At 38.9% G+C, this 57,671-nt stretch carries 40 protein-coding genes and 1 tRNA gene (2 of these 41 running past the window's edge); 32 read left to right on the top strand and 9 right to left on the bottom strand.

The features are described from left to right. The 4 genes from hflX to E6H07_06450 form a co-directional block, all read left to right on the top strand. Nucleotides 1-550: the end of a GTPase HflX gene (gene hflX, locus E6H07_06465; GenBank protein ID TMI65555.1), read on the top strand. 641 nt of this gene lie to the left of the window's left edge; only the last 550 of its 1,191 coding nucleotides appear in the window; its start codon lies off the left edge, out of view; its stop codon occupies nucleotides 548-550. Further along, a complete protein-coding gene (locus tag E6H07_06460) occupies nucleotides 550-903 on the top strand; it encodes a Rieske 2Fe-2S domain-containing protein (GenBank protein ID TMI65554.1) in 354 nt (117 codons plus the stop codon). Before hflX ends, E6H07_06460 begins: the two co-directional genes overlap by 1 nt. A 75-nt stretch (nucleotides 904-978) precedes the next feature. Next, a tRNA-Asn gene (locus tag E6H07_06455) sits at nucleotides 979-1,055 on the top strand. Between the two features lie 126 nt (nucleotides 1,056-1,181). Continuing rightward, a complete protein-coding gene (locus E6H07_06450; GenBank protein TMI65553.1) occupies nucleotides 1,182-1,796 on the top strand; it encodes a hypothetical protein in 615 nt (204 codons plus the stop codon). Between the two features lie 323 nt (nucleotides 1,797-2,119). On the opposite strand, the gene uxuA is transcribed toward E6H07_06450, so the two are convergent. The 9 genes from uxuA to E6H07_06405 all read right to left on the bottom strand — a co-directional run bounded on the left by uxuA (nucleotide 2,120) and on the right by E6H07_06405 (nucleotide 20,081). Then, the gene (gene uxuA, locus E6H07_06445) at nucleotides 2,120-3,274 is read right to left on the bottom strand and encodes a mannonate dehydratase (protein ID TMI66482.1); all 1,155 of its coding nucleotides are present in this window, start codon (nucleotides 3,272-3,274) and stop codon (nucleotides 2,120-2,122) included. A gap of 109 nt (nucleotides 3,275-3,383) precedes the next feature. Further along, complete coding sequence (locus E6H07_06440) at nucleotides 3,384-5,132, bottom strand: sodium/solute symporter (GenBank protein ID TMI65552.1); 1,749 nt, start codon at nucleotides 5,130-5,132, stop codon at nucleotides 3,384-3,386. Nucleotides 5,133-5,163: 31 nt separating this feature from the next. Further along, entirely contained in the window at nucleotides 5,164-6,492 is a 1,329-nt protein-coding gene (xylA, locus tag E6H07_06435) for a xylose isomerase (GenBank protein TMI65551.1), read from the bottom strand. Between the two features lie 125 nt (nucleotides 6,493-6,617). Beyond that, nucleotides 6,618-7,889 carry a glucuronoxylanase XynC gene (locus tag E6H07_06430; protein ID TMI65550.1) on the bottom strand — a complete coding sequence of 424 codons (1,272 nt, stop codon included), beginning with the start codon at nucleotides 7,887-7,889 and terminating at the stop codon, nucleotides 6,618-6,620. 108 nt (nucleotides 7,890-7,997) lie between these two features. Beyond that, entirely contained in the window at nucleotides 7,998-10,079 is a 2,082-nt protein-coding gene (locus E6H07_06425; protein TMI65549.1) for a thioredoxin domain-containing protein, read from the bottom strand. Continuing rightward, the gene (locus E6H07_06420) at nucleotides 10,076-13,417 is read right to left on the bottom strand and encodes a hypothetical protein (protein TMI65548.1); all 3,342 of its coding nucleotides are present in this window, start codon (nucleotides 13,415-13,417) and stop codon (nucleotides 10,076-10,078) included. Before E6H07_06420 ends, E6H07_06425 begins: the two co-directional genes overlap by 4 nt. A gap of 21 nt (nucleotides 13,418-13,438) precedes the next feature. Next, nucleotides 13,439-14,902 carry a vanadium-dependent haloperoxidase gene (locus E6H07_06415; GenBank protein ID TMI65547.1) on the bottom strand — a complete coding sequence of 488 codons (1,464 nt, stop codon included), beginning with the start codon at nucleotides 14,900-14,902 and terminating at the stop codon, nucleotides 13,439-13,441. Between the two features lie 201 nt (nucleotides 14,903-15,103). Continuing rightward, entirely contained in the window at nucleotides 15,104-16,894 is a 1,791-nt protein-coding gene (locus E6H07_06410; GenBank protein TMI65546.1) for a RagB/SusD family nutrient uptake outer membrane protein, read from the bottom strand. A 19-nt stretch (nucleotides 16,895-16,913) separates the two neighbouring features. Beyond that, a complete protein-coding gene (locus E6H07_06405) occupies nucleotides 16,914-20,081 on the bottom strand; it encodes a TonB-dependent receptor (protein TMI65545.1) in 3,168 nt (1,055 codons plus the stop codon). A 522-nt stretch (nucleotides 20,082-20,603) separates the two neighbouring features. Here E6H07_06405 and E6H07_06400 point away from each other — a divergent pair. The 28 genes from E6H07_06400 to E6H07_06265 form a co-directional block, all read left to right on the top strand. Beyond that, nucleotides 20,604-21,644: a LacI family transcriptional regulator gene (locus tag E6H07_06400; GenBank protein TMI65544.1), complete on the top strand. Its 1,041-nt coding sequence runs from the start codon at nucleotides 20,604-20,606 to the stop codon at nucleotides 21,642-21,644. Between the two features lie 39 nt (nucleotides 21,645-21,683). Further along, complete coding sequence (locus tag E6H07_06395; GenBank protein TMI65543.1) at nucleotides 21,684-22,727, top strand: LacI family transcriptional regulator; 1,044 nt, start codon at nucleotides 21,684-21,686, stop codon at nucleotides 22,725-22,727. 8 nt (nucleotides 22,728-22,735) lie between these two features. Then, the gene (locus tag E6H07_06390) at nucleotides 22,736-24,874 is read left to right on the top strand and encodes an alpha-glucuronidase (protein TMI65542.1); all 2,139 of its coding nucleotides are present in this window, start codon (nucleotides 22,736-22,738) and stop codon (nucleotides 24,872-24,874) included. Between the two features lie 31 nt (nucleotides 24,875-24,905). Next, entirely contained in the window at nucleotides 24,906-25,655 is a 750-nt protein-coding gene (locus tag E6H07_06385; protein TMI65541.1) for an SDR family oxidoreductase, read from the top strand. Nucleotides 25,656-25,775: 120 nt separating this feature from the next. Then, entirely contained in the window at nucleotides 25,776-28,316 is a 2,541-nt protein-coding gene (locus E6H07_06380) for a glycosyhydrolase (protein ID TMI65540.1), read from the top strand. Between the two features lie 9 nt (nucleotides 28,317-28,325). After that, the gene (locus tag E6H07_06375; protein ID TMI65539.1) at nucleotides 28,326-29,486 is read left to right on the top strand and encodes an endo-1,4-beta-xylanase; all 1,161 of its coding nucleotides are present in this window, start codon (nucleotides 28,326-28,328) and stop codon (nucleotides 29,484-29,486) included. Nucleotides 29,487-29,503: 17 nt separating this feature from the next. Beyond that, on the top strand, nucleotides 29,504-30,988 hold the full coding sequence (locus E6H07_06370; protein ID TMI65538.1) for an MFS transporter: 1,485 nt from the start codon (nucleotides 29,504-29,506) through the stop codon (nucleotides 30,986-30,988). Between the two features lie 56 nt (nucleotides 30,989-31,044). Next, nucleotides 31,045-32,079, top strand: coding sequence for an alpha-N-arabinofuranosidase (locus E6H07_06365; protein ID TMI65537.1), 1,035 nt, complete (start codon nucleotides 31,045-31,047; stop codon nucleotides 32,077-32,079). Between the two features lie 33 nt (nucleotides 32,080-32,112). Beyond that, complete coding sequence (locus tag E6H07_06360; protein ID TMI65536.1) at nucleotides 32,113-34,728, top strand: glycosyl hydrolase; 2,616 nt, start codon at nucleotides 32,113-32,115, stop codon at nucleotides 34,726-34,728. Between the two features lie 9 nt (nucleotides 34,729-34,737). Beyond that, nucleotides 34,738-36,276, top strand: coding sequence for an alpha-N-arabinofuranosidase (locus E6H07_06355; protein ID TMI65535.1), 1,539 nt, complete (start codon nucleotides 34,738-34,740; stop codon nucleotides 36,274-36,276). Beyond that, the gene (locus E6H07_06350) at nucleotides 36,273-37,274 is read left to right on the top strand and encodes a hypothetical protein (GenBank protein TMI65534.1); all 1,002 of its coding nucleotides are present in this window, start codon (nucleotides 36,273-36,275) and stop codon (nucleotides 37,272-37,274) included. Before E6H07_06355 ends, E6H07_06350 begins: the two co-directional genes overlap by 4 nt. 175 nt (nucleotides 37,275-37,449) lie before the next feature. After that, on the top strand, nucleotides 37,450-38,829 hold the full coding sequence (locus E6H07_06345; protein TMI65533.1) for a Gfo/Idh/MocA family oxidoreductase: 1,380 nt from the start codon (nucleotides 37,450-37,452) through the stop codon (nucleotides 38,827-38,829). Nucleotides 38,830-38,913: 84 nt separating this feature from the next. Next, nucleotides 38,914-40,275 carry an oxidoreductase gene (locus E6H07_06340; protein ID TMI65532.1) on the top strand — a complete coding sequence of 454 codons (1,362 nt, stop codon included), beginning with the start codon at nucleotides 38,914-38,916 and terminating at the stop codon, nucleotides 40,273-40,275. Then, nucleotides 40,275-41,357 carry a DUF3471 domain-containing protein gene (locus tag E6H07_06335; protein TMI65531.1) on the top strand — a complete coding sequence of 361 codons (1,083 nt, stop codon included), beginning with the start codon at nucleotides 40,275-40,277 and terminating at the stop codon, nucleotides 41,355-41,357. The genes E6H07_06340 and E6H07_06335 overlap by 1 nt, the downstream gene beginning before the upstream one ends. Nucleotide 41,358: 1 nt before the next feature. Next, nucleotides 41,359-42,132 (top strand): cupin domain-containing protein, encoded by a 774-nt coding sequence (locus E6H07_06330; protein TMI65530.1) that lies wholly within the window; start codon nucleotides 41,359-41,361, stop codon nucleotides 42,130-42,132. Between the two features lies 1 nt (nucleotide 42,133). Beyond that, the gene (locus tag E6H07_06325; protein ID TMI65529.1) at nucleotides 42,134-44,071 is read left to right on the top strand and encodes a sialate O-acetylesterase; all 1,938 of its coding nucleotides are present in this window, start codon (nucleotides 42,134-42,136) and stop codon (nucleotides 44,069-44,071) included. A gap of 16 nt (nucleotides 44,072-44,087) precedes the next feature. Then, nucleotides 44,088-45,638, top strand: coding sequence for an acetylxylan esterase (locus tag E6H07_06320; GenBank protein ID TMI65528.1), 1,551 nt, complete (start codon nucleotides 44,088-44,090; stop codon nucleotides 45,636-45,638). After that, nucleotides 45,619-46,764 (top strand): endo-1,4-beta-xylanase, encoded by a 1,146-nt coding sequence (locus E6H07_06315; protein TMI65527.1) that lies wholly within the window; start codon nucleotides 45,619-45,621, stop codon nucleotides 46,762-46,764. The genes E6H07_06320 and E6H07_06315 overlap by 20 nt, the downstream gene beginning before the upstream one ends. 4 nt (nucleotides 46,765-46,768) lie before the next feature. Next, on the top strand, nucleotides 46,769-47,560 hold the full coding sequence (locus E6H07_06310) for a chitooligosaccharide deacetylase (GenBank protein ID TMI65526.1): 792 nt from the start codon (nucleotides 46,769-46,771) through the stop codon (nucleotides 47,558-47,560). Between the two features lie 21 nt (nucleotides 47,561-47,581). Then, a complete protein-coding gene (locus E6H07_06305) occupies nucleotides 47,582-48,709 on the top strand; it encodes a Gfo/Idh/MocA family oxidoreductase (GenBank protein ID TMI65525.1) in 1,128 nt (375 codons plus the stop codon). 25 nt (nucleotides 48,710-48,734) lie between these two features. Next, complete coding sequence (locus E6H07_06300; protein ID TMI65524.1) at nucleotides 48,735-49,862, top strand: glycosyl hydrolase; 1,128 nt, start codon at nucleotides 48,735-48,737, stop codon at nucleotides 49,860-49,862. 24 nt (nucleotides 49,863-49,886) lie between these two features. Then, entirely contained in the window at nucleotides 49,887-50,879 is a 993-nt protein-coding gene (locus E6H07_06295) for a Gfo/Idh/MocA family oxidoreductase (protein ID TMI65523.1), read from the top strand. Between the two features lie 45 nt (nucleotides 50,880-50,924). Next, the gene (locus E6H07_06290; GenBank protein ID TMI65522.1) at nucleotides 50,925-52,643 is read left to right on the top strand and encodes a dihydroxy-acid dehydratase; all 1,719 of its coding nucleotides are present in this window, start codon (nucleotides 50,925-50,927) and stop codon (nucleotides 52,641-52,643) included. 9 nt (nucleotides 52,644-52,652) lie between these two features. Beyond that, nucleotides 52,653-53,708 carry an SMP-30/gluconolactonase/LRE family protein gene (locus E6H07_06285; protein ID TMI65521.1) on the top strand — a complete coding sequence of 352 codons (1,056 nt, stop codon included), beginning with the start codon at nucleotides 52,653-52,655 and terminating at the stop codon, nucleotides 53,706-53,708. Nucleotides 53,709-53,711: 3 nt separating this feature from the next. Further along, nucleotides 53,712-54,554, top strand: coding sequence for a 2-hydroxyhepta-2,4-diene-1,7-dioate isomerase (locus tag E6H07_06280; GenBank protein ID TMI65520.1), 843 nt, complete (start codon nucleotides 53,712-53,714; stop codon nucleotides 54,552-54,554). 3 nt (nucleotides 54,555-54,557) lie between these two features. Then, a complete protein-coding gene (locus E6H07_06275; protein TMI65519.1) occupies nucleotides 54,558-55,868 on the top strand; it encodes a gluconate transporter in 1,311 nt (436 codons plus the stop codon). Nucleotides 55,869-55,884: 16 nt separating this feature from the next. Beyond that, nucleotides 55,885-56,994, top strand: coding sequence for a 1,4-beta-xylanase (locus tag E6H07_06270; GenBank protein ID TMI65518.1), 1,110 nt, complete (start codon nucleotides 55,885-55,887; stop codon nucleotides 56,992-56,994). 268 nt (nucleotides 56,995-57,262) lie between these two features. Then, nucleotides 57,263-57,671: the 5' end (the start) of an MATE family efflux transporter gene (locus E6H07_06265; protein ID TMI65517.1), read on the top strand. It continues 1,019 nt past the right edge of the window; only the first 409 of its 1,428 coding nucleotides appear in the window; the start codon lies at nucleotides 57,263-57,265; the stop codon falls past the right edge of the window.

Genomic DNA, 57,671 nt, shown 5'->3' with positions numbered 1-57,671 from the left:
ATCAACCGTGATGAACCTCCTGAGCAAACGAAATGTTTTTGCCGAAAATAAATTGTTTGCTACACTTGATACTACAACAAGCAAAATCGTTTTTGAAAACACTCCGTTCTTGTTAAGTGATACGGTTGGTTTTATCCGCAAACTACCGCATCATTTAGTTGAAAGTTTTAAAAGTACTTTGGATGAAGTGAGAGAAGCAGATATTCTTTTGCATATGGTGGATATATCACATCCGAATTATGAAGATCAGATGGGTGTGGTAAATAAAACTTTGCAGGACCTGAAAGCATATGACAAGCCCGTCATTACCATTTTCAATAAGATGGACTTGTATGAACGATATACATTTGACGAATGGCTGAATGAAGAAACAAAAACAGAGATCCTCAATGATCTGAAGGAACGCTGGCAACGGGAGACAAATGGTAACACCGTTTTTATTTCTGCTACTGAAAAGAAAAATATTGATCAACTGCGTAATACAATTTTAAATAAGGTAAGAGAGCTTTACCGGATACGCTATCCTTATAAAGCTGAGTTTTTCTATTAATGTCTGAAAAAGATTATACCTGGTATAAAACAGCCAATCATGTGAACGAAATTGAATTCGCTTCTAATAATATTGCGGTAGTGGAAATAAAAGGCAAAAAGATATGCCTTGGAAAATTTAAAGACGCTGTTTTTGCATTTGCTTACAAATGCCCTCATGCCGGAGGCATACTTGCAGAAGGATCCATTGACTCCTTAGGAAATGTGGTTTGTCCACTTCATCGTTATAAATATGATATGAATAATGGCCGCAATGTAACCGGCGAAGGTTACTACCTGAAACACTGGCCGGTAGAGATTAGGGAAGACGGGGTTTTTGTGGGTATGGAAAATAAAAGCTGGTTATTCGGCTAAAATCAATTGAGATTTCTGTTTTTCCCAAAACGATTTTTCCCTATTTTTGCTGCCCCAATAACAAAGGGAAGATCTTCCTCAGTAGCTCAGTTGGTTAGAGCATCTGACTGTTAATCAGAGGGTCTCAGGTTCAAGTCCTGACTGAGGAGCGATATAAAAGTAAAAGGGTTATACTTTGATAAGTGTAACCCTTTTTTGATTTTCTAGTCTTCCATTAAATTTAAGGTAAGTTATTGTTGAATTGCCTTTTTAATAATTTTCTAATAACTGATTTTCTCATGACTAATATCGACATAAAAAGGGTTTGCATTCACGAATGTTGTCACGCTATTATTGCGCGACTATTTCGTCAAAAAATTAAAATTGAAAAAGTTGTTGTGAATGCAGATTCAGTTATGAATGGTGAGGACAATGGAACATTGTATATTAACGGACCTCTATTGAATGATGAGCAGGATCACACAGCATTAGCGATAACCTTGTTTGCTGGAGTGATAGGTGAGAATATGTATCTACAGGGTGCTGACGCGATAAGAGATAGAAAAGGGGAGATAATAGCTGATAATACGATTATAGATTGGCTGTTTGCGGGCGGCGATATTTCTTCGTTCCGGGACAATGCTTATGTTTTTACACTTTTCTATCAGATCGATGGGGATAAGCTAAAAGAATTCTGTCTGCGATTTTTGATCGATTTTCTTAGCAATAAGGAAGTTTGGTCCATGGTGGAAAAATTGTGTGATGAATTGCTGAAGGCTGATGACTTAAAGCTGAGTGAAGAAGAGTTGGAGTCCGCCTTTAGACAAATTGGCTTGGATACGCTACTTGACAATCAAAGGGAGGAGTGCCTAAAGCAATGTGATGAAGTCCTACAGTTTTGTCAAAGTAGCTAGCCATCGTTTATAGATCCAAAAGATCAGGTTGAAACCAATCAATAAATGCCAAGACCAATATCGTCATCAAAAAAATACAAAAATATTTCTGAGGAAAATGATTGCTGAAACGGGTAGTATGTTTACTTGTAGTCGGGCTAGTTCGGTTCGCAGTTAGATTTAGCCTTCCAGAATTATTTGGAACAGATCGACTTCTAGGACAGATACCATTTACAAAAAATAGATACTTAATTGTAATATCAGATAGCTTTTTGTAGCTGCATCTTTCGTAAATAAGGGGAGCAAAAGGTTCTGAATTTTCCGAGCCTTTTTATTTGTAAAAATTAACTCCTGCTCAACGCATACTCTACCCCCCTCAACTCAGCCAGTCCTTTTAATCGACCGATAGCAGAATAACCGGGATAGGTTTTCTTTTTCAAGTCATCAAGCATTTGATGACCGTGATCGGGTCGCATGGGAATGGAAATATTTCTGCGTTTCTGAATTTCCAACACTTCTTTTATTACTGCATACATATCTGTATCACCAGCAAGATGATCCGCTTCATAAAAATTACCGTCTGCATCACGTTTTGTATTGCGCAGGTGAAGAAAATGAACATTATCACCAAAACGTTTGAGCATTTTCGGAATATCATTATCAGCTCTTGCGCCATATGATCCGGTGCAAAAGCATAATCCGTTTGCAGGTGATGGAGCAGCGTTGATCAAATCGGCTGCATCCTGCTCAGTGCTTACAATTCTTGGCAAACCCAAAACAGGGTAAGGTGGATCATCCGGATGAATGGCCATTTTTAATCCGCATTCTTCTGCTACAGGAATAACTTGCTGCAAGAAATAAAACAAATGTTGTTTTAATTTTTGTTTATCGATGCCTTCATATTTTTTTAATTCAGTTAATACTTGTTCTGGTGTAAATGCATCATCACTACCCGGCAGACCCAACATCATATTGCCAAAAAGAATTATTTTGCGTTCTTCGGGCATTTTTGCAAAATGTTGTTTTGCTTTTTCAATTTCAGTTGCTGAATAATCTTTTTCAGCATTGGGTCGTTGAAGCAAAAACAAATCAAACACTAAATAATCCAGCCTGTTAAAATACAGTGCTGTGCTTTTATCCGGTAATTCATAATAGATATCTGTACGCAGCCAATCGAGTACCGGCATAAAATTATATGTAACAACTTTTAACCCGCATTCAGCAATATGGCGAAGGCTTTGTTTATAACTTTCAATATGAAACTTATAATTTCCTGTTTGTCTCTTTATATCATCGCTTACCGGCAGGCTCTCGATCACAGTCCATGTCATACCTGCATCTTCAATCAGTTCTTTTCTTTCATAAATTTCATCTGCCGGCCATATATCGCCAACAGGTATCTGGTGCAATGCTGTTACCACACCTTCGCAGCCCGCCTGGCGTATATCTGATAAACTTACCGGGTCGTGTGGGCCATACCAACGCATGGTTTGATGCATCAACATGCTGATAGATTTTTTGTAAAAGTAATTCAAATAAGGGGAGTCGGAAGTAGCGAGTAGCAAGTGGGAAGTTTTAACTCACTTGCTACTTACCACTAGCTACTGGCTATCCGGTGAAGTACATATAAATCGCTATGATCGCTGCAACCATTAATATTGAAAGCACAACATCTTTCCAATTCCATGATGAACGATTTTCCAACCTGTCTTGTTCCGACAAAGTAGAAAAAGTAAGTCCACTGATCTTAGCAAGTTCCGGTGGCTTGGTCACATAGCTTACTATTATAAATACAAGGATGCAGACAATAGTTATTAAAAGACTATAATACTGGAAGAAAATATTATTAACGATCCAAAGGAAAGAGCCTTCTGTATATGCAGCTCCTCCCAGTTTAACTGGTGTATCAACGATCAGGCGGAATAAGCCCATTGCAAAACCGGTTAGTAATGTTGCTATACAACCGGGACCGTTGAGCCGTTTCATAAATACTCCAAAGAAGAAAACAACAAATATGGGCGGCGCCAGATATGCCTGTATACCCTGCAAATAATCGTATAACCCTTTTGCACCCTGTATTACTGGTATCCAAAGTAACCCGATAACTACCATAACAACAGTAGCTATTCTTCCAACCCGTACTAATTTTTCCTGTGATGCATTGGGTCTGAACCTTGAATAAAAATCCATCGTGAACAATGAAGATGATGCGTTGAATACACCTGCCAATGCACTCATTAATGCAGCAAGTAGACCTGCAACTACAATACCTCTTACACCAACAGGAAGTACATGCGTCACTAACATAGTGAATGCTCCTTGCGCAGCTTCGCGGTTCACAGTTCCATCTGTATTCATCAAGCGTTGTTGTATATCGGCATTCATTCCGCTTTTTGCCAAAGCAAAACAAATCATACCGGGAATAATGAAAAGAAAAACAGGAGTGAGTTTTAAAAAGCCGGCGAAGATGGTACCACGTCTTGCTTGTTTATCATCACGAGCACCTAAAATACGCTGTACTATATACTGGTCAGTACACCAATACCACAAACCAATAATCGGTGCACACAACAACATAGCAGGCCATGGATATTTATCATTAAAATACCATGCTTGTTTTGCTGTCTCTTTTACAGGGGCCCATGTACTTTCTACTCCATCTGGTACAACAGGTTTCCATAAATTAAACATCTCAGCACCGCATATTTCTTTCAGCCTGTCCCAACCGCCCAAAGCTTGCAGTCCATAATACGTTACAAGAATAGCCCCGATGATTTTTACAAATGTTTGAAGTGTTTCAGTATAAACAACTGCTCTTAATCCGCCAATAATAGTATAGATACCGGTTAAAATAATAAGCAGGATTGAACCGATCCAGAATGAATCCATACCCATGATGTTTACGTCCGGTAAGAGTGCCCTGAATACAACACCACCTGCAAAAATGCCAACTGCAATTTTAGTAAGGATATATGCAAACAATGAAATAAGTGACAGAACTGTTCTTGCCGTTGGGGTAAATCTTCTTTCCAGGAACTCCGGCATGGTAAACACTTTGGAACGCATAAAAAAGGGTCCCATTACCCAACCTAATACTAACAAACACCATGCATGTAATTCATAGTGTGCTAATGCAACACCATCTGTTGCGCCTGAACCTGCAAGCCCAACCAGATGTTCCGATCCTATATTAGATGCAAAAATGGAAGCACCGACAACAAACCATCCTAAGTGACGGCCGGCAAGAAAATAATCATCAGCAGAATTTTTGTCTTTCTTTTTTACTGCCCACCATGAAATACCTGCAATAATTGCAAAGTAAAATAAGATGATGATCCAGTCTAACCATGTAAGCATAGCAATCTGTTTTGATTATAAATAATAAGTCTTAGATAAACCGGTTGATGATATTTTCCAAATATTCCTGCTTGCCACTTTTCACAGGAGGTTCACCATTTTCAACGGCATAGGTTCTCAGGTCAGTTAAAGATAGTTTTCCTTCTTCAAATTCTTTTCCTTTTCCGCTATCGAATGATGAATACCTGTCGCTGCGTATTTTTTTATAGTCGGATCTTTGTAAAACATTATCTGCGATGAGCAATGCTCTTGCAAATGTATCCATACCGCCGATATGCGCATGGAACAGATCTTCGGCATCAGTTGAGTTACGGCGGATCTTTGCATCGAAGTTGATACCACCACCCTTAAATCCTCCTGCTTCTATGATCACCACCATTGCTTCCGCCAGTTCATTAATATTATTGGGAAACTGGTCGGTATCCCATCCATTTTGATAATCGCCTCGGTTAGCATCCATGCTACCGAGCAGTCCTGTATCAGCAGCCACCTGCAACTCATGTTGAAATGTATGACCTGCTAATGTTGCATGGTTTACTTCAATATTTAATTTAAAATCATTCAATAGATCATATTGGCGTAAAAAACCAATCACCGTTTCGCAATCATAATCGTATTGATGCTTGCTGGGCTCGCAAGGCTTAGGCTCAATAAAGAAAGTTCCTTTGAAGCCATTCTTTCTTGCATAATCTTTAGCCGTATGTAAAAATTTTGCAAGATGTTCTTTCTCTCTTTTCATGTTTGTATTCAATAAACTCATGTATCCTTCTCTTCCGCCCCAGAAAACATAATTCTCGCCGCCTAATGCAATCGTTGCATCCAATGCTGCTTTCACTTGTGCAGCTGCATGAGCCAGTACATGAAAATCAGGGTTGGTAGCAGCGCCATTCATATACCTCCTGTTGGAAAATAAGTTGGCTGTACCCCATAATAGTTTTACACCACTTGCTTTTTGTTTTTCACCGAGATAAGCAGTAATTGCCTGCAATCTCCTGTCGTTTTCATTTACATCATTTGTATAATCAACTGCATCTACATCATGAAAGCAGTAATAAGGTAATCCGAGTTTTGTGATGAATTCAAAAGCAGCATCTGCTTTATCTTTTGCTCTTTCTACTGCATCTTTTTTTTCATTCCATGGAAATAAATGAGTAGGCTCACCAAACGGATCAGCACCGCTACCACAGAATGAGTGCCAATAGGCACAAGCAAACCGCAAATGATCTTTCATTGATTTACCTGCCACAATTTTGGTTTCATCATACCAACGAAACGCAAAAGGATTGTCTGACTCAACACCTTCGTATTTGATAATACCAATACTTTTAAAAAAAACCTTGTTGCCTGTAACTACTGACATATATATTAATTTTAAAAATTTAAAATTGGGAGGATGTATTTTCACCCTCCCTTTTAACACTGCTTATACCTACTTAAAAAACTTCATTTATAATATTTTGCATCAAAGAACATATGTATCATTTTTTATTGTTCAACAAATGTTACTACACTCGACGATGGAAGTGTATAAACAAAAGAATTATTTGAAACCGCTATGCTTGTTCCCGGCTCTGCATTTTTGAGGAATGTTGTGGTATATGGTATAACATTCCCCAAAGATGCATTAGTTACCGTAATTTTTTGCTTTACATCTGCCTGCAGGTTGTTTATTACTACAATAACTTTTTTGCTGCCACTCTTATATGCAGATATTAAAACATTTGACAAGGAGTTTGTTGTTGTTCCTAACCGAACCGAACCTTGTTTAATAAACCTGGCAAATTGGGACATCATATATCCCCGCTTTGTAACACTTCCATCCTGTCCGATAAGACCATAAAATCGTTTGCCATACCACCAGATATATGCACTGAAATTTGCTTTGGTAAAGCAATCATGAATTTCAACAGCCGTATTCATATTAGCCGCATAAGTCGTTAGGGTGTCTAAGTGTTCTGTCATCCATACTTCTTTGCTTTTTGTTTTAGCCAATGCATTTTCTACAATACCTCCGCCGTACAAGTGTGTTCCTACAATATCTAAATTTGCTACCGCGGCGTCATCAGATAAAATTGTATTCACATAGGTCTGATTATTATTAACCAACTCAGGGGCTATTAAACGGGTAGCTGTGATTAAGCCTCCCTGGTTCTTTATGAAATCTCTCATTTCTGAGGCAGTCCAAACACAGCCTTCATAGCTTGGATCCCAGTCGGGCTCATTTTGAACAGATACAGCATATAATGGAGCTCCGTTTGTTTCCATATAAAGAGCAAAGTCATTCAAATATTTTGCATATGCGGCTCCACTATCCGGAATAAGTTTACCACCAATAATGTTGTTATTTGTTTTCATTCTTGCCGGAGGACTCCACGGACTGGCAAATACTTTTGCTCCTCGCAGTATGGCGGCTTTAGCATGGTTCAATTCCGTTGCTCTCCATGCATCATCTGACGCAATTCTTATTCTAAGAAAGTTCAATCCAACCTGGTTATTGTCAGAGCCAAAAAGCTTGTCAAACTCATCGGTAGTTAAAGGCGTGGTATTAGACGGAGCAAAAACTGTAGCACAACCAAAGCCCTGTATCACTTGGTTGTTTTCATTTGCTAAAATGGTCACCTCTGCTTCAATAACATTTGTATTGCCTCCACCTGTATTATTATTGCTTTTTTTAGAGCATGACAATAGACACAAAAACAAAATCAGTTGTAGCAATATTTGATTTAATGTATTTGAAGAAATAATTTTTTGTCTCATAGTATTAAAAATAAACTTATTTACTTTTTATCTCAATAAAGCCAATACAACTACTAATATGAGTAACCGAAATCTATTGAAAAAAAACAAAATCAATTTCCTTGGTTTTTATTTTATTTGATTCAATGCCAGAGATACATCTTCAAGAGGCCTTTTACATACCTTATTTGTACATACATATATTAATGTCTTATTTACCGGTAACTTATCTTCCAACAAAGGAAGATTCTCTTTATCTGTCTCACCCATGAACACACAATCCGGCAAATATTTTTTTTGTAGTTCCTTATTCTTTGTATTTGCTTCCTTACCCATCACTACTACTTCATAAGTACCTTGCGAAAAGAGCCCGGCCAGGCTGCACCATTGGGCATGATAAACCGGGAATAGATTTACTTTGGTTATTACTGATGTCAGCATCCCCTTGGATATATCACTATAAGAACTGTCGTCATAAATAACGCCAAGCGAATAAAGTACACCCGCCATTATTGAATTGGAAGAAGGAATTGCGTCGTCATCAATCTCCATTTTCCTTACAGCAAGTTTTGATTCATTTGATGCTGTGTAATAAAACAATCCGGCATCCTTACTGTAAAAATTTTTGATAGCATGATCAGTAATTTGTTTTGCAAGGGTGATCCAATTTATGTCAAAACTGACGCTATAAAGTTTTATGAACGCAGAAGCTGTCAATGCATAATCATCAAGGAAACCATTAATTGAGGTTTTTCCGTCTTTAAAATTTCTTTTTAAGCTACCATCATTGCCAAGCATATTTTTTTCAAGAAATTTTGCGATTATCATTGCTTTAGCTAAATAATCTTCTGTACTAGTTGCAATATAAGCATCGGCATAGGCCTTAAGCATCATGGCATTCCAGGCAGTTAAAGTTTTTGTATCAGCGGCCGGTTTATTTCGTTTATTTCTTTCTTCAAGTAATACCTTTTTAGTTTTATTTAAAAGAGAAATGAATTGACCCGGTGTTTGTTTTTTAAAAACTGCAAATTCCTGTGGAGTGTAATTTGCGAATAATATATTATTTCCCTTATTCCAATTACCCATCGGGCTCACATTGAAATATTCTGTCAATAAATTTTCATTGCCTGTAATTTTTTTAAAATCGGATTCTTTCCATGTATAAAAATCACCTTCACCATCTTCTGTATCGGCATTTAACGAGCTGTAATAACCACCATGTGAAGAAGCCAGGTTTCTTTCAATAAAAGAAATTGTTTCAGTAATTATAGTTTTATAAAAATCATTTTGTGTTATTTGATATGCGTGTGCATATAAACTTATCAACTGTGCATTATCATAAAGCATTTTTTCAAAATGAGGAATGTGCCACTCATTATCTGTTGCATACCGGGCGAATCCTCCATCGAGATGGTCATAAATTCCGCCGAGAGCCATTTTGTACAATGTCATTGATGCTGCATTGAGAGCTTTTTTATTCCCGGTGAAATAGTAATGCTGAAGTAAAAATTCAGTTACTGCAGGCATTGGGAATTTTGGCGAACCTTTTAAACCTCCATTTACAGTATCTGTTTTTGAGTAAACGCTGTCAAATAAATTTTGATACTCCTGGTTGTTCATTACAGTAGCTGTACTATCAACTCTATTAAAAGAGAATTCTTCGTCAGCAATTCCTTTTGTCAATTCATTAGCTTGTTTAACTACCAGGCCATGTTTTTCTTTATATGCTTTTGAAATATTTGTCAGCAAACTCATCCACCCGGCTTTGCTATAATAGGTGCCTGCAAAAAAAGGTTTACCATCAGGCAAGGCAAACGCATTCAAAGGCCATCCCCCGCCACCGGAGATCAACTGGCAAGCATACATATATATATTATCAATATCGGGCCTTTCTTCTCTGTCTACTTTTATACAAATAAAATTCTCATTCATTATCCTCGCAACTGCAGTATCCATGAATGACTCCTTCTCCATTACATGACACCAATGACAGGAAGCATATCCAATACTTATAAGAAGTGGCTTGTTTTCTTTTTTCGCAATTGTAAGTGCTTCATCATTCCATTCATACCAATTAACAGGATTATCAGCATGTTGTTGCAGGTAAGGACTGGAAGCTGTTGCTAACCTGTTCTTCTTACCGCCACTACTGCATGCAGAAAGAAGAATAATGAACAGTATTGAAAAAAGATTTTTTATAAACTGACCTATTTTTTGTTCTTAAAAATTCGCAATGAATCATTATTTGAACTTACCAGTACGGCAACTCCGACTTTTGTTTTGATCGTCTTAATGTCCTTTACATTATAAGGTGCAAAAAAGCCACTTTCTGCCGGGTTTCTGCTGATGAAACTTCCATCCGCCGTCCCTTTCAAAAACAAACCAACTGATGCATCTGCCGGTGTCGTTTCTACTTCCACATTGAATTTATTTCCCGCAATCAGTATATCTTTTTTGCCATCGCCATCAAAATCATTTACCAATATGCCATTTACAGTTGATAGTTGCGCTTCAACTGGTAATTTCTTTATTGTAAACTTTCCTTTGTCATTGATAAAAATTACGGAAGAAAAAAGATAGGCTTGATTGTGATAGGCATTTTCGATCTCTTCGCCCAGAATACCCTTCAGGTCACTTTCGGCAAATGAAAGGTAAGTAGGGAATTTCTTTGCTATTATCGGGCACTGTTGCGAAGTGCATTCACGGCCGCGAATTGGAACAGTGATATCGCCAAGATGCTTTGCCAGAAAAATGTCATTAGTGCCATTGTTGTCAAAATCCTTTGCATAAATTTCAAAAGGTTTTTCTTTGCTCGCTGAAAATTTATAGTTCTCGCCAAGGTTGCCTGCAATCAGGTCAAGGTCGCCATCACCATCAATGTCATCTGCAACAATTTTATTCCACCAACCTTCTGTTTTTTCAAGGCCATATTTATTTGAAATATCTGTCATCTTCCCAGCGGTATATTCATAAATTTTTATAGGCATCCATTCGCCTGAAATAACCAGTTCTGGCTTTTTATCTCCATTCAGATCCGCCGCTACTGCTGTTTTAACCATACCAATCTGCAATAGATCGGGAGCTAATTCTTTGGTTTTATCGATCAGTTTGCCGTTTTCATTAATGAGTAAATAACTTTGAGGTGGCTTGGGATATTGATGTGGCAAGACTTCCCCACCCCTGAAAATGTCAAGATCATTATCACCATCAACATCAAATGCAATGACACAAGACCCGCTGCTTACTGTTAGCGGAAGTGATGACTTTGAAAAGTTTCCTTTTCCATCATTCACATATAATCTATCCTGGTACATCTTTGACCCATCTGGAAATTCGCTGCCGCCACTGACAACATACAGATCGAGATCACCGTCACCATCAACATCAAAGAGAGTTGTACCAAGATCTTCATAATCTTTGTCAGCTTCAAATGCAGGTTCAACTTGCTTAACAAACCCTCCATTTTGAAACCTGTATAAAGCACCGGCCTGGTTTTTTGCTCCTCCAACATAAAAATCTTCTTCGCCGTCACCATTTACATCGCCTGTAGCAATAAAAGGTCCGCTAACTGAAAATTCATGAGGCAATAAGATCTGGTCTACGTATTCATCATACTTGTTTTCCTTATGTACAAATGGTTGTCTTAAAAACTGGTTTGTTGCTTCGATAAAAGAAGAATTAAACACCGGTGATGAATAGTGATTTGTTTCTGCATTTTTATACACTGCTTTTATAACCTGGTTCGAAGTGATTTCCTTTAGAGAGTTCTCTTTCCCATCAGGCCATTTGATGACAATGCTGTCAATTTTGGTCGTTTGACCGAGACCAAAATGTACAATGGGCTCATTGCAAGACATATACCCCCGAACTGTTTTTTGCTGAAAGAATTGACGCATTTTACCGTCATAGTAAAGCGAGACCTTGGCACCAATTCCATCATGGTTCTTTTCAGGACCTTCCAGTTTTATTCTTATATAATTATTTTTTTTGTCAGTAGCATTTTCATAAAGCAAAGCTTCCTGGTCAAGATTATTTACGACCAGATCAATATCTCCGTCATTGTCAAAATCTGCAATTGCAGCACCGTTAGAAAATGTACTATCTGTTAAACCCCATGCTTCTGAAACGTTTTCAAATTGCAGATCGCCTTTGTTTCTGAATAAATAGTTTCTGACTTTGATGGGATTGTATATTTCCATATAGTCCTTGAATCCTTTTTCAAACATCTCTTCGCCGGATGAATACTTGTGCATGTTTGCTTTTACGTATTCATCTTGTTTTTTTAAAATATCCCCATCAAAAAGATCACGACGGTAACCATTCGCTACATAGATATCCCGCTTTCCGTCGTTATCAAAATCAGATAATAATGTAGCCCAGCTCCACTCCGTTTTCGCTACACCTGCCAATTGTGATATTTCACTAAAAAATCCATTTCCCTGGTTCAGATGCAATGCATTATGCATGTATTGCTTCTGAAATCCACTATCAACGATAGCCCAAAAGCCTTCAACATCCATTCTTGGCATCGAAACCTTTGATCGTTTATAATTTTCAGGCAACATCTCAGTTACATAAATATCTTCATAGCCATCGTTGTTGATATCAGCAATGTCAGCTCCCATCGAAAAAAGTGACAAATGGTTCGTCAAACTTTTTACTTCGTCTTTAAAAGTGCCGTTTTTCTGATTGATAAAAATATAATCGTTATCTGCATAATCATTGGAGACAAAAATGTCAGCATACCCGTCATTGTTCAAATCAGCTGTCAGTACTGAAAGTGCATATCCGAATGTGTGATTGATCCCTGCTTTTTTTCCAATTTCAGTAAACTTACCGTCATCATTACGATAAAGCTTAGCCCTGCATTTATCTTTTGGTTCTCTTTTACCAGATACCATTCTTGACAAACCAAGGTAAAATGAATCCGGCCTGCTGGTAAGAAACAGATCCAGATCATTATCATTGTCCATATCGAAAAAAGCTGAGTGTTGGGAATATCCATCATCATCTAAGCCATATGTTTTGGCTTCGTCTTTAAATGTGTTGTTACCCTGGTTTACATATAGCAAATTCCTTCTTTCATCGTCAGAATCTTCAAACCCACCCTTACAAACATAAATGTCCAGCAGTCCATCATTGTTAATATCAACCATAGTAACTCCATTATCCCATCCTTTACCGCCATCTACACCCGCCGAAACTGTAATATCCTTAAACTTCATTCCTCCTTCATTCAGGTATAACCTATTTTGAACTTCATTCCCAGTAAAATAAATATCCTGTAACCCATCATTGTTAATATCACCAACAGCTACACCTGCGCCATTGTACACGTAAGCAAACTTGTCAAAATAATTTTTATCATAATTTTCGTCGACAGCATTGATAAATGTAATACCGCTTTGCTTTGAAGAAATTTTTTTGAAAAATGGTGAACCAGGGGTCACGGTCTCATTATTATTGTTATTGCAACTTATCACAATAAGACAAATAAGGATAGCGAAAGCATAAAATCGAAATAGGCAACTCGTTGTCTTGTTTTTCATCAATCAAGATTTTTTTAAACACTACTTTGTTCCATTTATATAAGACTGGCATTTATTAAATACAATATTTCCTACACTCCGTCCAAGTTTTAAACCTTCGACATTTTCTATCGGTATATGGTATCCCCCCATAACACGGGAGATGCCTGCCATGTCCGCTGTTTGTGAAAACGTTTCGAATTTTAGGAATATTGGTTGACCTAAATTATCAGGTTCTGTCAATTCACCCGGGGTTCTTTTAACCTCAAACCCAAATTTATCACTTCCTGTGAAAAGCCGTAGCACTTCTGAGCAAGCTCCGCTAACAGTACTATGTCCTGAAACATAGCTTGGAAATGCAGGACATAAAAATGCATCAGGAGAGTAAGGTCTCCAATCCTGTCCCTTTATTTCACCCCACCCTTTCTGTGGACCGGACCATCCTTTTATATTCTTGTCTTTAAAATAATAATGCACCAAGGTATATGGTCTTGCAAAGTCATAATGCATTTTAGTATCCCAGCAAGCGATAAAAGCATCCATAGCTGCTGCCTCAACTGAAAAGTACATTTTGACATCATCATCCAATGTGTGTTTATCTTTCTTTGAAACTTCTTGAGAAAATATGAACCAATGTCCGGCTTGCTGGACAGACCGGGGACCGTCCCTCATAAACTCAACAAGGGCTTTCTGTTCATTTGTAAGATTTGCTTGGTAATCCACCACAGCCGTAACTTCTTTTTTCAACTCTTCTGATATAAGTGGTGGAGGTGGAGGGGACCTGAATTGATTAGCTGAATCTATGAACAAAGGCTTTACCAAGCCCCAGTGTGGGGTAAGACAGCCGGGAGCAAACCTCCCTCCTTTACCATCAGAAAAATATTTCGGCTGCCAATGCTTAATATCATTCATAGTGTCAGCGGAATTAACAGGATAATAGCCAGTATAATCAGAATAAGGCTTTCCGTTTGATCTACTTATGCGGCCGCCTTGATTGGAGCCGTCATTCATTCTTGCTTCCATGACAGTTTTTGCCGCAAGATTTCCTATTCCCTCAGGTGTTTTAGTATCCAGTGAATTGTTATAAGGATCAAACCCAAATGATCTCATTTTTTCAGTAAGCATTACTGAATCGGAGGAGTAATACTCCATCATTGTTTTATATGCTGCGTAGCTAATTGCTTTTTCTTTATTAGCCAATGTTCTTTCGGGTGCCGGACGACGATCTACGTTTTGCAAATAAACAGGAGTAGCTATAGAGTCATATCTTGACCATGCATCGAACACAGCAGTCCAGATGAGACCTAAGAACCTTGAAGTAACTGTTGGACGGGGGGAGAATTGTTCGGTATTGTTTGCTGTAGCCGTCATTGCTACATCACCCCACTTATAAGCCAGATTTTGTTCTCCAATCGGTTCATAAGTTGAACTTTCTATTTGTTTGCAACCAGAGAGAAAAAAAAATAAAACCAAGAAACTGAAAAATCTTTCCGTGGCACTGCACATAACACTTGAATTAATTCTTTGAACACAAGGGATTATTCACTAATAATAAAGATTAAATGATATTATAAAACTTGAGCAAATTAATGCTTATTAATTATCAATGCCTGGTATTTGAAATTGAAGACCGGGGATGAATAACCTTTCCCCGGTCTTGTAAATTGATAATTGTCAAAATATAAACTACTACTTGCTTGCTTACGTTTATTGATATCCTGGGTTTTGCGGATAAACCGGACCTTCGGTGACCAAATCGATCTGCGATTGCGGAATTGGTCTTAGCATATTAAATGGTTGTACTCCAGCCGCAGCTTCTGTATTGTGTAGCTGAACTCGTGAGACAAGAGTCTTTGTTCGCGAAAGGTCCCACCACCGGCAATCCTCTGCAAATAGTTCTCGGCTACGTTCGTCCAACAGAAAATCTAATGTCGCCTGGCCAGAGGTAATCTGTTGTGCTGCAACTGCAGCTGCATATTGTGCCGGAGTTTGATTGTCCTTTAACGCAGCCCTTGTTCTAAGGACGTTTATCATGTTTGCAGCGTCCTGGGCTGTTGCACCGCCTTTGATGGCTGCTTCGGCGGCTATCAGATACACTTCAGCAAAACGGAAAAGAATGTATGGCCTATCTGAATAATCATTCATGTGGCCTCTTGTTGAGTCATCAAATTTTCTCACGCTGGGGAAGAAGGCTGCTGTATATTTTACGGTGGCTCCAGCCAAATGGTCCGGTTCGAGAATTATTCCTTTGAAGGCAGCTCTTTCAGCCGCAGTCACTACTCTATCCGCCATCCAAATGGCTGTGTCTACACCATTGATCAGTGTACCTCTTGGAGTAGTGACACCCGTGGTTCCTTTTACTGATTCAGGTATGCTGTTGGACAGCCATATCGTCTCAAATGTGCCATCATACCTGGAGTCTGTGGCCCTGTTGGCAAATGCCTGATCCATCACATATTTTGTATTTGGTCTGAGGCGAACAAAAGGACGACCATTCCGAGTATCTCTCAAACAAACATTGCTCCCCCCGGTTGCAGGGTAGTTTGCATTCATAGTCGGATAGTTGGGGCGCCACATGAAATTCGATTTGTTCTCACTAAAACTTGTGGCACCGTTGCCTACTGGAGAGTTCTGTCCGAATTTAAGGTCCTTTGTATGATCTATTACCATCAATATTTCAGAGCTATATTCCTGTCCTTCCCTAAACACCGTACTGAAACTAGGCAAAAGGTTCAAGCCATATGTTGCCTTATTATCAATGATAGCTTTAGATATGGTGTATGCCTGCTGGTAGTCGTTGGGCTGTGCAGCAGTCGACCAACCGCGCCAGAGATATGTTTTGGCAAGCAGGAATAACGCTGTTGCTTTGAATGCTGGCTTACCCATTGCTGCATTCGGGATATTCGGCAAATCAGCAGATGCTTCAGTGAAGTCTTTGATAATTTGCGCATATAAATCGGCAAGGGGAGCAGGAGCATCGGCCGTTGATGCAGATGTATTAAGAGTTGTGTGCAAAGGAACCTGGCCAAATGTTGTTACAAGATAAAAATAACAGAAGCCCCGTAGGAATTTAGCCTGGGCCAGGAGCTGGGTTTTGGTAGCCGCCGGTATATCTGCATCGACTCCATATTGCAAAACTCCATTTGCTGTATTGATATCAGTATACAACGTGTTCCAGAAACCTTCATAATTGCTGGTATTACTTTTTATTACCGGGTTATTGTAGATCATCCAGCTGGCTGCGCCGGCGTCAACAGACCCGCCCCGAAGGGCTTCATCGGTACCTCCATCGAACAATTGAGTCCAAATTTGATTTGACCACTGAGTTCGAAAACTAGTGTAAATGCCGGCAATACCACCCTGGAGACCATCACTCGTGGCGAAGAAAGGAGGTGTGAAACTCGTCCTGGGCTGTTCTTCCAATAGCTTTTTACACCCTGTGTTCGCAAATATTATTGCGATTAAAAATAGGCTTTGTATAATTTTTCTATGTTTCATTAAAATAATATTTAAAGAATTAGAATTTAAGGTTTACTCCAAGAATAATTTGGCGTGTTGGTGGCACACCCATTCCGACAGTTATCGCCCGATCGTTAGCTACTGAGGTTGCACCACCACCCTGTGTGCCGATTGAATTTCCTACACCATTACCTTCCGGATCAAGACCCAAATTATCTCTTACGAGTGGGGCCCAGAGGATAAAAGGATTCTGTGCTGATACATATACCCTTAATGATTGAATACCTGCCTTACTAACCAACCTTGTAGGTAAATTATATCCCAAGTCGATAGTTCTTATCTTAATAAAAGAGCCGTCCCGGTAGGTCAGCGTTGATGTGTATTGCAATCCATCGACACCGGCATCGGGCTGGGGAAAATCATTAGTGGGATTGGTCGGGGTCCAGTAATCTACCTTTAACTGCTCTACGCGGCTGTTCAGGAAAAATGGATACCCATTACCACCGCCATCTGCAGATAGATAAGTACACACCACGGTCTGGCCAAAGCGTCCGAACAGGACAAAGCTCAGGTCAAAATCCTTATATTTGAAATAGTTGGTCATGCCTGCTATGAAATCGGGTTGAAAATTCCCTATTATTTGCCGATCCGCAGAAGTAATTGAATTATCCTTGGTCATATCCTCTATCTTAATATCACCTGGCTTTACTCCATATATTGTAGCCTGTGCTGCTTCGCTTGTTTGCCAGATACCAATTTTTTTGTAATCATAGATCGTAGTAACTGGTTGACCTACGAACCATCCATTCCCCAAATCTTGTTTAAGATTATTCTGCAGGGCCACGATCTTTTCCCTGTTGTAGAACACATTGAAATCAGTGCGCCATGTAAATCCGCCTTTGGTCTCGATATTCCGGCTGCTCAAAACAACTTCCAAACCATGAGATGCTGTCTCACCCACGTTGGTCAATTGACCACCGGGAACACCGAGACTGCCTGGAATCCTTTTCTGCAACAAGATATCAGTTGTTTTGGTGTCATAATAATCTATTGAACCCGTCAGACGGTTTTTAAAAAGACCAAAGTCAACGCCAATATTCAGACCCGCCGTTTTTTCCCAGGTGAGATCAGGGTTAGGAGCTGAATTAATAAGATAACCGTTTGCGTAATTGGTGCCGACTGTAGAACCCTGACCATAATTATAGAAATTGGCAGTAAGGCTACCTAAGGTAGTATAAGGATTTATACCAGCGTTAGAACTGACCCCCCAACCTCCTCTCAGTTTGAGGCTTGAAATCACATTTATACCACTCATGAAGTTCTCTCTATCGATATTCCAACCAACATTGAAGGCTGGATAAGTCACCCATTGATGACCCGGTGCTAATACAGAGGCGCCATCCGTTCTCACCGTCGCGGTCAGTAAATATTTATCATCGAATGAATAAATCGCTCTAGCCATATAACCAATCAAAGCAGATTCGCTATAGGCTCCGCCTTGTGGATTGATCGTATTTACCTGCTGCCAGTTATAATCCTGCAGAAAGTCGGCAGGTACGCCAACTCCATTGAATTGCTGGGACTGGAAATGATTCTTTTGTATTTCTTGTAAAACCTGTGCCTGCAGTTTATGTTTTTGGGCAAAGGTCTTAGCATACTCAAAAGAGTTGTTGATGGTATATTGCCAGCCTTCTGCATTGGACTGGCTAAGACTTGAATTTGCTGTTGTAGTGTTATTGTTAAATACGGTGTTCGGCCCTGTATAATTCTGGCCTAAAGTCTGAGACCAGCCAAAACCAAAACTCGTTTTGAACTTCAGCTCTTTTAATATTTTCAGCTCCAGGTAAAAATTATCCTGTATCTGAAGTCTGCGTTGATATGCTTTGATCAAATCATCATTACCTATGGAAGTAAGTGGATTTATTTGTGCATCATCCACACCCTGGGAGCTTGCAGGCTTAAAATTTAAAGTACCATCATCGTTATAGGGCTTAAACAGAGGGCCGAGCCTTGTTGCGGAGCCATAAGCATTGGTGCCGAGCCTATTTGATTTTAGAATAGTGTTGAAACTGGTAAACCCGACTTTAAAACGTTCAGACAATTTGTGATCGATATTGACACTGAAAGAATAACGATCCAGATCCTGGTCGTGTGTGACCCCCGTTTCCCTGTAATAACCTAAACCGAAGAAATATTGTGTTCTATCTGTACCTCCTTTAACACTTAAATCATGGCTTGTTCTGATACCTTCAGTCAGCAACAGGTCCTGCCAATCTGTACTTACTCCCGCTGCCAGGTTAGTTTGCTCGATGGCTCTGAGCGAATAAAGACTTGCACCGGCGGTAACGGAATTACCTGCAGCGGCATCCGCTTTAAACTGTGCATATTCCGTTCCATTAAACAGCCTGTAAGTGCCAATTGGATTGACCACGCCTACATAACCATTATAGCTTGTAACTGCTTTGCCGTTTGTGCCTCGTTTTGTTGTGATGATAATAACGCCATTTGAACCGCGTGAGCCATATATGGCTGTTGCAGAAGCATCTTTCAATACGTCAAGACTTGCCACGTTGTCCGGATTAATATCGTTGATGCTTCCTCCGTATGCCATTCCATCTACAACGATCAATGGATTATTGTTACCAGTTATTGAGCGGTTGCCACGAATACGAATTTGACCTGCTGTTCCAATAGTATTACCATTAGTAACAATGTCTACACCGGCTGCACGACCCTGTAACTGATTAATGACATTAGGTGCTTTGATCTCGTTTAGCGTTTCTCCTTTTACAGATACTATAGAACCTGTAACATCTTTTTTTCTTTGGGTAATCCCATAACCGGTTACAATTACTTCGCTTTCGACCTTTTCTATTGAAGCGAGGTCAACATTCAATGTTGGCCTGCCGTTTATTTTTACCTCCTGAGTTGCAAAATTTATCGCAGAAATCACCAGCGTACCATTGGAAGGTGCTGTGATCTCATAGTTACCATTTTCATCTGCGGTGGCACCGATCGTAGTGCCTTTGACAGAAATTGAAGCCTTGGCAACACCGTGACCGGTTTCATCCGCAACACGTCCTTTCACCTGGATGTTATTTTGGGTCAGACCGGGAAGAGAGAGACTCAAAATGAGGAAACCTGAAAATGCAAAAGATAGTAACTTTTGCATGGACCGGTTTTGCCAAACGAGGACTTTTCTGGCTCGTTGTAATGATACTTTCATAATCAGCAGTTTTAAATTTTGAATTTTAAAAAATTAGCAATCAACTTTTATCGACAGACTATCGTTTAGTCTCTGTTTTTCATTTGGAAAAAGATCTTTTATATAACTATATCTCTTATATCTCTCTATTCACTTATGCCGTTGCCTTCAAACGAAAAAATCTATAATTAACCTGGATAACTCTTTTTAAGGGTCTTACTATTTGAATTTTTAGTGCTTCTGCCTGTAATAAAAAAAAGAAAAAATAAATTCTGTTTTGTAAAATAATGCAGTGGTAATTAGGCTTAATGGTGGTAATAGAAGTATACAGTGTGCCAGCAATTGAAAAATGCTTATTGGGCATGTCGGAAGACGATACATTATTTCTCATACAGCGGAAGCAGTTATTAGATCCAGAAAACTTATTTTTAAACTCCTCAACTAAATTTCTGATTACGAATATAGGGGATTTTCAGAAAATTGCAACCGATTGCAATTTTTTTTTCAAAAAAACCTACTTTTATTTGCAGTGGGGTATAAATTATGGCAGAGCAAAAGGAAATAACGATCTATGATATTGCTAAACATCTTAATATTTCAGCCACTACAGTGAGCAGGGGTCTTAAGAATCATCCTGCCATTAATAAGAATACCCGAAAAAAAATTGCTGAAGCAGCGCAGGAATTGGGATATCGTTCAAACATGTTTGCTAGTAGCTTACGTAGCAAACGCACCCATGCTATTGGTGTGATCGTACCCCGGCTTAACAGTAGTTTTATGTCCTCCGTTCTTGCCGGAATGGAAGATGTGGCCACCCGTGAACATTATAATCTTATTATAACCCAATCTCTTGAAAAGCGGGAAAAAGAAAAGATCAATGCTCATACTTTGTTCAATAAACGAGTGGATGGGTTACTGATATCGCTGGCTTATGATACTGAGAATATCTCCCATCTCCAGGCTTTTTTTAATAAGGGAATACCGGTCGTTTTTTTTGACAGAACCTTTCCACATAGCGAAAGCACAAGCATTATTATTGATAACTTTTTAGCTGCATACGATGTGACTAAACACTTGCTGGAACAGGGTTGTAAGCGAATCATGCATCTCGGTGGCAACCTGCTTCGGGATGTCTATTCTGAACGTTTAAGAGGGTATAAAAAGGCCTTGCAGGACTTTGATATTCCGTTTGACGATACGCTTCATTATATCAGCGAACTTAATGAACAGGCTGGTACCGATGCTGCCGAACATATATTAAAAATGAAAGTTGCAAACCGCCCCGATGCAGTCTTTGCCGCTAACGATACAGCAGCAGTTCACTGCATGATGCGGTTAAAAACAGCGGGCATAAATATTCCGGATGATATTGCTTTTGCGGGCTTTAATAATGACCCTATCAGCAAGGTCATTGAACCTAATCTTACTACTGTAAATTATTCAGGGTTCCAGGTAGGTGAGGTAGCAGTAATGAATCTTATCAACCATCTTAAAGGTTTATCAAGTACAAAAACCACCAATACAATTGTGCTCCGTGCAGATCTTGTGATCCGCGAATCCTCTTTAAAAAACAAATCTTCCTAATTTCATTTTTTTTACGATTTTTATGCAACCGATTGCAACATGAAGCCTAAAAAAGAAGTTACTATTTATGATATTGCCCAGAAACTGGAGCTTTCATCAGCCACTGTAAGCCGTGCATTAAAGAACCACCCAGCCATTAATAAAAATACCCGGAAGAAGATACAGGACGCAGCAAAAGAACTGGGCTATCGCCACAATACGTTTGCCAGCAATCTCAGGAAACAAAAAACAAATACCATCGGTGTTATTGTGCATGAATTGAACAGTAACTTCATTACATCTGTTCTGGCAGGTATTGAAAAAGTAACAACAGAAGCCGGCTATGATCTTATCATTGCCCACTCATCGGAGAGCTATGATAAGGAAGCGGCAAATGCCTTGAATCTTTTTCATAAAAGAGTAGACGGGCTGATCGCTTCACTTGCTTTTGACACAGAAGGACTGGAACACTATAAATCTTTTTCCGACAGGTCCATTCCTATTATCTTTTTTGATCGTGTGGAAGAAAACAGTGACAGCACAAAGGTTATAATAGATAATTATAAATGCGGCTACCAGGCAACACAGCATTTAATTGAACAAGGGTGTAGACGAATTGTTCTTGTTACAGCCAACCTGAAACGTAACGTTTATGCCCAGCGGCATAAAGGATATGTGGATGCTTTATTTGATAATGGAATTGCTTATGACAAAGAAAAAGTTCTAATTAAGGATTTGAGTGAACAATGCGGTGTAGAAGCTGCTTTACAAATTTTAAAAATGAAACCTCTGCCTGACGGAGCATTTATTACTAATGATTTCTCTGCGGCTGTGTGTATGCAAACACTGAAGGAACATGGAATAAATATCCCAGAGGATATTGCAATTGTTGGTTTCAATAATGATGCGATCGGAAAAATTGTAGAGCCACAGCTTACTACTATCGATTATCCGGGTATTGATATGGGTGAAATTGCTGCCCGTAACTTGATCAACCACCTCAAGGGATTATCCAATATCAAACATACTCAAACGATAGTGATACGTTCGGACCTGATCATAAGAAAATCCTCCTTAAAAAAAAAAGGCATCCCTAAGTTGTAGATCAATTTATGAAGCTTGTATTATTCATCATATTATTATTAACTGCTTCCTTAACAAAAGCGGAAGATGGATATGATTTATGGCTTAGGTATAAGCCAGTAGAGGATGCCAAACGATTAACCGAATACAAATCACTTTTTAGTAAAATTTCAATATCAGGAAATTCTGTTACTGTACAAATTATTAAAGATGAGCTTACAAAAGCTTCATTAGGCATGCTAAATCAGAAACCATTATTCATTCAAGGTTATCAGAATAAGGTTACACTCCAGTTCATTAAAAACAATTCACCACTTGCAGTTTATGATCCACAATCTGAAAACAAAGTTTTAAAACTTGGAGACGAGGGCTTTCTGATAAAAAGAGGTGTAGAAGGTCAGGTAATGGTTTACTCTGGCTCTGAAGTTGGATTATTGTATGGAGCATTTCATATTCTCAGGCTTATGCAAACAAGGCAGGACGTTTGGAGCCCCAAGCCTTTTGTCTCCATTCCCTATCTGAAGCTACGTTTACTGAATCATTGGGATAATCTCAACAGAACTGTAGAAAGAGGTTATGCGGGTTTTTCCATATGGAACTGGCATACTTTACCCGACTATATAGATCAGCGCTATATTGATTATGCAAGAGCAAATGCATCGATTGGTATTAACGGAACAGTTCTTACAAATGTGAATGCCAATGCAACGATACTTACAAAACCCTGGTTAGAAAAAGTAAAAGCATTGGCAGATCTTTTTCGTCCGTATGGAATAAAAGTTTATCTCACGGCAAGATTCAGTGCACCGATAGAATTAGGAAAATTAAACTCAGCTGATCCACTGAATGATACAGTTCAGCAATGGTGGAAAGAAAAAGTAAAAGAAATTTATTCGATCATCCCTGATTTTGGCGGCTTCCTTGTAAAAGCAAACAGCGAAGGGCAGCCAGGTCCGCAAGATTATAAAAGAAATCATGCAGATGGCGCAAATATGCTGGCTGATGCAGTAGCACCATTCGGAGGAATTATTATGTGGCGGGCATTTGTTTATAATCCCGAGTCAAACGACCGGTTCAAACAAGCTTATGAAGAATTCCAACCGCTTGATGGCAAGTTCAGAAAGAATGTTTTAGTTCAAGTGAAAAACGGACCGATCGATTTTCAACCGAGAGAACCTTTTTCTCCTTTATTCGGTGCAATGCCACAAACTCCTTTGATGATGGAGCTTCAATTGACACAGGAGTACCTGGGACAGGGAACTCATTTAGTTTACGAAGCCCCTTTGTTTAAAGAAGTGCTGAGTGCTGATACTTATTCAAAAGGAAAATCTTCAACAGTCGCAAAAGTAATAGATGGCAGTTTGGATAATCATACCTTGACTGGCATGGCCGGAGTAAGTAATATCGGTAATGATATTAACTGGTGTGGCCATCCTTTTGCACAGGCCAATTGGTATGCCTTAGGAAGGCTAAGCTGGGATTATAATTTGTCATCTGATCAAATAGCAGATGAATGGATAAGACAAACAATTACTAATGACAAGAAATCTGTTACAGTTATAAAGAACATCATGCTTAATTCACGTGAAGCATTGGTAAACTATATGACTCCAATTGGTCTTACACATATTATGTACAACGGCCATCATTATGGACCAATGCCATGGGGTAATTCATTGAACCGCCCTGACTGGAACCCAGTATATTATCATAAAGCTGATTCAATTGGAATTGGTTTTGACAGAACAGTAAAAGGAACAAATGCATTGGCTCAATATAAAACAGAAATAAATAATGCTTTCTCTGATATAAATAAATGTCCGGATGAATATCTCTTATGGTTTCATCATGCATCATGGGATCATAAAATGAAAAGTGGAAGAACATTGTGGAATGAACTCTGTTATAAATATTATACCGGCGTGGATTCAGTTAAATCATTTCAGCAACAATGGAGCAAACTGGAAAAGAACATCGATAAAGAACGATTCGCACAGGTAAAGCAATTGCTGAATATTCAATTGAAAGATGCAATATGGTGGCGCAATGCCTGCTTATTGTATTTCCAGACTTTTTCTAAAATGCCGATACCCGCCAACTATGAACAACCAGATAAAACACTGGAGTATTATAAAAGCATAAGAGTTTTATTTGCACCGGGTAATTAGAAACCAGATTAACCTTTGATAAAAAAATAAAATGAGTAATAACACAAAAAAAATTGCTATTGTAACAGGTGGTGGTTCGGGTCTGGGCTATGCTATTGCAGAAAAGTTTACACAATCAGGCATTGAAACCATTATTGCAGGAAGGGATAAAGAAAAATTAAATACAGCAAAAGAAAAACTGGGTCTGTTGTGTCATCCCATGAGTTGTGACTTGAGTGATCTTTCCTCCATCCCTGGATTTATTAATGCTATTATTAAACAATTCGGGCAAATAGATATCCTGGTGAATAACGCAGGCATTAATATGAAAAAAGAATTCATAGAAGTAACTGATGAAGATTTTCAGAAGATCATTACAACCAATCTTACTTCTGTTTTTTCCATAAGCCGTGAAGTGGTGAAACATATGCTTGATAAAAAAAGCGGATGCATTATTAATATCAGCTCGATGGCAGCACAGTATGGTTTACCAAAAGTGATTGCTTACAGTGCCAGCAAAACTGCAATTGATGGAATGACAAGGGCCATGGCAGTTGAACTATCACCAAAAGGAATTCGTGTAAATGCAATTGCACCAGGTTTTATTTATTCAGACATGACAGCAAAAGCACTGGACAGTGATCCGGAACGAAAAGCAAAAGTATTCTCAAGAACACCAATGGGAGTAATGGGGCAAGCTTCGGATATAGGTGATGCAGCTTTGTTTTTAGCAAGTGATGCCGCGAAATACATTACAGGTGTTGTGTTGCCGGTAGATGGTGGCAATAGTATCGGTTTTTAATTTTGTTAACTGGCCGCACCTGCCTGCCGGCATGCAGGTCGCCAAGAGTAAGTTTACTGTGCGATGCATAGCTTGGACAGAGTGAAGCAAAGTGTTCAACTGTATAAATTCTATTTAGCAATGAAACAAGTAAAGTTTTTTTTATTTTTTTATGTCATAGCTGTTACAGGAAAAGCTCAGCTTGTAATAGGTGCCAAAACCCTAAATTCATTTTCACTATCCGCTTCAGTAATCTATGTTGATGATGCTGATCATGCACTTGTAAAAAAAGCAGCCGAACTATTACAACAGGATATTGAAATGGTAACTGGTAAAAAACTGCAATTAGTAAATAAACTTCCTTCTTCGTCATCGGTTGCCATTATTATTGGCTCTCTTCAAAGATCGCCTGGAATTTCTCAATTGATCAAACAGAAAAAGATCAATACAAAAAATATAAGTGCCAAATGGGAAGCATACCAATTACAGTCGTTGCCAAACGCTTTGGTCATTGCTGGTAGTGATAGAAGAGGAACTGCTTATGGAGTTTTTGAATTCTCAAAACAAATTGGTGTATCTCCCTGGTATTGGTGGGCAGATGTTCCTGTGAAAAAGAAGAAAGAAATTTTTGTTACCACTAATGTCTTTATAACCGATGCCCCTAAAGTAAAATACCGCGGTATTTTTATTAATGATGAAGCGCCGGCATTTTCCGGTTGGACAAAAGAAAAATTCGGTGGCGTTAATCACCTGGCTTATGAAAAAGTTTTTGAGCTCATTCTTCGATTGAAAGGAAATTATCTCTGGCCGGCAATGTGGGGCAATGCATTCAACGATGATGATACTTTAAATCCCATATTGGCCGATAAATATGGAATTGTGATGGGCACATCACACCACGAACCGATGCTGAGAGCACAGCAGGAATGGAAGCGATACGGAAAAGGCAAGTGGGATTATGATAGCAACCAGGTTGTGCTAAAAAATTTCTGGAGAAAGGGAATAGAAAATAAGGGTTCACATGAAAGTATAATTACTGTAGGCATGAGAGGCGATGGTGATATGCCGATGAGCCGCGAAACAGCAACCGGCCTGCTGGAAAGAATTGTGACCGATCAGCGAAAAATTCTTGAAGAAATAACTAAGAAACCCGCTAGCGAAACCCCTCAGTTATGGGCCTTGTATAAAGAAGTACAGGATTATTATGATAAAGGGATGAGGGTGCCGGATGACGTTACTTTATTATTATGTGATGATAACTGGGGCAATATCCGTAAACTTCCCAAACTGGATGAAATGCCACGAAAAGGTGGTTACGGAATTTATTATCACTTCGATTATGTAGGAGGGCCGAGAAATTATAAATGGCTAAATACAAATCCGATTCCGAAAGTGAGGGAACAAATGCACATGGCCTATGAATACAATGTTCGTCAAATATGGATCGTCAACGTTGGTGACATCAAACCAATGGAATTCCCCATTTCTTTCTTTTTGGATTATGCATGGAACCCCGACAAGATCGGCGCAGACGATATAAAAAAATATACCGAGGGGTGGGCAGCATCGCAATTTGGAAATGAGCATGCAAAAGAAATTGCAGAGTTGTTATCCAAGTATGCAAAATATAATGGCAGAAGAAAACCCGAAATGCTGGATGCCAATACGTATAGTTTCAATTATAATGAATGGGAAAATGTCGTTAATGATTATAATGCCCTTTTACGTATTGCAGAAAAAATAAATGCAGAACTACCTACACAGTATAAAGATGCTTTCTTTCAATTAGTGCTTCATCCAATAAAAGCCTGCGCCAATCTGAACGAAATGTATTTTTATGTGGCATTGAATAACAGGGCCGCAAAAGCAAAACAGTCAAATACCAATTTCCTGGCTGATAAAGTAAAAGAGCTTTATGCGAGGGATTCATTAATCTCTCTTGAATACAATCGTCTCAACAATGGCAAATGGAACCATATGATGGATCAAACACATATTGGTTATACTTACTGGCAGCAACCAAACCGGCAAAAAATGCCTGACGTAAAATACCTGCCGAAAGATTCTATAGAAAAGGATATCGTAAAAATTGATGTTTTACCCAAAACCTCTGAAAAACTTATTTCTTCAGGCAGCAAAGGCAATATTTTTTATGAACAGGATGGCTATGTATCAATTGAAGCATCACATTATACGAAAGCGATTAACGCAGCTTCTATTAAGTGGGCTATTCTTCCCGACCTTGGCAGAACCGGCGATGCGGTAACAACTTTCCCTGTAACGGCATCTATACAAAAGGCAACACCAACTTCTGCTCATCTTGAATATGAAGTATACACCTATAGTAAAGACAGTTTGAAAATAAACGCTTACTTCTCCCCTACTCTTAATTATTATAATTCCGAGGATGGTTTGCAGTTTGCAATTTCAATTGATGATGAAACTCCGCAAATTATCAGCATCAATAAAGAAGATCGGAACACCGGCGCCGGGATCTGGAACAAGTGGGTTGGTGAAAGTATCATTGCAAAAACCACAAATCATAAGATAAATTCACCGGGTAAACATATTGTAAAATACTGGATGGTGAATTCAGGTGTAGTATTACAAAAAATTGTGTTGGACTTCGGTGAGGTAAAACCCAGTTACCTGGGCCCGCCGGAAACAAGAACTATTAAATAAATAAAAACAATGGATACGAAAAGAAACCTCTTGTTGGGCTTATGCGTTGTTGCGATCTCTGTTACTTTTATTTCCTGCAGCAGCAGTAAGAAAGTAACGGGATCATCTGGTTCTTCCACACTAAGGGAAGCCTACAAAAACGACTTTTTGATCGGCACTGCCCTTAACTCCCAGCAGATAGAAGAAAAAGATTCCAATGCAGCTAAACTGGTTCCGGAACAGTTTAGTGCTGCGACTCCTGAGAATATTATGAAAGCGGAGATCATTCATCCACAATGGGACAAATATAATTTTGACCTTGCGGACAAGATGGTAGAATATGGAAAGAAGCACAATATTCTTATCAATGGTCATACGCTTATCTGGCATAGTCAACTGCCGGCTTATGCAAGAAATATTAAGGATGTTGATTCATTTAAAACTTTTTTTAACAATCACATTACCACGATCGCCAGCCGCTATAATGGCAAAATGTATTCCTGGGATGTTGTGAACGAAGCATTAAATGAAGATGGTACTATGCGTAAATCAATTTTCCTTGACAAACTTGGAGATGATTTTATAACAGAGGCATTTCGTTTAGCACAAAAAGCCGCTCCGGATACTAAATTGTATTACAATGATTATAATATCGAACAACCAAAGAAAAGAGCCGGTGCGATTGCTATAATAAAAAAAATACAAGCAGCCGGTGTACGTATTGATGGTGTAGGTATCCAGGGTCATTGGCATTTGAACAAGGTACCTTTTAAAGAAATTGAAGAAAGCATCCAGCAATTTTCAGCACTTGGGATAAAAGTAATGTTCACTGAACTCGATATTGAAGTGCTGAAACGTGATTTCCAGGGCGCCGATGTTAGCCAAAGGGTCGCTTCAAATCCTGAATTAAATCCTTATGTTAACGGTTTGCCGGATAGCGTGCAAGTGCAATTGGCAAATGATTACGAAAATTTATTTAAACTCTTTTTAAAATATAAAGATAAAGTTACACGTGTTACATTCTGGGGAGTAAACGACGGACAAAGCTGGCTGAATGGCTGGCCTGTAAGAGGAAGAACTAATTATCCTTTATTATTTGACAGGCAATACAAACCCAAACCTGCGTACTACAAAGTGATTGAGCTGAAAACAAATTCCGGATCAGGAGAAAGTGCTAAAAAACCATTCTAACAAACTAAAACAAAATCATGAATACGAATGCTTCCCAAAAACTTTCCGTCATTGAAAAGATTGGCTATAGCCTGGGCGATCTTGCTGCAAATCTTATTTTTCAGACCCTCGTCACTTTTCTTGCATTCTTCTATACAGATGTTTATAAAATACCTGCAGGCAAAGCAAGTTTTATAATTACATTCTTTGGTTTTGCTGGTGCATTTTTTAATGTCATCATGGGAATTATTGCCGACAGAACAAATACACGTTGGGGAAAATATCGTCCGTGGATATTGTGGACAGCAGTTCCCTTTGGTGTCATTTCTCTTCTCGCATTCAGTACACCTGATTTCAATGAGTCCGGGAAACTTATTTATGCCGCAGTTACCTATTTCTTTTTAGTAATTATTTATTCCGCAAACAATCTTCCCTACTCTGCTTTAAGTGGCGTACTTACAGGTGATATGAAAGAAAGAAACAGTCTTTCTTCCTATCGGTTTGTTGCCGTAATGGTGGCACAATTTATTATTCAAGCTTTATTGCTTCCGTTGGCACTATCAATTGGCCATGGCGACAAACAAAAAGGTTTTGAAAGTGTAATGTTGTTCTTTGCTATTGTTGGTGTCGTCTGTTTCATCATTACATTTTTAACTACAAGGGAAAGAGTGAAGCCGATTGTCGAACAGAAAAATTCCATTTCCAGCGACTTAAAAGATCTAACGAAGAATAAACCATGGATCATCATGCTATTCCTCACTATTCTTGTGTTTGTTACGCTGGCATTAAAAGGTGGCATGAATATCTATTTCTTTAAATACTATTTGAATCATGATGCGGAGTCACAATTCCTGGAGAATATCGGCTTCAATAACTTTATTGCTGGTTTGAATAGAACTCTTACTGGTATTGGCCTTGGAAATTTTGAATGGCCACAGGACCCGCCGTCATCTGCCAATAGTTTATTCAATGCAGGCAGTATCATTTTTATGATCGTTGGGATCATGTTCAGCAAACCACTAGCTGACAAGTTTGGTAAACGGAATATATTCGGAATTTTTCTTGTACTGTCTGCTTTATGCCTGGTGATGTTCTATTTCTTTTCACCTGAATCAGTCGGGTTGGTGATACTTACACATATTTTTCATGGATTTTTATATGGAATAACTATTCCTATTCTTTGGGCTATGATCGCCGACGTGGCAGATTTCAGTGAATGGAAAAACAACCGAAGAGCAACCGCCATCATCTTTTCAGCTATGATATTTGGCTTAAAAGTGGGATTGAGTCTCGGGGGCGGCCTTGGAGCATTCCTTTTAAGTAAATACGGCTACGTTGCAGATGCGGCGCAACAAACTACGGAAGCAATTAATGGGATCAGGATGTCAGTGAGTATATATCCGGGGATCATTTTTATCATTGGTGCTGTTTTGCTTTTCGGGTATGCGATCGATAAAAAAATGGAAACAACAATTGAAACCGATCTCAAAGAAAGAAGAAAATTAGCCACAGCTGTTGCATAAAAAACGGTTGGACAAACTGATTTTATTGAACATATTTTAATTGAAAACGTAATAATATGCCTGAAGAAAGTATTGCACATATAGATTTTGAAGAACTAAATAAGAAGGCAATTTCCCAACCAGTCGTTTCACATATTTATACGGCTGATCCATCTGCACATGTATTTAATGGAAAAATTTATATCTACCCTTCTCATGATATAGAGAATGATATTTCATTTGACGATCTTGGAAGTCATTTTGCAATGGAAGATTATCATATTTTGTCAATGAACTCACCTTTGGATGAAACAGCAACTGATCATGGTGAAGCATTACATGTAAAAGATGTTCCCTGGGCTGATAAGCAAATGTGGGCTCCTGATGCAACAGAAAAAGATGGGGCCTATTATTTATTTTTTCCTGCAAAAGATTATGAGGGAATATTTCGTATTGGTGTAGCGACAAGTTCGTCACCCGTAGGCCCTTTCACATCTCAACCAACACCAATCAAAAAAAGTTTTTCAATCGATCCAGCGGTATTCAAAGATGATGATGGATCTTATTATATGTATTTCGGTGGAATTTGGGGAGGCCAGTTACAACGTTGGAGAACAGGGTCGTTTAAAGCAGAAGGTGATGGTCCGCTTTTTCATTTACCAAGTGATAACGAGACAGCTTTATGTGCAAAAGTTGCAAGATTGACAAATGACTTGCTCGAATTTGCTGAAGATGTTAAAGATGTTGTGCTACTCGATGAAAATGGCAAATCACTCCTTGCAGGTGATACGGAGAGAAGATTTTTTGAAGCATCATGGATGCATAAGTATAAAGGCAAATACTATTTCTCTTATTCTACCGGTGATACGCATTATGTATGTTATGCAATTGGTGACAATCCGTACGGGCCATTCACTTATGCCGGAAGAATTTTAAATCCTGTTGTTGGCTGGACATCGCATCATTCAATAGTGGAGTTCAACAGTAAATGGTATTTGTTTTATCATGACAGTAGTTTATCACAAGGAGTAACTCATTTAAGATCGGTAAAAGTAACAGAACTGGTACATGATGCGAATGGAAAGATAAAAACCATTGATCCCTATAAATAAGACATATTTATGACGAATGCTTAATAAATAGTTATGAAGAAAATTTTCTTTTCGATTCTGCTAGTGATCTCTTATAGTGCTTTTGCACAGGATTACAAATCATTCCCAATGTGGGATCCTTCCTTACCGATGGAACAAAGAGTGAATGATGTGGTAAGTCGTTTAACGTTGGAAGAAAAAGTAAAACAAATGCTCAATGCAACACCAGCCATTCCGCGATTAGGTATCCCCGCTTATGACTGGTGGAATGAGACATTGCATGGCGTTGCAAGAACACCATTTAAAGTAACATCATATCCTCAAGCGATAGCCATGGCGGCAACATGGGACTCTACTTCACTATTTCACATGGCTGATTATTCAGCACTCGAAGGAAGAGCGATATATAACAAAGCGATGGAATTAGGAAGAACAAAAGAAAGATATTTAGGATTGACATACTGGACACCAAACATTAACATCTTTCGTGATCCTCGTTGGGGCCGTGGACAGGAAACGTATGGTGAAGATCCTTTCTTAACAGCAATGATGGCCCGTGCATTTGTTCGTGGCTTGCAGGGAGATGATCCAAAATATTTGAAAGCAGCAGCATGTGCTAAACACTTTGCAGTGCATAGCGGTCCGGAGCCATCACGACATATTGATAATTTTAATCCCACTACATATGATCTCTGGGATACTTATTTACCGGCATTCAGAGAATTGGTCACCAATGCAAATGTTGCAGGGGTGATGTGCGCCTACAATGCAGTTAATACACAACCTTGTTGTGCAAATGATTTGTTGATGACAGATATTCTCCGCAAGCAATGGAAGTTTACCGGTTATGTTACCAGTGACTGTTGGGCAATCGATGATTTCTTTAAATATCATAAAACGCACAAAGATTCTGTAACAGCTGCGGTGGATGGAGTTGTTCATGGTACCGATATCGAATGTGGCACTTCGGTTTATTATACATTATATAACGGAGTAAAAAGCGGCTTGATAAAAGAAGAGCAGCTTGATATTTCATTGAGAAGATTATTTATGATCCGTTATCGCCTGGGCATGTTTGATCCTCCTTCTATGGTAAAATATGCGCAAACACCAGCATCAGCTTTAGAAGCGCCGGAGCATAAAGCTCTTGCTTTAAAGATGGCGCAGCAATCAATTGTACTATTAAAGAATGACAAAAACTTGTTGCCACTTAGTAAAAAAATAAAAAAGATTGCAGTGGTCGGTCCAAACGCTGATAACACTATTGCTGTTCTTGGAAATTACAATGGAATGCCGTCGGAAATTGTTACTGCATTAAAAGGAATAAAAGAAAAGTTGGGAAAAGATGTGGAGGTGGTATATGAAAAGGCGTTGAATTTCACCAATGATACTTTATTGGCTTATACAGATGTAAGCAGGCAATATACTATTGGAGAAGGCACTCCGGGATTCAGGGCTGAATATTACAATAACACGGAGCTAAAGGGTGAACCGATCGTACAAACAGAAAACAATCTTGATCATTTCTGGCAGGAAGGTCAAGCAGTAGTTGGCGATATCAGGGCTAATAATTTTTCGGCTCGTTACACCACCTATTACTCGTCAGACAAAGATGGAGAGATAACTTTTGAAATAGAAGGTGATGATGGGTATAAATTTTTTATCAATGATAAAGAAATATATAATTCATGGTTGCGCAACCGCTGGGGAGCAAGGCAATATCGCCAGAAAATTGTGAGGGGCCAGCAATATAAAATAGTAGTGGAATACTGGCAGGGAGAAGGCAAGGCCAATATAAGATTAAGAGCCGGAAATTTTGAACGGTTCGACATGAATGCATTTTTGAAACGTATTAAAGATGTAGACGCTATCATTTATGTAGGTGGAATTTCTCCGCAACTGGAAGGTGAAGAAATGAGAGTTGATTTTCCTGGTTTTAAAGGCGGCGACAGAACTTCAATTCTTCTACCCCAAATACAAACCAAAGCAATGAAAGCATTGAAGTCAACCGGCAAACCGGTTGTATTTGTAATGATGACTGGAAGTGCGATCGCTATTCCATGGGAGAATGAAAACATTCCTGCGATCATCAATGCATGGTATGGCGGACAAAGTGCTGGCACTGCAATTGCGGATGTTTTGTTTGGCGATTATAATCCCGCGGGAAGATTGCCGGTTACTTTTTATAAAAGTGACAACGATCTGCCAGACTTTAGCGACTACTCTATGAACAACAGGACTTATCGTTATTTCAAAGGTGAAGCGTTATATCCTTTTGGATATGGGTTAAGCTATACGACGTTTAAATATGATCAACTAAAAATTCCTGCAACCATTACAAGGGGCAAGAATATCACAGTTAGTGTCAGAGTGACCAATACAGGTAAAAGGGATGGAGAAGAAGTAGTGCAATTGTATTTGCAGCATCAAAACCTTAAAGCGAAATCGCCAATCCAGGCATTAAAAGGGTTTCAGAGAATTAGTTTAAAGAAAGGAGAAAGCAAAACGATAAATTTTGAATTGACACCGGAACAATTGTCATTAGTGAATGAAGCCGGGTCAATATATCAGCCAGCCGGAAAAATTTTGATAAGTGTTGGTGGTGGTCAGCCGGGAATAAAAAATAAAACAACAAGTAATGTTGCAAATTCAATCATTACTGTATTATAATAAATGAGTATGAAAAAAATATTTGTTCTAATCAGTTTATTCTGTGTAAAGATCCTTTCTGCGCAAAACACTATTGTTTTGAATGCTGACAAAGGCAAAGACATCATCAACAAAAACATCTACGGCCATTTTGCAGAGCATCTTGGTCATTGCATATATGGTGGATTTTATGTTGGTGATAGTAATACAACCATTCCGAATAAAAATGGTATAAGGCTTGATGTTGTCGATGCATTAAAAAAATTAAAAATACCAGTGCTTCGTTGGCCGGGTGGATGTTTTGCAGATACATATCATTGGAAAGATGGTGTGGGCCCCAAAAAAGAAAGGCCATCAATGCTGAATGTATGGTGGGGAAATGTAAAAGAAGATAACAGTTTTGGCACCAATGAATTTTTGAACATGTGTGAAATGCTTGGTGCAGAACCTTACCTCAGTGGAAATGTAGGAAGCGGCACACCACAGGAATTAAGTGATTGGGTAAAATATACTATTCATCCTAATGGAAGCAGCCCGATGCCGGATTTACGTTTGAAAAATGGACGTGCCAATCCATGGCATGTAAAATACTGGGGATTGGGAAATGAAGCCTGGGGTTGCGGCGGAAATATGAAACCTGAGTATTATGCAAACATCTATCGTCAGTATGTCACTTTCATGACCAATGGCGATCCTAAAGAGCGGATATTCCGGATAGCATCAGGTGCAAGTGACGCAGATTATAACTGGACAGAAGTTTTAATGCGGGATATTCCGTTAAACATGCTTGATGCTGTAGGTGTTCATCATTATTCTGTAATTGATTGGAGCAAAAAAGGATCTGCTACGGCATTTTCAGAAGAAGAATATTATTCAACTATGCAAAAGGCTTTGCAAATGGAAGAATTAGTCACCAAACACAGCGCTGTCATGGATAAATATGATCCTGCAAAAAGAGTAGCGATGGTGGTAGATGAATGGGGCGGATGGTATGATGTAGAACCAGGTACAAATGGTGCTTTCCTCTTTCAGCAAAACACAATGCGGGATGCAATGATTGCAGGCACTACGCTTAATATTTTTAATAATCATTGTGAAAGGGTAAAAATGGCAAACCTTGCTCAGATCATTAATGTTTTGCAGGCGGTAATTCTTACCCGGGAAGAAAAAATAATTTTAACTCCCACTTACCATGTAATGGAAATGTATAATGTACACCAGGATGCGGTAATGCTGCCTATTACTTTAACAAGCGATAATTATACAATGGGGAAAGAAAAACTAAAAGCTATTTCTGCATCTGCATCAAGAGATAAAAATGGCCTGACACATATTTCCCTGGTGAATATTGATGCGAATAAAGCACAATCGGTTTCTATCAACATTAACGGGGCGGATTATAAAACAGTTAGTGGAAGAATTTTAACGTCTGACAAATTACAGAACTATAACAGCTTTGAAAATCCGAATAAAATTGTTCCTGCTGTTTATAATGGAGCACAACTTAATGGCTCAAAACTAAACTTAAATATTCCGCCTTATAGCGTGGTAGTACTTGAATTAAAATGAGAAATGTCAAAAAAATATTTGTTCTAATATCTTTTTTGGTAGCAGCCACTTTTTGTTTTGGTCAGCAGGTAAAAACAAAACAGTCAAAATCGTCGGTTAAGATAACCATCGATAGTGTTTTGACAATATCATCAGGAGATCAAAAGTTACTGACTTATCAATTTAAAACAGTTTATCCTCCAGCCGGACAGGATACAAATTATAAACGAAGTGGCTTTATTCATCCGCTTTATACTCCGCACGGGCAGGTACTGACAAGGATTCAACCACCCGATCATTATCATCATTATGGTATCTGGAATGCATGGACACATACTTTCTTCGAAGGCGATACCGTTGATTTCTGGAATATAAAGGGCAGGCAAGGTACAGTGAGGTTTGTAAAATTTACTTCCAAAACAAGCAACGAAAAATACGCAGAGTACACCGCTTTGCAGGAGCATGTAGTATTCAAAAAAGATAAAACTGAAAAGGTTGCGCTGAATGAATGGCAAACTGTAAGAGTATATGATCCCGTAAAGGATGGTGATTACTATATAGTCGACATTACTTCAAAAATGCAGTGTGCTTCACAAAGCCCTTTATTGATCGTTGCTTATCGATATGCCGGCTTTGGTTGGCGGGCCACTGAATATTGGGACAAGAATAATTCTGAAATGCTGACATCGGAAGGCAAAACAAGAGATAATACAGATAATACTAAAGGAAGATGGATAGTGGTTTATGGCTCCCTACCGGGTAATGATGAAGGTGGAATTGTGATGTTATCACACCCGACAAACTACAATGATCCTGAACCAATGAGAATATGGGACAAAAAACAAAACGGTGGACGCGGCGATGTTTTTGCCAGCTTTGCTCCTACAAAAGATAAAGATTGGCTTTTAGAACCTGGTAAAACATATACATTAAAATATAGGCTGGTTGTATTCAATGGAAAATTTGATGCAGCAAAGGCAGAGAATGCATGGAAGACATTTGTGAAAGAGGTGAAATAGCGTACATGAAAAGTGAAACGTCAAACGTGAAAGGCCCTGTCTCACTTTTCACATTTCACGTTTGACGGGATAGCTGAATAGAATTACTGAATGTACAAGAGTGCGACGCAACAGAAGCTAAATAGAATTTCAAAAGTTGATAACTTAAAAATATTCATCATAAAAATTAAAGCTGATGAAAAAAAGAAATCAATCTCGTCGAGAGTTTTTGAGTAACTCCCTTAAAGCATCGGCGTTCCTGGCACTTCCTTCAATAGTGCCTTCAAGTGTGTTTGGAAGAAATGCGCCAAGCAATCGTATTAATGTTGCAGCGATCGGTACGGGACGTATTTCCCGTGTTCATGATATGCCCGGTGTTTTGCAATATGATTATGCACAAGTAATGGCTGTTTGTGATCTCGACTCAAATCGGGCTGAAGAAGGAAAAAAATTCGTGAATGATTTTTACACCAAACGTGATGGCAAACCATTTGATGGTGTGAAACCGTACACTGATTATCGTGAGTTGCTGCAGAATAAAGATATTGATGCGGTGCTGATCAGCACGCCTGATCATACACATGCAATGATCGGTGCAGCAGCTGCCCGTGCTAAAAAACATATCTATATGCAGAAGCCGGCATCGCTGACGATCGCTGAAGGAAGATTGATCGCTGATGTAGTTACAAAAAGTGGTGTGAAGTTCCAGATAGGAAGCCAGCAACGGAGCAGTGAACAGTTTCGTTATGCGGCAGAGTTAGTTCGTAATGGCCGCATTGGTGAATTGAAAACTGTTTATGTTGGCTTGCCGGGTGATCCTCCGGGTGGAAAAAAAGATGAAATGCCTGTTCCGAAAAATCTCAACTATGATATGTGGCTTGCATCAACTCCTGAAGTTTATTATACAATTGATCGGGTACATCCGCAGTCTGGTTATGATCGTCCGGGCTGGTTACGGTGCGAACAGTTTGGCGCTGGCATGATCACAGGTTGGGGGGCACATCATATTGACAGTGCACATTGGGGAATGGGAATGGAACGCAGCGGCCCTGTTGAGATCTGGTGTGATAAAGTTGAGTTTGCAACTGGTGGATTGTGGGATGTGCATGGCATCTTTAAAACAGAAGCAAAATATGCCAATGGAGTTACGATGATCGTTAGTAATGAATTTCCAAATGGAATAAAGTTCGAAGGTACTAATGGTTGGGTGTTTGTTTCAAGAGGTGACTACAATGTTACAGCAAGCGATCCAACAAAACCAGGCGAAAGAGCAAAAAAAATTGATGCAAGTGATCCAAATATGCTTACATCAGTTATTGGTCCAAATGAATTTCATTTTACAGTGAGTAAGGAACATCATGGCAACTGGCTCGAAGCAATAAGGGATAATAAAGCACCTATCGCACCGGTGGAAGAAGCACATCGTGCCTGCTCAGCCTGTTTGCTGCATCATATTTCAATGAAGTTGAAAAGAAAATTGCATTGGGATCCAAAAACAGAAAAATTCAAAAATGATAATGAGGCAAATGCAATGTTGAGTCGCAAGCAAAGAAAGGGATATGAAATAGTAGCGTAAGGTTTTATTTGTGTAATAAGCTTTTGTTCCCTGGTTGGGTGTCCCTTGCGACGCTCCGTTCAACATTTAAAACTCTAATGAGCAATGAAAAGGGTATCAAACATATTTGTATTACTGGCAGTTTTAATCTCCTGCACCAATCATCATACTGAAAATAAAAAACCTGTTCGGTTAGTTACACTCGACCCCGGTCATTTTCATGCAGCATTGGTACAAAAAACAATGTATAATGATGTAGACTCAGTTGTTTATGTTTATGCCCCTGATGGGAATGACTTGAAATTGCATCTTGACAGGATCAACTCTTACAATTCTATAGCAGAATCACCTACCCGATGGAAAGAAGAGGTTTATACTGGTGCTGATTTTTTTGAAAAGATGATTGCAGAGAAAAAAGGGAATGTGGTTATGCTATCTGGCAACAATCAAAAGAAGACAGGCTATATTTTACAATCACTTCAAAATGGACTTAATGTATATGCTGATAAGCCAATGGCAATTGATCCGACCGGATTTGAAAAATTAAAGCAGGCATTTGAAGTAGCATCAAAGAATAATTTGTTGCTATACGATATAATGACCGAACGCTATGAAATAACATCAATACTTCAGCGGGAACTTTCCATGATACCTGAAGTATTTGGCGAGCTAGAAAAAGGAACACCTGAGAATCCTGCTGTAGAAATGTTTAGTGATCATAATTTTTATAAAAACATTTCAGGCAATATAGTTGTAAGACCAGCCTGGTTTATGGATGCATCACAACAAGGCAATGGCATCGTAGATGTAACAACGCATTTGGTGGACCTGGTACAATGGGAATGTTTTCCAGAACAAAGCCTGGATTATACAAAAGATATTACTTTGGTGGCAGCAAGGAGATGGCCGACTACAATGACTCCAACGCAATTCAAAACAATTACTAAGCTGAATGAGGTCCCATCTTTTATTGAAAGAGACAAACAAACCGATTCTTTGCTACAGGTGTGGTCGAATGGCGAGATCAACTATATAATAAAAGGTGTTCACGCAAAAGTTACTGTTGTATGGATGTATCAAACCGCCAGCGGAAGTGATACACATTATTCTATTATGAGAGGCACTAAAGCTAACTTGATCATTCGCCAGGGTAAAGAGGAAAATTACAAACCGGTTTTATATATTGAACCATTGATTCTTTCTGATAGGAATGCTGAGCTGATTAAAGCAATAGAAAAACTTAAAATAAAGTATCCCGGCATTGAAATAACCGGAAGTAAAAATGGCTGGCAGCTACTTATTCCGGAAAAGCTGAAAGAAGGTCACGAAGCACACTTCGCAAGGGTAACAGAAAAATTTCTTGATTATTTAAAAAACAAAAATATGCCTGCATGGGAGGTACCAAACATGCTGGCAAAATATTATACAACAACTAAAGCATTGGAACTGGCTTTAAAAAATAAATAATGAAAAAGATTCTTACCATTTTTTTTATTGTAGCCTATGTAAGGTCATCTGCACAATATCCCCGTGTAGATATTCCCGGTTCGGAAGTAAGAAAAATAACTTCTTCCATTGTTGCAGGGCAGGAATATGAATTACAGATCTTGTTGCCCGGCGGTTATAAAAACAGTAATAAAAAATATCCTGTTGTTTATCTCATGGATTCGCAATGGGATTTTCCTTTACTTAAATCATTATACGGTCAGCATTACTATGATGGTTTTATTCCCGAGTTGATTATTGTTGGGGTTACATGGGGCGGCATCAATCCCAACCCGGATAGTTTAAGAGCAAGAGATTATACACCAACTAAAGAAAACAGGTTACCGCAAAGCGGCGGCGCTGATCAATTTCTTTCGTTTATGAAAAATGAATTATTCCCTTTCATTGAAACAAACTATAAAGCTTCATCTGAAAACAGAACATTGATGGGTTGCTCGCTGGGTGGATTGTTTACTTTATATGCTTTATTTACACATACAGATATGTTCACGGGTTATGCGGCTGCAAGCCCTTCGGTCGGCTGGGGTGGTGAAGTATTATCGAAGTATGAAAAAGAATTTGCTCAAAAAAAATTATCTAACCCTGTTAGAGTATACATGACCATTGGTGATGTGGAAAGAAGCCGTCCCGTTTATGAAAAATTTGCTGCGCAAATGGCCGCCAGTAATTACAGCTCTGCGTCACTCAAATCAAAAATCCTGGAGAACACCGGTCACTCCGGAACCAAAAGCGAAACATTCAGCCGGGGCATGCAATATATTTTTGAAAAACCAAAACTAGATCTTAATGCGGCAGTTTTAAATAAGTATACGGGCACTTATGAAGCAACAAATGGAAATAAGATTGAAATAAAGAACGAAGATGGCAGGCTGGCTTTATACTTTTCTGCCAACAATAAATACCTGTTATACGCATCAAGTGAAACTGCTTATTATTCTACGGCTGAGTTTTTCAATCTTGAATTTAAAAATACAGACGGAAAGCCGCAAGGATTTCAACTCAACACGTATGGCAATTCACAGTTCATAAAGAAAGTAAACTGATATGAAGCATATACTATACATCTTACTTATTTTTTGTACATCATCATTGATAGGGCAACAAACGGATTCATTGGCACCGGCAGTTTATAACTGGAATAAACTGGAACCCAAAAAAGAAGACACAAGAATAAGAAGGCAAATTTTGGAAGGAAGCACTACATCGCTATCCTATTTTGAAATACATACGTCAACATTGGAACCGGGCAAAGCCCCGCATCCACCTCATACACATACTGACCAGGAAGAATTGATGATTGTAAAAGAGGGAACGGTAAAAATTACAATTGGCAATACAAGCAAAATACTCGGCCCGGGCAGCATAGCTTTTGTCATGCCCGGCGATGAACATGGAATTGAGAATGCAGGAGCCACAACTGCTACTTACTATATTTTAAAATATAAAGGCAGGATTCCAAATCACGAACGTGGCAAACAGGCCGGCGGTTCATTTATGCTCGACTGGAAAGAATTAAAAACAAATAATACAAGCAAAGGATTTCGAAGAGATTTTTTTAACCGTGCCACCTCACAATTGGCGCAGTTTGAAATGCACACTACTGCTTTGAATGCAGATTCTGTTAGTCATGCACCACATACACATGTGCAGGAAGAAATTGTTTTGATCTTACGTGGTAATGTAACTATGCATATCGATGGAAAACTAATTCCTGCAGCGCCAGGTGATGTGGTATTTCTTCCATCACTGATACCGCATGCTTTATTGAATACAGGAAAAGAACAATGTGAGTATTTCGCTTTTCAATGGAGAAATTAAAATGAAAAAGATTTTATACACAATAACGGCTTCATTGATTCTGTCTTTTGCCAATGGACAGATACAATTACCACGTCTTGTAAGAGATAGTATGATCTTGCAAAGAGATGCCAACATAAAGATCTGGGGATGGGCATCAAAAGATGAAAAGATTTCGATAAAGTTTAATAACAAAACTTATAAAACAAAAGCAGATGCAGCCGGTAATTGGTTGGTGATTCTTTCTCCTATGAAAGCAGGAGGGCCTTACACAATGGATATTACCGGAAAGAATAAAATTACCTTGAAAGAAATTCTGATTGGTGATGTATGGTTTTGTAGTGGCCAATCCAATATGGTGCATCAAATGAATATTCATGATGTGACTTATGCAAAGGATATTTCTGAAGCAAATTATCCGCAGATAAGACATTTTTGGATACCTACAATCACCAACCTGCAAGGTCCCCAGGAAGATCTTCCAACTGGTTATTGGAAATGGGCCAACCCAGAAGATGTAAGACCATTTTCTGCTATCGCTTATTTTTTTGCATTAAAGATCTATGAAAAATATCATGTGCCCATTGGTTTAATTAATGCAAGTGTCGGGGGCACTCCTATTGAAGCATGGACAAGTGAGGAGGGATTAAAAGATTTTCCTGCTTTGATCAGTACCATTCAAAAAAATAAAGACACTGCCTATATAAATGGATTAAGCAGAAGATCATTTGCCAATAATACAAACAGGCAAGCTCCGCCCCCGCAGGATAAAGGATTAACAGGGCCGAAAACATGGTATGATATTTCATATGTTCCTAAAAACTGGAAAACGATCTCTGTACCTGGTTATTGGGAAGACCAGGGTATCAAAGACCTGAATGGAGTTGTTTGGTACAGAAAAGAAGTCAATATACCTGCATCTATGACTGGCAAAGCGGCTAAAGTTTTTTTAGGAAGGATTGTTGATGCGGATATTTTATATATCAATGGAAAGCAGGTAGGCAATACAACATATATGTATCCGCAAAGAAGATATAATGTACCTGCAGATTTGTTAAAGACTGGTAAGAATATTTTGGTGGTTAAAGTAACCAACAATAACGGCAAGGGAGGCTTTGTTCCTGATAAACCTTATTGCTTGTTTGCAGGTAATGATACTATTGATCTGAAAGGCTACTGGCAATATAAGGTTGGTGAAGTATTCATACCTAGTGGCGGATTTGGTGGCGGAGGGGGTGGCATCAGTGCTCAAAATCAACCAGCCGCATTATACAACGCAATGGTGGCCCCATTGACAAACTATTCCGTCAAAGGATTTCTATGGTATCAGGGTGAAAGTAATTCAGGCAGAGCTGATGAATATGCAAAACTCCAGCCTGCACAGATTATAGATTGGCGAAATAAATGGAAACAACCAGGTGCTCCGTTTTTATTCGTGCAGCTTCCGGGATTTATGGATTATAATTACCTGCCATCAGAAAGCCAATGGGCTGGCTTAAGAGAAGCTCAATTAAAATCACTATCCGTTCCAAATACGGCAATGGCTGTCGCCATTGATGTTGGTGAATGGAATGACATTCATCCTGATAATAAAAAAGCTGTCGGAGACAGGCTGGCGCTTGCCGCAGAAAAAATTGCATACGGTGAAACCATTGTTTATTCAGGTCCAATCTATCAATCTGCAACCATTGAAGGAAATAAAATAACGATCAGTTTCAGTAATGTTGGAAGTGGATTAATTACAAATGACGGTGAAGAATTAAGCGAGTTTGCGATTGCCGGTGCAGATAAAAAATTTGTCTGGGCAAAAGCAAAAATTGATGGAGATAAAATTGTTGTATGGAATGATAATGTTGCGAGTCCAATGTATGTCCGTTATGCATGGGCGGATAATCCCGTGAATCCGAATTTGTATAACAAAGAAGGTTTACCTGCTTCGCCATTCAGAACTGATAAATAACAAACAATAAATAAAAATGAAAAAGAACTCATTTTTTTTCCTGGCATTATGTCTTGCGTATGCATCAACAGCGCAAATGACAAAGATTGACAGCACGAAATACCCAAAGCTCACAACATTCACAGCTCAGCAGGATCATGATAACATGAAACAGCAGTTGGGTATAAAAAAATTAAGACCAGGCCCAAGTGGTAATGAGTCTGCTCCCAATCATGCTAATTATGATGAATCAATTGCAAATCCATGTCCACAACTACCAGATGTGTTAACAACAAAAAATGGCAATAAAGTAACAACAGCAGATGCCTGGTGGAATCAACGCCGGCCTGAGTTGATAGAAGATCTGGAAAAAGAAGTTTATGGTCGTCTTCCAAAAAATATTCCGAAAGTTACATGGACAGTAAAGGTGGTTGACAGAGAGATCGTTAATCGTATTCCTGTAATTGCTAAAATGCTCGTAGGGCATGTTGACAACAGTGAATATCCGTTGATAAACGTTGATATTAATATGATGTTGGTGGTACCTGCAAATGTGAAAGGCCCGGTTCCTGTGTTAATGATGTTTAGCGGTCGTCCTTCATTCCCGGCTCCGGCACAACCTGCGCCTGATGAAATGGAAAAACTTAATGCGGCATTCAAAGAGTTGATGATAAAAAATGATCCGAGCCTGAAAACAATTTTTGAAAAATATCCAGCATATCAACCGATCACAAGACTTCCAGCACCTAATTTTTTTGCTCCTCCAAAACCTGACGAAGAACTAACTCCACAGGAAAGATTACTGGCTGCAGGTTGGGGTTATGTAACCATTGAAACAAACAGCATACAAGCTGATAATGGAGCAGGTCTTACAAGAGGAATTATTGGTTTAGCAAATAAAGGGCAGCCTCGTAAGCCAGACGATTGGGGATCACTTCGGGCATGGGCATGGGGCGCAGCAAGAGGATTGGATTATTTAGAAACAGATACATTAGTAAATGCAAAACAAGTAGGCATCGAAGGAGTATCTCGTTATGGCAAAGCTGCATTAGTAACACTGGCATTTGAACAACGTTTCGCAATTGGATTGATCGGTTCATCAGGTAAAGGTGGCGCCACACTTCATCGTCGGGTATTTGGAGAAGCAGTGGAAAGCCTTACCGGCAGTGGCGAGTATCATTGGATGGCCGGCAATTACTTAAAATATGGAACAGATGAATCATCATTTGGAAAGAAGACTGGTTGCGATCTGCCGGTTGATTCGCATGACTTAATTGCATTGTGTGCACCACGACTTACATTTATCAGTTATGGTATTCCTGAAAAAGGCGATGCAAAATGGCTTGACCAGGTTGGCAGTTATATGGCTACTGTTGCCGCTGGTTCAGTATTTAAGTTACTTGGAGCAAAAGATATTGGTGTTTCTAATGATTATATGAAAGAGAAAATGCCACCAATGCTAACCGATATGCTTAATGGTGAATTAGCATGGCGCCAACATGATGGCGGACATACCGATGCTCCCAACTTTAAATTTTTTATTCCATGGGCAAATAAGTTTTTAAAATATGAAAGATCGCAGTTTTAAAATAATATCGTTTTTAGCGTTATGGAACTTTGTTTCAACAATTGCAACGGCGCAAACTACACTAAAGGACGTCTATAAGGATGCATTTCTTATTGGTACTGCCGTCAATCCTGGAACAACGTCAGGAAGAGATAAAGCAACCCAGGATATTGTGTTAAAGCATTTCAACTCGATCACAGTTGAAAATGTAATGAAAGCTGCATTGATCAATCCAGAACCTGGTGTTTACAACTTTGGCCCTGCCGATGAATTTGTTTCGTTTGGTGAAAAAAATAAAATGTTCATTATTGGTCACACGTTGGTTTGGCATAATCAATGTCCTCCATGGTTTTTTACCAATGCCTCAGGGAAACCTAATACAAAAGAAGAACAAATTGAACGATTAAGAAGTCATATAGAAGCTGTAGCCGGAAGATATGCTGGTCGGGTGCATGCCTGGGATGTCGTTAATGAAGTGATCGGTGAAGACGGTAACTATCGTCCTACCACATGGGTGAATGCTTTTGGTAATGGTGATACACTTGTCAAGTATGCATTCATGTTTGCTGCGAAATATGCGCCCAACACAGAACTATACTACAATGATTTTAATGAATGGCGGCCTGCAAAAAGAGATGGCATAGTACGCCTGGTAAAGATGCTAAAGAAAGAAGGCATTCGCATCGATGGTATTGGTATGCAGTGCCATTGGGGATTAAATTATCCAAAGAACAAATACATTGAAAAAGCAATAGATTCTTTTGCCGCATGTGGGGTGAAAGTAATGATCACTGAACTGGATGTTGATGTACTTCCATTAACAAAAGAAGGACAGATCATCGGTCAAAGCATGTCTGAAAGGCAATTTCAACTGGAAGAGTTTAAAGAGTTCTTTGATCCTTATCAAAAAGGCTTACCAGATAGTATGCAAACCGTACTGGCAAAGAGATATGAAGAATTATTCAGGATTTTTTATAACAAAAGAAACAAAATAGATAGAGTTACCCTTTGGGGTATCCACGACGGTATGAGTTGGAAGAATGGCTATCCAATACCCAACAGGACTAATTATCCTTTACTATGGAATCGGCAGCTGCAGGCTAAACCAGCTTTACATGCGGTATTAAATGTTCCGCTTAAAAAATAAGAATATGAAAAAGATACTCCTGTTCATAACATTGCTGTCGTCACAGATTTGCCATTCGCAAGTTAGCCTGCCCTGGCATGGAAAAAAATGTGCAGTAGTACTTACTTACGATGATGCCATCAATGAGCATTTAGATAATGCAATTCCTGTTCTTGATTCGTTAGGACTAAAAGCAACTTTCTACATCACTGCTTTTTCATCATCAATGCAGACGAGAATGAATGATTGGAAAAAACTTGCTGCAAAAGGTCATGAATTAGGTAATCATACATTATATCACCCCTGTATTGGTGGCAAAGGAAGAGAATGGGTGAAACCGGAATATGATATGAATAATTATACAGTGAAAAGAATGGTTGATGAAACGAGAATGACAAACTTGTTTCTGCAGGCCCTGGATGGAAAAACAAAAAGAACATTTGCTTTTACCTGTGGCGATATGAAGATCGGCGATTCCTCTTTTATTTATTCAATGAAAGATGATTTTGTTGCAGCAAGAGCAGTGAGAGCAGAGATGCATAAAATAAATGAGATCGATCTGCTCAACGTAGATTGTTATATGGTGAATGGCGAAACCAGTGCTCAAATGATAGAATGGGCGAAGAAGGCAATGGAAACAAATTCATTACTTGTTATACTTTTTCATGGCGTAGGTGGTGGCAATGGATTGAATGTATCAATTCCAGCTCATCGTGAATTTTTAAACTACCTGAAGCAAAATGAAAAAGATATCTGGATCACCCCTATGATCGGTGCGGCGGAGTATATAAAAAAATATCAGTCCCGGGCTAATTAAACTAATAATAAAACATCTTTTATGAATGATAACAACAACTCAAGAAGAAAGTTTTTATACAATCTTGGACTTGCAGGATTAAGTATTCCATTAATTTCATCAAACAGTCGGTGTAGCGATGAAGAATCAAAACAAAAAGCTATGCAAAAGAATAAAAATGGTAAACTCGGTATTGCATTAGTTGGCCTGGGCGGTTATGCCGGCGGCCAGTTAGCCCCAGCGCTACAAGAAACAGAGCATTGCTATCTCGCCGGCATTGTTACCGGCACTCCTTCCAAAATTCCCGTTTGGAAAGAAAAATATGGGATCGCTGATAAAAATGTTTATAACTACCAGAACTATGATTCAATAAAAGATAATCCTGATATTGATATTGTATATGTAGTACTTCCCAATTCCATGCATGCGGAGTATACTATCCGTGCAGCACAGGCAGGCAAACATGTCATTTGTGAAAAACCAATGGCAGTAACCGTTGCCGATTGTGATAAGATGATCGCTGCTTCGAAAAAAGCAGGCAAGCTTTTGTCAATTGGCTATCGTTTGCATTTTGATCCTTATAATTTAGAAATGGTAAGGCTGGGAAAAGAAAAAGTATATGGTGAAATAAAAAAGATGACTGCCGCATTTTCTTTTGTAGCATCAAAAGGTATTTGGCGGCTGGATAAAAAGCTGGCAGGCGGTGGCCCTTTAATGGATCTTGGCGTTTATTGCATGCAGGGAGTGATGTACACAACAGGTATGGAGCCGGTGGCTATCACTGCTCAATCTCCTCCTGTTTCTGATCCCGAAAAATTTCTCGGAGTAGAAGAAACCTTATCTTTTCAAATGGAAATGCCAAATGGATTGATTGCTGAATGCAGAACCAGTTATTCTGAAAATGCAAATTTTTTAAGAGCAGAAGCTGAAAAGGGATTTTTTGAACTACAACCCGCTTATAACTATTCCGGTTTACATGGTAAAACAACTGACGGTGTTATTGAATATCCGCGGTTATCACAACAAGCAAAACAAATGGATGGATTTGCTTTATCAATAAAAAACAATCAACCATCCATTGTGCCCGGTGAAATGGGAAGAAGGGATGTAAAAATTATCGAAGCGATCTATGAAGCAATGCGGACAGGAAAGAGAGTTGGGATAAAATAAAATTTACCATAATTATTATACAGAAATGTTCAACCGAGTTTTAATAATAACAATGTTTGTGTTATTCATAGATGAGTACACCCAGGCACAACGAGTTTTTAAAAATTGGCCAAAAGAAAAATCGCCGGAAGAGATCGGGTTACGCGTTGCTGAACAATTTCTATCATCTTCTCATGGTGTGTATGGCTTCGGCGCTATACCGCATATTCCTTATTTTGAAGTATGTAACTGGTACGGTGCATTGACGTTTGCAAATGAAACAAAAAACGATCTGCTCAGAAAAAAGCTGGTTGAGAGATTTGTTCCCTTGTTTGATAAAGAAGACTCATTGCTTCCCGTACCTGATCATGTAGATTACAATGTATTTGGGGCAGTACCTTTAGAGATCTACTTGCAAACAAAGGAAAAGAAATATTTTACACTAGGAAAAATGTACGCCGATACTCAATGGAAAGCACCTGTTGGTCCAAGAGTAGTTCCAGCATCTTACCGGTTTTATAATAATGGTTTTACCTGGCAAACAAGATTGTGGATCGATGATATGTATATGATAACAATGGTGCAGGCACAAGCATACCGTGCAACAAGTGAAGTACAGTACATAAACCGGGCAGCAAGAGAAATGGTTTTATATCTTGATTCACTACAAAAACCAAATGGTTTATTCTATCATGCACCGGCCTCACCATTCTTTTGGGGAAGAGGGAATGGTTGGATGGCTGCAGGAATGAGTGAATTATTAAGAGCATTACCAAAAAATAATCCTGACCGGCCAAGAATAATGCAGGGTTATAAAACGATGATGGAGTCATTGCTAAAATTTCAAGCCGATGATGGTATGTGGCGGCAATTAGTTGATGATCCCGCATCATGGAAAGAAACCTCATCAACTGGTATGTTTGCTTTTGCAATGATAACAGGAGTAAAAAATGGATGGTTAGATAAAAAACTGTATGGTAATGCTGCACGCAAAGCGTGGCTTACACTGATTGAATATATAAATAATAAAAGTGAGATCACAGAGGTTTGTGAGGGAACGGGGGCCGGCAAAAGCCAGCAATATTATCTCGACAGGAAAAAAATAACTGGTGATATGCACGGTCAGTCTCCTGTATTGTGGTGTGCAACAGCCTTGTTGAGAAAAAATAAATAAAGGATTTATTGACATTAAATATTTATGAACGCTGTACCAGGAATAATTAATTGGGGCATTATCGGTTGCGGTGATGTTTGCGAAGTAAAAAGCGGGCCTGCATTTAATAAAGTCCCCGATTCAAAATTGGTTGCCGTAATGCGGCGTGACGCTGATAAGGCAAAAGATTTTGCACAACGGCATGGCGTGTTAAAATATTATTCTGATGCTGCAGAACTTATAAATGATAGAGAAGTAAATGCAATTTATATAGCTACACCGCCATCATCACATGAGTTGTATACAGAAATGTCGTTAAAAGCCGGCAAACCGGTTTATATTGAAAAACCTGTTTCCATCAACTCTTCTTCCGTAGAAAGAATGATGGCAATGGAAAAAAATTATGGTGGCAAAGTAAGTGTGGCACATTACCGGAGAGGTTTGTCATTATTTAAAACAATAAAGCAATTGGTGCAGGATGGTTCAATAGGGAAGATTAAACTGATACTTTTAAAAACATTACAACCACCAGCCAGTAATATCATTACACAAACAAAAGATAACTGGCGCATCAATCCTGAAATATCAGGCGGTGGTTTGTTTCATGACCTGTCACCACATCAGCTGGATATTTTATATTGGATATTCGGAATGCCGCAGCATGTGAATATTCAGACTGCCAACCAGGGGAAGAATTATAATGCACCGGATTTAACGATGGTACATATTGCTTTTGATAACGATATTTATTTTGATGGAGTTTGGAATTTTAATATCGCCGAATCAGCTACAGATGATTCTTGTGAAATTATTGGCGATAAAGGAAGTATCCTTTTTAGTTTTTTTAAGATAAGTAAAATTGAATTGAAGACCGATGCAGGCACAAAAGTTTTCGAGCTGGAATATCCTGTACATATTCAGCAACCGCATATAGCTACGGTGGTAAAGTTCTTTCGGGGAGAAACTGATAATCCCTGCAGTCTTGAGGAAGCATTGGTTACAATGCAGATAATGGATAAAGCAGTATTACAATTATAAACTTAAATAACCTTTAATCATTCACTAACAATAACAAAACAGTATATGAGTCAGAAACTCCGAAGTCACGATTGGTTTGGCAAAAAAGATAAAGACGGAATTATTTATAGAAGCTGGATGAAGAACCAGGGCATGCCAACGGATCTGTTTGACGGTCGGCCTGTTATTGGGATCTGTAACACATTCAGTGAACTGACGCCATGCAATGCTCATTTTCGTGAACATGCTGAGATGGTAAAACGTGGTGTGCTTGAAGCCGGCGGATTTCCTGTTGAATTTCCGATCATGAGTTTGGGTGAAACATTATTGAAACCAACAGCAATGTTATTCCGCAACCTTGCAAGTATGGATGCGGAAGAATCTATCCGTGGAAATCCGATTGATGGTGTGGTGCTGTTGACTGGTTGTGATAAAACAACTCCCTCAACTGTGATGGGTGCCGCAAGTGTGGGCTTGCCAACGATTGTTGTTCCTGGTGGGCCGATGCTGAATGGAAGATATAAAGGACAAACCATCGGCAGCGGAACACATGTGTGGAAGTTTGATGAAGATATGAAGACGGGTAAGATGACACAGGAAGATTGTGAGTTTGCAGAAAGTTGTATGAGCCGTAGCATTGGACATTGCATGACGATGGGCACTGCATCAACAATGGCTTGTATGGTAGAGTCATTGGGATTAACATTATCAGGAGCTTCTGCAATACCTGCTGCTGATTCAAGAAAAAAACAAATGGCGCAACTCAGTGGAAGAAGAATTGTGGAAATGGTAAAAGAGAATTTAACAATTGATAAAATTTTGACAAGAGAAGCATTTGAGAACGCCATTAAAGTAAATGCTGCTATTGGTGGCTCATCTAATTTCATTATTCATTTAACAGCAATTGCAGGAAGGATTGGCGTTAGCTTAAAATTAGAAGACTTTGATACACTCGGCAGCAAAATTCCTTTGCTGTTAAACCTGATGCCTTCAGGAAAATATCTAATGGAAGATTTCTATTATGCAGGTGGCTTACCGGTTATTTTGAATGAACTAAAAGATCATTTACATAAAAATATAGTTACTGTTACCGGAAAAAATCACCATGATAATATTACTGGCAACACCGACTGCTACAATGAAGACGTAATTGCAAAATATGATTCGCCAATAAAACCAGAAGCTGGTTGCGTGGTGGTAAAGGGCAATCTTGCCTTTAATGGTGCCGTCATGAAACCATCAGCTGCAACTCCTGCATTAATGAAACATAAAGGAAGAGCTGTTGTATTTGAAAGCATAGAAGATTATAATAAAAGGGTAGATGATCCTGATCTTGATATTGACGAGAACTGTGTAATGGTATTGAAATATGTAGGGCCAGTAGGTTATCCTGGTATGCCGGAAGTTGGTAATATGGCTTTACCTAAAAAGATATTACAGAAAGGAATTAAAGATATGGTCCGCATCAGTGATGGCAGAATGAGTGGTACTGCATATGGAACTGCTGTACTGCATGTATCACCTGAGTCAGCTATTGGAGGCAATCTTGCATTGGTACAAAATGGTGATATGATTGAACTGGATGTTGAACAAAGAAAATTGCATCTTGATGTTTCTGATGAAGAACTTGAAAAAAGAAGAAAGAATTGGATACCTCCCAAACCGGCTACTGATAGGGGTTATGTGAGTATGTATATTAAACATGTAATGGGTGCTGATAAAGGAGCTGACCTCGATTTCCTGCAAGGAAGTTCCGGTTCAGTTGTAACAAGGGATTCACACTAAAGAATAGTTATGTATATAAAAACGATCTTCGGTTTAATATTCAGTATTGCTGTGTTGTCATGCAATAACAATCAGCAAAATGAAAAGAGTGAACAAAAATTTAAACCAATGGGCAACATTGAGCGACTAGATGCAGAATTGGATAATATAATTTCCAAAGATGCTAAGATAGAGATCATCGCAGATGGTTTTGAATGGAGCGAAGGGCCATTGTGGGTAGAAGCCCATCAAATGTTACTGTTCAGCGACGTACCAATGAATACTATTTATAAATGGACAGAGGCAAAAGGAAAAGAAGTTTATCTGAAACCATCGGGCTATACAGGCATCGAACCACCTGTAAGTAAAGAACCCGGCAGTAATGGTTTAACACTTGACCATTACGGCAAACTTGTTTTATGCCAGCATGGTGATAGAAGAATGGCAAGAATGGATGCGCCATTGGATAAACCTGAAGCAAAATTTATAACATTAGCTGATAAACATGATGGTAAACGTTTCAGTAGCCCAAATGATGCAGTCTACGACTTCTGGGGGGAATTATATTTTACCGATCCCCCTTACGGATTACAAACCCAAGATGATAACGATTCAAAAAAAGAAATTAAACACAATGGAGTTTATAAAATAAAACAACAAGGACACTCGGATGACCCAGGCGAAAGGGGAACTGTTGTCCTCCTTACAGATTCTATTACGAGACCAAATGGTTTGGCCTTTTTACCCTTTGGACAAAAACTAATTGTTTCATGCTCTGATCCTAATAAACCCAACTGGTATATTTGGGATGTAAAGGGAGATAGTTTAATTAATGGTAAAATATTTTACAGTGCAGCCGAAGAAGCAAAAACAATGGGCGGCTTACCTGATGGTTTAAAGATTGATAAAAATGGAAATGTATTTGCCACCGGACCAGGTGGCATTTATATATTTAACAAAGAAGGAAAAAAATTGGGCATGATAAAACTGGAGAACTCAGCCAGTAATTGTGCCTTATCACCTGATGAAAAGATGTTGTATGTGACAAATGATATGTATGTATTGAGAATAAAACTAAGAAATTAATACATGAGACTCTACAAAACAAAAAACGGAATTATTATTGAAAAGGATGCACAGTTTTACTTCTCAAATGAAAACCCGATAGCTATCGGGTGGGAAAACTTCATCAATGACGATGATGTGTTGCAGAAAGCAGAACAACTGATCAGCACATTAAAGCCCAGCGATGCGTCGTTGCTTAATGAATTGTTGCCACCAATCGGAAACAACCAGGAGTTGTGGGCCTGCGGTGTTACCTATTTACGCAGCAAAGTCGGAAGACAAGAAGAAAGCAAAGCATCTGGCGGTGCTGATTTTTATGCAAAAGTGTATGAAGCGGAGCGACCGGAAGTTTTTTTTAAGTCTACACCACATCGTATTGTTGGTCACAATGCGTTTGTGCGTATAAGAAAAGATTCAACATGGGATGTGCCTGAACCGGAACTGACGCTGGTGGTTACTTCATCAGGAAAAATAATTGGGTATACGATCGGCAATGATATGAGCAGCCGGAGTATTGAAGGAGAAAACCCATTGTATTTACCCCAGGCAAAAACTTATGATGAATGTGCTGCGTTGGGGCCATGTATTTATATTACTGACAAACCGCTTGACAGCAATACCTTGATAGCTCTTGAAATCAACCGTGATAATAAAAAAGTATTTGAAGGCTCTATCGCTATCAACCAGATCAAAAGAAGTCTGCAGGAACTCGTTTCATTTGTTTATCGTGAATGTAGTTTTCCGCATGGTTGTTTGATCATGACAGGTACCGGTATTGTACCCGGCAGTGATTTTACATTAAAAGGAGGGGATGAAATAAAAATTTCAATTGACAATATCGGAACACTTATAAACACGGTTCGTTAACAAATGACATTTTTAATAATCATACTTGCAATTGCATTACAGATCTTTCTTTCTGTAAAAAAAGTCAGCCCGTTTATATCCCTGTTATTTGTAGCTATACTCACAGGTTTATGTTTGGGCATGCAGCCGGTTGATCTATTAAAGTCAATTGAAAAGGGTGTAGGCAGTACATTGGGTGGGGTTGCACTAATCATTTGTCTTGGCGCAGTGCTGGGTAAAATATTGGAAGTATCCGGTGCAGCAGAAAAAATTGCTGTTACTCTTATCAACAGTTTTGGTGAAAAAAATATTCAGTGGGCTGTATTGCTTACTGGTTTTTTAATTGGCATTCCGCTTTACTATAATGCAGGCTTCATCATTCTCGTTCCATTAGTGTTTATGCTGGCAAAAAAAACAGGTTTACCACTTCTATACATAGCTATTCCCATGGCAGCAGGATTAAGTACTACGCATTGTTTTTTACCACCCCATCCCGGGCCTTCTCTTTTGGTAAATGCATTTAGAGCTGATATGGGAAGAACATTGATCTATGGACTTTGCATTGCGATACCTGCAGTTATAATTGCAGGGCCATTGTTAGGCAGAAGGATGAAGAAAATAAATATCACAGGATTAAATTTGTTTTCATCTGCAGAATCATCGTTACCGGTAAAACTGCCTGCCGCATTACCAAGTTTTTTGATTGCCTTGATGCCTGTGTTGCTCATAACCGCTTCTGTAATTGCTGAAAATTTTTTGAATAAAGGATTGTTACAAACTATTTTATTGTTCATCGGCAATTCCAATATTGCCCTGTTGTTAACAGTACTCGCTGCTTTTGCCTATTTCGGCATAAGGAATAAAGTGAAAATGGATACGCAGATGAAATGGCTGAACGATGCGATAAGCGGCATTGCTGTCATCTTACTCATCATTACAGCCGGTGGTGTATTTAAACAAGTACTCGATGATAGTGGCACGGATGATTATATTTCTTCTTTCAGTAAGAAATTAGAAATGCCACCATTATTTTTTGCCTGGGTTGTCACTGCTTTATTGAGGGTGACAATTGGCTCCGCAACAGTAGCAGCTATCACTGCTGCCGGTGTAGTTGCACCATTATTAGCCCAAAGCAATGTATCACCTGAATTGATGGTGTTGGCAGTTGGAAGTGGCAGTGTATTTGGTTCGCATATCAATGATTCGGGGTTCTGGATGTTTAAAGAATTTTTCAAATTGTCATTGAAGCAAACTTTTTTATCATGGACGGTAATGGAAACTACGATCTCGATAATCGGGCTGATTGGTGTTCTTTTTCTTAATGCGATTGTCTAACCATAATCATTTAAATATGAAAAGGTCTTTTATTGCTTTATCTGCTTTTACACTTATAAGTTTTTTTGTTTTATGCTCTTCACTAAAAAGATCAGAATGGGAACCTGTTGTTACTGATGAAACAAAAGGTCTGAAAAATTATTATAAAGATTATTTCGATATCGGGGTAGCCGTTTCTCCCCGTGCACTGAAAACAGATGAGGCGCAACTTATACTGAAACAGTTTAATAGTATGACGCCTGAAAATGCAATGAAGATGGGTCCCATTCATCCACAGGAAACAGTTTACAACTGGGCCGGCGGTGATTCGATTGCTGCATTTGCTAAAAGAAATAATCTAAAAATGCGGGGGCATACTTTATGCTGGCATAATCAAACTCCCGGCTGGTTATTTAAAGATGCAGAAGGTAAAGAAGTAACAAAAGAAGTTTTGCTCCAGCGATTGAAAGAACATATCACTGCAGTAGTAAGCCGCTACAAAGGAACCATCTATGCATGGGATGTGGTAAATGAAGTGATATCAGATAAGCAAGATGAATACTTCCGGCCATCGTTGTGGTATAAGATATGCGGCGAAGAATTTGTAGCCAAAGCATTTCAATGGGCACACGAAGCTGATCCGGATGCTTTGTTATTTTATAATGACTATAATGAAATTAACGCAGTAAAAAGGGAGAAGATAATACGCATGGTAAAAGATATGAAGGCAAAAGGAGTTCCCATTCACGGTATCGGGCTGCAAGGACATTGGGCTTTAAATGAACCATCAAAGGAACAGTTGGAACAAACGCTGTACGGTTTCTCAAAACTTGGGCTGAAGATGCAGATAACCGAACTGGATATTTCTGTTTATCCAAAAGAGCATAATGCAAGAGATAGAAAACCTGAAGACTATGATACAATTTTTTCAGCCGAAAAAGAACAAAAGCAAATTGAAGTTTATAAAACATGTTTTGATCTCTTCCGCAAATACCGCAAACATATCTCTGCCGTTACATTTTGGAATATTTCTGACCGCAGCAGTTGGCTGGATAATTTCCCGGTAAGAGGAAGAAAAGATTATCCTTTACTTTTTGACAGGGAATTAAAACCCAAAAAAGCATACTGGGAAGTGGTGAAATTTTGATCTGCTGCCTTATCCTTTAATACTGGCGTAAACAGACGGATAGTACATTCATCAATATTTATCAGCACTAAATCTTGCCGGATAAAAACATTCTCCTATTTTTGTCCTCCTTCAATTAAAGAATATGAAAATTTGTAAGGTTCGCCTCCCATTGTAATTCCCGATCGATTCGGGATAGAACCTGAGATTTTATTGTCGTTAACCGAAAAGCAACACAAGTTGCTTCTGTTTTATTTTTCATTTACTTAATTTTAAAGTCTTTTCAATCATGCAGCAATCAACTGTATATAAAAATAAATTGTCTCATTTTTTCTCGTTAGTTGGCCAGTCATTAAAAGGCGGGGAATATGACTATACACAAGGAAGCATTCGAAAAGCTATTGTGCTACTCGCCATACCAATGATTCTTGAACTCAGTCTCGAAAGCATATTTGCTGTTGTGGATATGTATTTCGTAAGTCATCTTAAAACCGGTGCAAAAGAAGCAATGGCCACTGTTGGTCTTACCGAATCTGTAATTGCAATTGTTTATACACTGGCAATCGGGTTAAGTACGGCGGCTACAGCTATGGTATCAAGAAGGATTGGCGAAAAAAATCCTGATGCTGCAGCACATGCCGGTGCCCAATCAATACTAATAGCAATGGGTGTGACTGTAGTCATAAGTATTGCAGGCG

This window comes from Bacteroidota bacterium, from assembly GCA_005882315.1.
GTDB lineage: Bacteria > Bacteroidota > Bacteroidia > Chitinophagales > Chitinophagaceae > VBAR01.
The sequence above is the reverse complement of the archived record's forward strand: the minus strand, read 5'-3'. Positions and strand labels throughout refer to the sequence as shown.

What these genes read in the sequence shown, in the direction of transcription:
- E6H07_06460 (TMI65554.1), top strand. Translation starts at nt 550, where the DNA reads ATGTCTGAAAAAGATTATACCTGGTATAAAACAGCCAATCATGTGAAC.
- E6H07_06450 (TMI65553.1), top strand. Translation starts at nt 1,182, where the DNA reads ATGACTAATATCGACATAAAAAGGGTTTGCATTCACGAATGTTGTCAC.
- uxuA (TMI66482.1), bottom strand. Translation starts at nt 3,274, where the DNA reads ATGCATCAAACCATGCGTTGGTATGGCCCACACGACCCGGTAAGTTTA.
- E6H07_06440 (TMI65552.1), bottom strand. Translation starts at nt 5,132, where the DNA reads ATGCTTACATGGTTAGACTGGATCATCATCTTATTTTACTTTGCAATT.
- xylA (TMI65551.1), bottom strand. Translation starts at nt 6,492, where the DNA reads ATGTCAGTAGTTACAGGCAACAAGGTTTTTTTTAAAAGTATTGGTATT.
- E6H07_06430 (TMI65550.1), bottom strand. Translation starts at nt 7,889, where the DNA reads ATGAGACAAAAAATTATTTCTTCAAATACATTAAATCAAATATTGCTA.
- E6H07_06420 (TMI65548.1), bottom strand. Translation starts at nt 13,417, where the DNA reads ATGAAAAACAAGACAACGAGTTGCCTATTTCGATTTTATGCTTTCGCT.
- E6H07_06415 (TMI65547.1), bottom strand. Translation starts at nt 14,902, where the DNA reads ATGTGCAGTGCCACGGAAAGATTTTTCAGTTTCTTGGTTTTATTTTTT.
- E6H07_06410 (TMI65546.1), bottom strand. Translation starts at nt 16,894, where the DNA reads ATGAAACATAGAAAAATTATACAAAGCCTATTTTTAATCGCAATAATA.
- E6H07_06405 (TMI65545.1), bottom strand. Translation starts at nt 20,081, where the DNA reads ATGAAAGTATCATTACAACGAGCCAGAAAAGTCCTCGTTTGGCAAAAC.
- E6H07_06400 (TMI65544.1), top strand. Translation starts at nt 20,604, where the DNA reads ATGGCAGAGCAAAAGGAAATAACGATCTATGATATTGCTAAACATCTT.
- E6H07_06395 (TMI65543.1), top strand. Translation starts at nt 21,684, where the DNA reads ATGAAGCCTAAAAAAGAAGTTACTATTTATGATATTGCCCAGAAACTG.
- E6H07_06390 (TMI65542.1), top strand. Translation starts at nt 22,736, where the DNA reads ATGAAGCTTGTATTATTCATCATATTATTATTAACTGCTTCCTTAACA.
- E6H07_06385 (TMI65541.1), top strand. Translation starts at nt 24,906, where the DNA reads ATGAGTAATAACACAAAAAAAATTGCTATTGTAACAGGTGGTGGTTCG.
- E6H07_06380 (TMI65540.1), top strand. Translation starts at nt 25,776, where the DNA reads ATGAAACAAGTAAAGTTTTTTTTATTTTTTTATGTCATAGCTGTTACA.
- E6H07_06375 (TMI65539.1), top strand. Translation starts at nt 28,326, where the DNA reads ATGGATACGAAAAGAAACCTCTTGTTGGGCTTATGCGTTGTTGCGATC.
- E6H07_06370 (TMI65538.1), top strand. Translation starts at nt 29,504, where the DNA reads ATGAATACGAATGCTTCCCAAAAACTTTCCGTCATTGAAAAGATTGGC.
- E6H07_06365 (TMI65537.1), top strand. Translation starts at nt 31,045, where the DNA reads ATGCCTGAAGAAAGTATTGCACATATAGATTTTGAAGAACTAAATAAG.
- E6H07_06360 (TMI65536.1), top strand. Translation starts at nt 32,113, where the DNA reads ATGAAGAAAATTTTCTTTTCGATTCTGCTAGTGATCTCTTATAGTGCT.
- E6H07_06355 (TMI65535.1), top strand. Translation starts at nt 34,738, where the DNA reads ATGAAAAAAATATTTGTTCTAATCAGTTTATTCTGTGTAAAGATCCTT.
- E6H07_06350 (TMI65534.1), top strand. Translation starts at nt 36,273, where the DNA reads ATGAGAAATGTCAAAAAAATATTTGTTCTAATATCTTTTTTGGTAGCA.
- E6H07_06345 (TMI65533.1), top strand. Translation starts at nt 37,450, where the DNA reads ATGAAAAAAAGAAATCAATCTCGTCGAGAGTTTTTGAGTAACTCCCTT.
- E6H07_06340 (TMI65532.1), top strand. Translation starts at nt 38,914, where the DNA reads ATGAAAAGGGTATCAAACATATTTGTATTACTGGCAGTTTTAATCTCC.
- E6H07_06335 (TMI65531.1), top strand. Translation starts at nt 40,275, where the DNA reads ATGAAAAAGATTCTTACCATTTTTTTTATTGTAGCCTATGTAAGGTCA.
- E6H07_06330 (TMI65530.1), top strand. Translation starts at nt 41,359, where the DNA reads ATGAAGCATATACTATACATCTTACTTATTTTTTGTACATCATCATTG.
- E6H07_06325 (TMI65529.1), top strand. Translation starts at nt 42,134, where the DNA reads ATGAAAAAGATTTTATACACAATAACGGCTTCATTGATTCTGTCTTTT.
- E6H07_06320 (TMI65528.1), top strand. Translation starts at nt 44,088, where the DNA reads ATGAAAAAGAACTCATTTTTTTTCCTGGCATTATGTCTTGCGTATGCA.
- E6H07_06315 (TMI65527.1), top strand. Translation starts at nt 45,619, where the DNA reads ATGAAAGATCGCAGTTTTAAAATAATATCGTTTTTAGCGTTATGGAAC.
- E6H07_06310 (TMI65526.1), top strand. Translation starts at nt 46,769, where the DNA reads ATGAAAAAGATACTCCTGTTCATAACATTGCTGTCGTCACAGATTTGC.
- E6H07_06305 (TMI65525.1), top strand. Translation starts at nt 47,582, where the DNA reads ATGAATGATAACAACAACTCAAGAAGAAAGTTTTTATACAATCTTGGA.
- E6H07_06300 (TMI65524.1), top strand. Translation starts at nt 48,735, where the DNA reads ATGTTCAACCGAGTTTTAATAATAACAATGTTTGTGTTATTCATAGAT.
- E6H07_06295 (TMI65523.1), top strand. Translation starts at nt 49,887, where the DNA reads ATGAACGCTGTACCAGGAATAATTAATTGGGGCATTATCGGTTGCGGT.
- E6H07_06290 (TMI65522.1), top strand. Translation starts at nt 50,925, where the DNA reads ATGAGTCAGAAACTCCGAAGTCACGATTGGTTTGGCAAAAAAGATAAA.
- E6H07_06285 (TMI65521.1), top strand. Translation starts at nt 52,653, where the DNA reads ATGTATATAAAAACGATCTTCGGTTTAATATTCAGTATTGCTGTGTTG.
- E6H07_06280 (TMI65520.1), top strand. Translation starts at nt 53,712, where the DNA reads ATGAGACTCTACAAAACAAAAAACGGAATTATTATTGAAAAGGATGCA.
- E6H07_06275 (TMI65519.1), top strand. Translation starts at nt 54,558, where the DNA reads ATGACATTTTTAATAATCATACTTGCAATTGCATTACAGATCTTTCTT.
- E6H07_06270 (TMI65518.1), top strand. Translation starts at nt 55,885, where the DNA reads ATGAAAAGGTCTTTTATTGCTTTATCTGCTTTTACACTTATAAGTTTT.